The organism is Rhizobium sp. NLR16a (assembly GCF_017948245.1).
In the GTDB taxonomy this organism is placed as follows: domain Bacteria; phylum Pseudomonadota; class Alphaproteobacteria; order Rhizobiales; family Rhizobiaceae; genus Rhizobium.
Genome location: NZ_CP072869.1, coordinates 344819 through 402489, shown reverse-complemented (window position 1 = coordinate 402489; position 57671 = coordinate 344819). Strand labels below are relative to the sequence as shown.

The 57671-nt window shown below is 56.9% G+C and carries 43 protein-coding genes and 10 pseudogenes (1 of these 53 cut by a window edge); 27 read left to right on the top strand and 26 right to left on the bottom strand.

The window, feature by feature from the left end; genetic code table 11:
- Positions 1-53 precede the first annotated feature (53 nt).
- Together tnpB (J7U39_RS28920) and J7U39_RS28915 are read right to left on the bottom strand one after the other, a co-directional pair.
- Positions 54-401, bottom strand: a complete 348-nt coding sequence (tnpB, locus tag J7U39_RS28920) for an IS66 family insertion sequence element accessory protein TnpB (RefSeq protein ID WP_164050677.1) — start codon at positions 399-401, stop codon at positions 54-56.
- A complete protein-coding gene (locus J7U39_RS28915; RefSeq protein ID WP_105746072.1) occupies positions 398-766 on the bottom strand; it encodes a transposase in 369 nt (122 codons plus the stop codon). Before J7U39_RS28915 ends, tnpB (J7U39_RS28920) begins: the two co-directional genes overlap by 4 nt.
- Positions 767-1052: 286 nt before the next feature.
- Between J7U39_RS28915 and J7U39_RS28910 the strand changes: the two genes are divergently transcribed.
- Positions 1053-5231 (top strand): NACHT domain-containing protein, encoded by a 4179-nt coding sequence (locus tag J7U39_RS28910; protein WP_210633134.1) that lies wholly within the window; start codon positions 1053-1055, stop codon positions 5229-5231.
- Positions 5232-5794: 563 nt separating this feature from the next.
- Here the strand turns inward: J7U39_RS28910 and J7U39_RS28905 are convergent.
- The 3 genes and pseudogenes from J7U39_RS28905 to J7U39_RS28895 all read right to left on the bottom strand — a co-directional run.
- Positions 5795-5952, bottom strand: a pseudogene (locus J7U39_RS28905) (short-chain dehydrogenase/reductase); the annotation flags it as partial.
- A gap of 165 nt (positions 5953-6117) precedes the next feature.
- Entirely contained in the window at positions 6118-9234 is a 3117-nt protein-coding gene (locus J7U39_RS28900) for an efflux RND transporter permease subunit (protein ID WP_210633133.1), read from the bottom strand.
- Positions 9235-9237: 3 nt separating this feature from the next.
- On the bottom strand, positions 9238-10341 hold the full coding sequence (locus J7U39_RS28895) for an efflux RND transporter periplasmic adaptor subunit (protein WP_168302280.1): 1104 nt from the start codon (positions 10339-10341) through the stop codon (positions 9238-9240).
- A 457-nt stretch (positions 10342-10798) separates the two neighbouring features.
- On the opposite strand from J7U39_RS28895, the gene J7U39_RS28890 reads away from it, so the two are divergent.
- The gene (locus J7U39_RS28890; RefSeq protein ID WP_168302281.1) at positions 10799-11476 is read left to right on the top strand and encodes a GntR family transcriptional regulator; all 678 of its coding nucleotides are present in this window, start codon (positions 10799-10801) and stop codon (positions 11474-11476) included.
- Here J7U39_RS28890 and J7U39_RS28885 read toward each other — a convergent pair whose 3' ends face one another.
- The 4 genes from J7U39_RS28885 to J7U39_RS28870 all read right to left on the bottom strand — a co-directional run bounded on the left by J7U39_RS28885 (position 11477) and on the right by J7U39_RS28870 (position 16321).
- Positions 11477-11944 carry a GNAT family N-acetyltransferase gene (locus J7U39_RS28885; protein WP_168302282.1) on the bottom strand — a complete coding sequence of 156 codons (468 nt, stop codon included), beginning with the start codon at positions 11942-11944 and terminating at the stop codon, positions 11477-11479.
- Positions 11945-11952: 8 nt separating this feature from the next.
- Positions 11953-12840: a phosphotransferase gene (locus tag J7U39_RS28880; RefSeq protein ID WP_168302283.1), complete on the bottom strand. Its 888-nt coding sequence runs from the start codon at positions 12838-12840 to the stop codon at positions 11953-11955.
- Positions 12837-14384: an asparagine synthase-related protein gene (locus J7U39_RS28875; RefSeq protein WP_210633132.1), complete on the bottom strand. Its 1548-nt coding sequence runs from the start codon at positions 14382-14384 to the stop codon at positions 12837-12839. Before J7U39_RS28875 ends, J7U39_RS28880 begins: the two co-directional genes overlap by 4 nt.
- 233 nt (positions 14385-14617) lie before the next feature.
- On the bottom strand, positions 14618-16321 hold the full coding sequence (locus J7U39_RS28870; protein ID WP_210633131.1) for an ABC transporter ATP-binding protein: 1704 nt from the start codon (positions 16319-16321) through the stop codon (positions 14618-14620).
- A gap of 394 nt (positions 16322-16715) precedes the next feature.
- Here J7U39_RS28870 and J7U39_RS28865 point away from each other — a divergent pair, with 394 nt between their 5' ends.
- Both J7U39_RS28865 and J7U39_RS28860 read left to right on the top strand, forming a co-directional pair.
- On the top strand, positions 16716-17066 hold the full coding sequence (locus J7U39_RS28865; protein ID WP_168302286.1) for a hypothetical protein: 351 nt from the start codon (positions 16716-16718) through the stop codon (positions 17064-17066).
- Entirely contained in the window at positions 17056-17484 is a 429-nt protein-coding gene (locus J7U39_RS28860; protein WP_168302287.1) for a hypothetical protein, read from the top strand. The genes J7U39_RS28865 and J7U39_RS28860 overlap by 11 nt, the downstream gene beginning before the upstream one ends.
- A 25-nt stretch (positions 17485-17509) precedes the next feature.
- On the opposite strand, the pseudogene J7U39_RS28855 reads toward J7U39_RS28860, so the two are convergent.
- From J7U39_RS28855 to J7U39_RS28835, 5 genes and pseudogenes are all read right to left on the bottom strand, one after another.
- Positions 17510-17688, bottom strand: a pseudogene (locus J7U39_RS28855) (SOS response-associated peptidase); the annotation flags it as partial.
- Positions 17689-18787: 1099 nt separating this feature from the next.
- Positions 18788-19369 (bottom strand): DUF4435 domain-containing protein, encoded by a 582-nt coding sequence (locus J7U39_RS28850; protein ID WP_210633130.1) that lies wholly within the window; start codon positions 19367-19369, stop codon positions 18788-18790.
- Positions 19370-19547: 178 nt separating this feature from the next.
- Complete coding sequence (locus J7U39_RS28845; protein WP_168302289.1) at positions 19548-20171, bottom strand: ATP-binding protein; 624 nt, start codon at positions 20169-20171, stop codon at positions 19548-19550.
- Positions 20172-20371: 200 nt separating this feature from the next.
- Positions 20372-20617: a DUF5334 family protein gene (locus J7U39_RS28840; RefSeq protein ID WP_127431526.1), complete on the bottom strand. Its 246-nt coding sequence runs from the start codon at positions 20615-20617 to the stop codon at positions 20372-20374.
- A 20-nt stretch (positions 20618-20637) separates the two neighbouring features.
- Positions 20638-20766 (bottom strand): YHYH domain-containing protein, encoded by a 129-nt coding sequence (locus tag J7U39_RS28835; RefSeq protein ID WP_210633129.1) that lies wholly within the window; start codon positions 20764-20766, stop codon positions 20638-20640.
- A gap of 249 nt (positions 20767-21015) precedes the next feature.
- Here J7U39_RS28835 and J7U39_RS28830 point away from each other — a divergent pair.
- Positions 21016-21410: pseudogene (locus tag J7U39_RS28830) on the top strand (cytochrome P450); the annotation flags it as partial.
- A 310-nt stretch (positions 21411-21720) separates the two neighbouring features.
- Here J7U39_RS28830 and J7U39_RS32075 read toward each other — a convergent pair.
- From J7U39_RS32075 to J7U39_RS28810, 5 genes and pseudogenes are all read right to left on the bottom strand, one after another.
- On the bottom strand, positions 21721-21777 hold the full coding sequence (locus J7U39_RS32075; protein WP_246638648.1) for a hypothetical protein: 57 nt from the start codon (positions 21775-21777) through the stop codon (positions 21721-21723).
- Between the two features lie 215 nt (positions 21778-21992).
- Positions 21993-23984 (bottom strand): annotated as a pseudogene (locus tag J7U39_RS28825) (UvrD-helicase domain-containing protein); the annotation flags it as partial.
- A gap of 545 nt (positions 23985-24529) precedes the next feature.
- Positions 24530-25536, bottom strand: a pseudogene (locus tag J7U39_RS28820) (nucleotidyl transferase AbiEii/AbiGii toxin family protein).
- Positions 25529-26122, bottom strand: coding sequence for a DUF6088 family protein (locus J7U39_RS28815; RefSeq protein WP_168302090.1), 594 nt, complete (start codon positions 26120-26122; stop codon positions 25529-25531). The pseudogene J7U39_RS28820 and the gene J7U39_RS28815 overlap by 8 nt, the downstream one beginning before the upstream one ends.
- A gap of 457 nt (positions 26123-26579) precedes the next feature.
- A pseudogene (locus J7U39_RS28810) lies at positions 26580-26663 on the bottom strand (IS6 family transposase); the annotation flags it as partial.
- 686 nt (positions 26664-27349) lie between these two features.
- On the opposite strand from J7U39_RS28810, the gene J7U39_RS28805 reads away from it, so the two are divergent.
- The gene (locus J7U39_RS28805) at positions 27350-28375 is read left to right on the top strand and encodes an LLM class flavin-dependent oxidoreductase (RefSeq protein ID WP_168302091.1); all 1026 of its coding nucleotides are present in this window, start codon (positions 27350-27352) and stop codon (positions 28373-28375) included.
- A gap of 32 nt (positions 28376-28407) precedes the next feature.
- Here J7U39_RS28805 and J7U39_RS28800 read toward each other — a convergent pair.
- Positions 28408-28548: pseudogene (locus J7U39_RS28800) on the bottom strand (IS6 family transposase); the annotation flags it as partial.
- 726 nt (positions 28549-29274) lie between these two features.
- On the opposite strand from J7U39_RS28800, the gene J7U39_RS28795 reads away from it, so the two are divergent.
- The 13 genes and pseudogenes from J7U39_RS28795 to J7U39_RS28730 all read left to right on the top strand — a co-directional run bounded on the left by J7U39_RS28795 (position 29275) and on the right by J7U39_RS28730 (position 42975).
- Positions 29275-30753 carry a biotin carboxylase N-terminal domain-containing protein gene (locus tag J7U39_RS28795; protein WP_168302092.1) on the top strand — a complete coding sequence of 493 codons (1479 nt, stop codon included), beginning with the start codon at positions 29275-29277 and terminating at the stop codon, positions 30751-30753.
- Complete coding sequence (locus tag J7U39_RS32065) at positions 30750-31253, top strand: biotin/lipoyl-containing protein (protein WP_205919284.1); 504 nt, start codon at positions 30750-30752, stop codon at positions 31251-31253. The genes J7U39_RS28795 and J7U39_RS32065 overlap by 4 nt, the downstream gene beginning before the upstream one ends.
- A 1-nt stretch (position 31254) precedes the next feature.
- Positions 31255-32862 carry a carboxyl transferase domain-containing protein gene (locus tag J7U39_RS28785; RefSeq protein WP_210633128.1) on the top strand — a complete coding sequence of 536 codons (1608 nt, stop codon included), beginning with the start codon at positions 31255-31257 and terminating at the stop codon, positions 32860-32862.
- 56 nt (positions 32863-32918) lie between these two features.
- Positions 32919-34448 carry an AMP-binding protein gene (locus J7U39_RS28780; RefSeq protein WP_210633127.1) on the top strand — a complete coding sequence of 510 codons (1530 nt, stop codon included), beginning with the start codon at positions 32919-32921 and terminating at the stop codon, positions 34446-34448.
- 610 nt (positions 34449-35058) lie between these two features.
- A complete protein-coding gene (locus tag J7U39_RS28775) occupies positions 35059-36171 on the top strand; it encodes a fatty acid desaturase family protein (RefSeq protein WP_210633126.1) in 1113 nt (370 codons plus the stop codon).
- Positions 36172-36211: 40 nt separating this feature from the next.
- Positions 36212-37558 (top strand): O-acetylhomoserine aminocarboxypropyltransferase/cysteine synthase family protein, encoded by a 1347-nt coding sequence (locus tag J7U39_RS28770; protein ID WP_210633125.1) that lies wholly within the window; start codon positions 36212-36214, stop codon positions 37556-37558.
- 13 nt (positions 37559-37571) lie between these two features.
- Positions 37572-38348, top strand: a complete 777-nt coding sequence (locus J7U39_RS28765) for a gamma-glutamyl-gamma-aminobutyrate hydrolase family protein (protein ID WP_210633124.1) — start codon at positions 37572-37574, stop codon at positions 38346-38348.
- A complete protein-coding gene (locus tag J7U39_RS28760; protein ID WP_210633123.1) occupies positions 38345-39274 on the top strand; it encodes a DMT family transporter in 930 nt (309 codons plus the stop codon). The genes J7U39_RS28765 and J7U39_RS28760 overlap by 4 nt, the downstream gene beginning before the upstream one ends.
- A 255-nt stretch (positions 39275-39529) precedes the next feature.
- Positions 39530-39978, top strand: a pseudogene (locus J7U39_RS28750) (DDE-type integrase/transposase/recombinase); the annotation flags it as partial.
- A gap of 302 nt (positions 39979-40280) precedes the next feature.
- Positions 40281-40649, top strand: a complete 369-nt coding sequence (locus tag J7U39_RS28745) for a transposase (RefSeq protein WP_105746072.1) — start codon at positions 40281-40283, stop codon at positions 40647-40649.
- Positions 40646-40993, top strand: a complete 348-nt coding sequence (gene tnpB / locus J7U39_RS28740) for an IS66 family insertion sequence element accessory protein TnpB (protein ID WP_164050677.1) — start codon at positions 40646-40648, stop codon at positions 40991-40993. The genes J7U39_RS28745 and tnpB (J7U39_RS28740) overlap by 4 nt, the downstream gene beginning before the upstream one ends.
- 63 nt (positions 40994-41056) lie before the next feature.
- On the top strand, positions 41057-42679 hold the full coding sequence (locus J7U39_RS28735; RefSeq protein WP_210629339.1) for an IS66 family transposase: 1623 nt from the start codon (positions 41057-41059) through the stop codon (positions 42677-42679).
- The gene (locus tag J7U39_RS28730) at positions 42679-42975 is read left to right on the top strand and encodes a hypothetical protein (protein ID WP_210629338.1); all 297 of its coding nucleotides are present in this window, start codon (positions 42679-42681) and stop codon (positions 42973-42975) included. Before J7U39_RS28735 ends, J7U39_RS28730 begins: the two co-directional genes overlap by 1 nt.
- Here J7U39_RS28730 and J7U39_RS28725 read toward each other — a convergent pair.
- Together J7U39_RS28725 and J7U39_RS28720 are read right to left on the bottom strand one after the other, a co-directional pair.
- Complete coding sequence (locus tag J7U39_RS28725; protein ID WP_210633121.1) at positions 42953-43309, bottom strand: dsDNA nuclease domain-containing protein; 357 nt, start codon at positions 43307-43309, stop codon at positions 42953-42955. The two genes, J7U39_RS28730 and J7U39_RS28725, sit on opposite strands and share 23 nt — an antisense overlap.
- A gap of 236 nt (positions 43310-43545) precedes the next feature.
- Positions 43546-45759 (bottom strand): RNA helicase, encoded by a 2214-nt coding sequence (locus tag J7U39_RS28720; RefSeq protein WP_210633120.1) that lies wholly within the window; start codon positions 45757-45759, stop codon positions 43546-43548.
- 37 nt (positions 45760-45796) lie between these two features.
- Between J7U39_RS28720 and J7U39_RS28715 the strand changes: the two genes are divergently transcribed.
- Positions 45797-46924 carry an IS5 family transposase gene (locus J7U39_RS28715; protein WP_210628445.1) on the top strand — a complete coding sequence of 376 codons (1128 nt, stop codon included), beginning with the start codon at positions 45797-45799 and terminating at the stop codon, positions 46922-46924.
- Positions 46925-47271: 347 nt separating this feature from the next.
- Here the strand turns inward: J7U39_RS28715 and J7U39_RS28710 are convergent, their stop codons facing one another.
- The 3 genes and pseudogenes from J7U39_RS28710 to J7U39_RS28700 form a co-directional block, all read right to left on the bottom strand.
- A complete protein-coding gene (locus J7U39_RS28710) occupies positions 47272-48183 on the bottom strand; it encodes an antitoxin (protein ID WP_210633119.1) in 912 nt (303 codons plus the stop codon).
- On the bottom strand, positions 48180-49262 hold the full coding sequence (locus tag J7U39_RS28705; protein ID WP_168300928.1) for a hypothetical protein: 1083 nt from the start codon (positions 49260-49262) through the stop codon (positions 48180-48182). The genes J7U39_RS28710 and J7U39_RS28705 overlap by 4 nt, the downstream gene beginning before the upstream one ends.
- A gap of 225 nt (positions 49263-49487) precedes the next feature.
- Positions 49488-50144: pseudogene (locus J7U39_RS28700) on the bottom strand (2Fe-2S iron-sulfur cluster-binding protein); the annotation flags it as partial.
- Between J7U39_RS28700 and J7U39_RS32060 the strand changes: the two are divergent.
- Positions 50098-51008 (top strand): annotated as a pseudogene (locus tag J7U39_RS32060) (LysR substrate-binding domain-containing protein). The pseudogenes J7U39_RS28700 and J7U39_RS32060 sit on opposite strands and share 47 nt — an antisense overlap.
- Before the next feature lie 24 nt (positions 51009-51032).
- On the opposite strand, the gene J7U39_RS28685 reads toward J7U39_RS32060, so the two are convergent.
- Positions 51033-51749, bottom strand: a complete 717-nt coding sequence (locus J7U39_RS28685; protein WP_168254699.1) for a GntR family transcriptional regulator — start codon at positions 51747-51749, stop codon at positions 51033-51035.
- 259 nt (positions 51750-52008) lie between these two features.
- Between J7U39_RS28685 and J7U39_RS28680 the strand changes: the two genes are divergently transcribed.
- From J7U39_RS28680 to J7U39_RS28655, 6 genes are all read left to right on the top strand, one after another.
- Positions 52009-52719, top strand: coding sequence for a GntR family transcriptional regulator (locus J7U39_RS28680; RefSeq protein ID WP_168254698.1), 711 nt, complete (start codon positions 52009-52011; stop codon positions 52717-52719).
- Entirely contained in the window at positions 52716-53627 is a 912-nt protein-coding gene (locus tag J7U39_RS28675) for a dihydrodipicolinate synthase family protein (protein ID WP_168254697.1), read from the top strand. The genes J7U39_RS28680 and J7U39_RS28675 overlap by 4 nt, the downstream gene beginning before the upstream one ends.
- Positions 53620-55137 (top strand): aldehyde dehydrogenase, encoded by a 1518-nt coding sequence (locus tag J7U39_RS28670; protein ID WP_168254696.1) that lies wholly within the window; start codon positions 53620-53622, stop codon positions 55135-55137. Before J7U39_RS28675 ends, J7U39_RS28670 begins: the two co-directional genes overlap by 8 nt.
- Positions 55134-56480, top strand: coding sequence for an FAD-binding oxidoreductase (locus J7U39_RS28665; RefSeq protein ID WP_168254695.1), 1347 nt, complete (start codon positions 55134-55136; stop codon positions 56478-56480). Before J7U39_RS28670 ends, J7U39_RS28665 begins: the two co-directional genes overlap by 4 nt.
- Before the next feature lie 78 nt (positions 56481-56558).
- The gene (locus J7U39_RS28660) at positions 56559-57410 is read left to right on the top strand and encodes a glycine betaine ABC transporter substrate-binding protein (protein WP_168254694.1); all 852 of its coding nucleotides are present in this window, start codon (positions 56559-56561) and stop codon (positions 57408-57410) included.
- Positions 57411-57501: 91 nt separating this feature from the next.
- Positions 57502-57671: the 5' portion of a glycine betaine/L-proline ABC transporter ATP-binding protein gene (locus J7U39_RS28655; protein ID WP_168254693.1), read on the top strand. It continues 922 nt past the right edge of the window; 170 of the gene's 1092 nt are visible here — the first part of the coding sequence; its start codon is at positions 57502-57504; the stop codon falls past the right edge of the window.

The following is a 57671-nucleotide window of genomic DNA, read 5'->3' as shown; positions in this document are numbered from 1 at the left end:
ACCACGAGTCAGGATAAATTTCCATAAAAACCAGTGGTTTCAGTGGGATAAAATCACCCGACACGGGCCGGTGGCGCACCCCAATCAGGACGACGCCAATCGATCCCTTCCCACAACATCGCCAGTTGGGCCGACGTCAGCCGGGCAGTCCCGTCGGATGCCGAAGGCCAAGGAAACCGCCCCTTCTGCAAGATCTTGTAATACAGGCAGAAGCCCTGGCCATCAAAATAGAGCAGCTTCAAACGATCGCCACGCTTGCCGCGAAAAGCAAAGACCGCGCCGCCAGTCGGCTTCTGACGCAAAACATTCTGCGCAAGCGCGGCAAGGCCTTCTACTCCCTTGCGCATGTCCGTGATCCCGCACGCAAGATACACCCGAACGCCGGTCCCAGGTCCAATCATGCTGCTTCCACTGCCCGGATAACCTGCGTCAGGGTGCCGGGCGCCACCGAACTCTCGAAGCGAAGTGTGCGGCCGCAGCTCAATCGTAGCTCGATCATCCCGCAGCAGCTCTCCCTGAGTTCAGGGACATCGGTCTGCACGGCATTCATATCGACTGGAATGAACAATGCATTCGCAGATGCCGACAAAAGCCCCTTCTTTTTGAGCTCGCTACGCCAGGCGTATATCTGCTGCCGCGTTAAATCGTGACGATGAGCAACCTCTGTGATCGTGGCTCCAGCAACCCCAACCGACATGACAATCGCAAGCTTGTCTTCTTCGCGCCACCGCCGTCGACGTTCCTGCCCAAGAATTTCAACGCGCATCGCAATCCTCGCCTAAGACACGTCGCTAACGACGTCGTTAAACACGTCTCTTAGGCCATCAGGGCGCTAGGCGGCAGGCGGTGCCAATCGGGCGGTTACTTTCGATTTCACCACGAACCATTATTTCTGGGAAAATGAGGAATCTGTAAACAATCTTCGATGGCTCTTGCAGACCCTCCAAGAGCCTGACGGTATCCATGGACTGCCTGGCCATCACCCGGCGCGCCAGTTCGTCGAACAGCTCGCAAGGCAAGTAGAGCTCAGCGCGTCGGACGTTGCGAGAACGTTGGCGAGGACCACCATTCGAGGTCATAATTCGGAAATCACGCATATCGGCGAGGCGGTGAAGAAAGCACTGTGTGAGTATCCCGGCGTGACTGAGCTATCCCATCGGGTGGTTGACGCGATTGCAGAGGCGGTCATCCAACTTGCCAGGGATGCGTCGGGCAAGACGCTTCGGGGACCAATTACCGACCTGTTCATGCCGGGGTCCGATTTGACGCGGGCTCATAGCGACCAGCTCATCGCCGGGAAGCGAATCCGCAAAGCCGACGTGCTTGCGGTGATCGATCGGTGCAAAACCGCACCCGAAGATGGCGGTCACGCGAAGACGACGCTCGACATTTTCGAGACTCTCCTCGCGGAGAAATCCAAGCGCTCCTTCTCAGAGTCTCTGTTCTCCTACGCCGAGTCGTTGTCTTCCTACAACAGCAGGTCGTATTCTCTTGGCGACTTCGCTTTCGAAGCCGCTGCGAAGATCTACGTTCCCGTTACGGGAAGGCAGCGAGATGGGGGGGCCGGGACCGATATCGAGATTGGAACCGGAGCAACGCTCCTAGCCGATGGTCGAAGCCTCCTTGTCGAGGGGGGCCCCGGCTCCGGCAAGTCTACCATACTTCGGGAGATGGCCCGTTGCGCATGGACGGATCCTGCGCAACTTGGATTGGAGCGCAAACACATCGCCTTCCCGATCAAGATGCGCTTCCTTGCCGAAGCCAAGGGCGTGGCCCTGGAGGACCGCCTGTGGTCGGCCCTCGCAAAGACCGAACCGAGGGAGCTGACCATTGGATCGAGACCGCCGCCGGGCTTTCTTCGGCAGTGGCCGGAAGCAACCGGCGCGCCCTGGCTGTTCCTGATAGACGGCTATGACGAGGTTGGGGCGGAAGTTGCGGCCGAAACGCTGGAATGGATGCTCGACCTGGCGCGAGACGGCAACAAGCTTGTGCTGAGTTCACGCCCGAACGCCCTTCCCATCGCGGCGAGACCAAACTTCAGTACGCTGGAACTGCGCCCTTTCGACGACGCCCAGCAGCGGCGACTGGCGCAGGCCTGGCTCGGCGAGGATTGCGAGGACTTCCTGGAGGCATTTAGGAAGACAACGAGTGCGGAACTGGGCGGAACCCCTTTGTTGGTCACGATCGCGGCCAGCGTTTTTCGAAAAGAAGGGGAGTTGCCGTATCGACGCAGCGAACTCTATCGGCGCTTCGTCGACATCGTCCTCAAGGAAGGACTGAAGCGTGCCGCTGACAACGAGCTGGAAGACGATCTGCGCAACCTAGCAGAGGATCACCTGCCAAGATATCTCGCGATCTTGGCGCGTTCCATGAGTGAGATCCAGGAGCAGGCCACGACAGTTGATTTTGGAAACGATCCGCAGGATTTGATCGAAGGCATGGCAGAGGAGTTGCGACGCGACCTCGGCCTGCCGCCCCTCATGGCCACCCATCGCTCCAAGCAGCTCTTCGAATTTCTCGGAAGGCGCAGTGGCGTACTTCGGACCAACGCCAACGAATTCGAATGGCTTCACCCGACGTTCAGGGAGTATTTTACGGCCCTGTCCTTTGCGAACGAGGTGAACCCCGCAGCGATCAGCGCGTTGTTCAGCCAGGCCGCTGATCCGTCTTGGCGCCAGGTCATCCTTTTCCTGCTTGCCATCAAAAGCAAGGACGGCTCCGTTGATGAATTGGTGGAGGAATTGGCAACGTCCGCCGTGCCCTACGGGGCGGCTCTTGCCGGCGTGGCGGTGGTAGAAGGCGCCGACGTCGACACGCCGGTGTCCGACGCCGTCATCAAGCACATATGCGATGCGATTCGCCAACTGGGGAAGGGTTGGGTCTGTGAACGGCTATTGACGACCCAATCCATGGAGATTGTCCCGCTTCGCGATGCCATTAGTTTATTGAAGGACTATCCGGGCGGCGCCGCTGCGATGGAGGAGTTGACAGGGGATCTCGAACGTCTGGCGGTTAGTTTCGGGAGGGGTGGCGCCAGCGCGACCGAAGACCTGTTCGAACTGCAGGCGGCTGCTCCCCTGGAGCGTCTCGCCGCGGGAGCAGACAACCCGATACCGTTACGACTGGATGCAGCGGCATCGCTTGACAAATTGGGTTATCAGGAAAAAGCAAACGAACTGCGGATGGCCCTGGCAAGATGGGTCTCGAAGGACAATCGTGCCGCTTGGCCCGAGCTCGTGAAAACGATGACAGCCGTGCCGGAGCTTCTGGCACTTTTTGCGTCTGACGAGCATTTCTCAAGTCAAGACTGGTCGGATGTCCTCGATGCCATAGAGGAAGACAAGCGGGAAGAACTGTTCCAGTTCCTGGTTGCAGATCCGCGTCCAACCGATACGGCCAAGTTGGCGATCCGCTTGCGGATTCTGGACTCGGCACCTGCAGGGATGGCGCTCCTGGACCTGGTGAAAGGCGATCCTCCCCTCCTGGACGCCTGCCTCGCGGCAATCAAGCGCAATGGAACGGGTGTCGAGTTGCTCTCCCTAGTGCGCGACGAGACCCTGACAAGAAACATCCGAACCGCATCGCTGCGAATCCTCAGGGACCTGGGGGACGCAGACGGGTTGGTTTCCCTGGTAGCCGACGACACCATCGAGCATGTGTTGCGAAGGCGGGCCGCCGAGGCTGCAAGCGCGGTAGTCCTTGCGCCCGAGCAGGCGGCAACGCTGTTCACCTATTTCGACCGCTTGGAAAATCGCGACAAGCCAACGATCCTACGACGCCGAGCTCAACTTCTTTATCAAGCGGATCGTCCTTCAGAAGCGCTTCCCCTCTTCCAACGCTGGCTGACCGGTCGCAGCCCAACCATCACAATGCGCCTCATGCACGCGCACTGCCTTGAGCTAGTCGGACTGGACGACGAGGCCCTGCAGATGTACGTGGAAGCGGAAAGGCTCATGCCGGGGCTGATCTACGCGAACTGCCGTAGAGCGTTGATCCTGTTCGCGAAGAGCCGGCTGATCGAGGCGGCAGATGTCGTCGACAAGGTCTGGCCCGATCAAGCTCCCGACTGGTTCTTCCCAACAGCGTTCCTGATCCTGAAGGGGGCGTTTCGACCCGACAGTGCCGTACACTGGCTCAGGGATCAGGACTGGGTCGAGCCGCTCGCGATTTTTCATCGCGCCGATTTGTCACTCGACAAGGGCTACACCAATACTGCCATCAAGCAACTCCGCGAACTGACGACCAGGGAACAGGATGAATTGGCGGAGTTTGAAATCGGACAGGTTCTCCGGATGCGGGGTGACCTTGACCAGGCGCTGCAGCAATACGCGAAATTGTCGGAGCGTGGAGATAGTGCAGCGCTGTCAGAGCAAGCGGATGTCTTGATCCGCCTCAGGAGATTTCCAGAGGCAGAAGTTTGCCTGTCTTCACTACGCCGGGATTTCCCGGACGACGTCTTTATTTCATATCTCAACGGTCTCTCGGGCGCCTATCAAGGCGAGTCATCACTTCTGTTCCAGGCGGCCGAAGCCGGCCTGGTCGCCACCGCGGACGCGATGGAATCGGAGATGAACCCGACATCAGTTTCGAACCGACTGCTCTTTGCCCTCGTCAAGAGTGACTTTGCCAGGGCAGGCCGTGCGATGGACAGGCTGATCGGCGAGTGCCAGTACCAGCACCTGAGAGCCTATACGATCCCCTATCTCGAAACGTTGTCTGGCGCCTTGGGCGATGTTCCAGCCCTGCGGTCGCTGCAAAAGTCCGCTATCGACTTTGCCTGGCCAACGGGTTGGGACGCAGATGATCCATCCGTCCTGCGACGCGCGGCGCTGTCCGAGATCAGGCGAAACAGCCACCCATTTCCAATGTACTGCCAGAAACACGCAATCGGCGGGCTCGACGATGACGCAAGACTGGGAGAACGTATCCAGGGCGCCTATGGTCCAGACCCAAGATCGCTTGTCATGTGGACCATCGGCCGGCCCGATCGCCTATACGCCCATGGCAATTTCTTGAAGGATGAGGGGGCGCAATGGAATTTCAAGTTCTGTGACGAGACCCAGACCGTCCTTCGGACGAACTTGGAAGTTCTGGTCAACGGCATGGGGGTAAAGCGCTTCATGTTCGTTCAGGATGATCTGCGAATGCAATTCGAGCTTGCCGCGAAGCGTAGCCGGCTTTCCGTCGAGTGCGTGATTGCAGACCTACGCCTTGGGTGGTTTTTGCCATAAGCGAATGACATCGGAAGGGCCTTCCCGTGGAGGAGTGTCATTTGGCACCTAAACGGGCTCTTCCTCACTTTGTGTGGTTTATTCGCTGTTAGACCCCGTCGCTATCGGCGGCATGCTAACGAAATCGATAAGGTCCCCCTGGCCCCGGGGGCAAGTGTCGCGCTCAATTGGAAACCCCAACAGCAACAGTCATCTCGTCACAATTCTTGAAGGTTCTCGGCCTGCGTTCGTTCAGAGACGGCTAGTTTAGACCACCAGATCAACTAGATTGGTGTTAGCGTTCATACTGCGTTCGTGGCTACCTCCGACGAGAAAGGCGCCTCAGCACGGCACAGGTTGACCTAGGCATTAGTTCATAAAAGCTGACCCGCGAAATCCATGAACTCCAGGTACTTAGCGTATACGCCCAAAGTGCCGCCGGTTCTGATCCTTTCAAGGCGATGGGAGAGACCCCGAAAGCGGCCTTCCATCGGACGACGTTTAACCAGACGAGCGCTGTTATTGGTCGGCAGCGAAATCGGTCGAGACCGAGACGGTGCGCCATTCGGAGAGGATGGACCGCCGAGGGCGACCGAAAACAGGTTGGGGTGTTCCCGAACCGCTCGGTGATCGCCTTTGGATTGCGGGCGGTGGCGACGACGGCGTCGCCTTAAGCAAGAGCGCGTGTGGTGACGAGGGCGCCAAAGCCGCGGGAGGCGCCGGTGATGAACCAGATTTTCATGAGGATGTTCCTTGATGTTCGGCGAGATATGGGAGGGCGTCTGGCCACAGCGATGTCGGGATGGCCACCGGGGTGGGAACACGGCAGGACTTCGGCGAGTTCGATCAGGTTGCCAAACGGATCGCAGAAGAAGGCGAGGCGGCGGCTGATTGCCGTCGCTGAGCTTCACGGCCTTGTCGCTGCCGCCGGATGAACAAACCAGCGCCCAACGCGGGTCGCCATGCCGTCAAGATAAGTCAGGACAACCGGCACAAACACCAGCGTAAGCACCGTCGAGGATATCAATCCACCAATCACCGCATGGGCCATCGGAGCACGCTGCTCGCCGCCTTCGCCCAGGCCCAATGCCATCGGCAACATGCCGAAGATCATCGCAAGCGTGGTCATCACAATCGGCCTCAACCTGACCGCTCCGGCATCGGCGAGACTCTGGCGCAGATCCGTGCCTTCCCGCACTCCCAGATTGGAATAGTCAACGAGAAGGATCGCATTCTTGGTAACTAGCCCCATCAGCATGATGAACCCGATCATCGAGAACATGTTGAGCGTCGATCCCGTGAATAGGAGGCCGAGCAAAACGCCGATCAAGGAGAGGGGCAATGTCATCATGATGGCGATCGGCTGGATGAATGAGCCGAACTGGGAAGCCAGGATGATGTAGATGAAGATGACCGCCAGCACCAGGGACTGAAGCGCATAACCGGTGCTCTCCGCAAGGTTCTCGGCATCTCCGCCGAAGGAGATGCGATAGCCGATAGGAATGTCCATCTTGGCGATGGCGGCATTCAGGTCCGCCGTTACGTCACCTAACGCTCTGCCTTCGATATTACTTGATATACGAACCTCGCGAGACAGATCTTTACGGGTGATTGCATTGGGCGCCGTGCTCTCGACGACATCGGCGACTTGGTCCAGCAGGACGGTTATCGGCTTGCCATCCTCGTCCGTGCGGCCGGTGGAAATTGTGAGATTGCGAAGTTGCGACGCATCTCGTCGGCCGGTCGCCGGCAGGCGCACCATGACGTCGTACGACTCACCGTCGGGCGCGTTCCAGACTGAGATTGCGTCGCCGGCGACGAGCGGCCGAAGCGTGTCGCCGATCGTCGCAATCGACACCCCCAGATCGCTTGCCGCTTCGCGACGCACTCGGACGGCGAGGGTGGGTCGGACATTTTCGATCGACGACTCGATTTCCGTTGCGCCCCGGATGGCAGCGAGCGCCGAGGTGATCTGATCCGAAATTCGTCGCAGTTCCTCGTCGCCATCCCCCAGGATCGAGAGCTGCAGCGGCTTTGATGATCCTCCCACTCCCGCCGACTGACCGACAGAGATCTTAAGGCCAGCGATCCGCGAGAGGCGTTGGCGGATCGGCTCGATGGTTTCCGACGTGGTCAGCGTCCGATCGATGCTGGGCACAAGCTGCACGGCCACCATGGCCTCGTTGAACCCGCGGGCGCCGCCGGAATTGATAGTCGAATACGTCGAAGCGACATAATGGAATTCCCGCAGCGCTCGTTCGACCTGGCCGACCTTGGCGGCCATGTAATCGAGAGATGCGCCTTCGTTGGCTTCGAGCGATATGCTCACTTCACCCTGATCGGCCGGCGGCAGGAATTCGGCTCCGATGCGGGGAACGAGCAGCAGGCTCGCAACGAACATGCCGACGACCATCGCAATTGTTGTTTTCCGATGGTCGAATGTCCAGTGAATGACAGAGCGATATCGGTCCGCAAGGCCGTCGAACCGTCGGTCGAACCGTTCCACCAAACGGCCGAGGAGTCCTCGCTTGGCACCTTTTTGGGATTGAGGATCGTACCAGACACTCGAAAGCATGGGATCAAGCGTGAAGGACACGAAAAGAGAAATCATCACGGCCGCGGCGACAGTCACGCCGAACTGCAGGAAGAAGCGGCCGATCAGTCCCCCCATGAATGCGACAGGCAGGAACACGGCGACGATGCATAGCGTCGTCGCCAATACGGCGAGGCCGATCTCGTTGGTGCCGTCGAGCGCCGCCCTGACATGGCCCTTGCCCATCTGGAGATGGCGAGTGATGTTCTCGCGCACGACGATCGCGTCGTCGATGAGAATACCGATCGACAGCGACAGGGCCATCAGCGTCATTGTATTCAGGGTGAACCCCAGAGCATGGATGACGGCGAATGTGCCGATGACGGAAATCGGGAGCGTAAGCCCGGTGATGACGGTGGATCGCCACGAGTTCAGAAACAAGAACACGATTAGCACGGTTAGGACGCCACCTTCGATCAGCGTCCGCTGTACCTCGGAAACCTGTGCGGCAATCGGGCGGGAGTTGTCCCGGGTGATGGTGAGCTGGACATTCTCTTTTGCGAGTTCTGCATTCAACGCGGAAATTTCATTGCGAAGCGCAGACGCCACCGCGACCGTGTTCGCCCCCTGGACCTTGACGATGTCCAACCCAAGCGACGTGACGCCCTGATAGGTCGCGCGGCTTGTCACTTCCGCGCCTGTATCGAGAACGGTCGCTACATCTGAAAGGTAAACGGGATAGCCGCCGCTTTGGCTGACGATGATGCTGTTGAAGCTCGAGGAATCCGCTATGCGCCCTTCGACCGTCACGATCCGCTGATTGATGCCCGAAATGAGCGTCCCCGCCGCACGATCCTGATTTTCGCGGCGGATCGCGTCCATCACGGAGACGACGCTTACACCATATGCCTCGAGGCGATCAGGATCTACGACCACGAGAACCTGCCGCTCGCTGCCGCCAACGAGCGAAATCTGACCGACGCCCGAAATGACGTTCAGACGGTTGGTGATGACACGGTTGGCAAGCGTCGTGATTTCGGACAACGTTCGGCTGGACGAGGATGCCGCCACGGAGAGAATTGGTTCGTCGTCCGGATTGAAGCGTGTGACATGGGGGGTGTCCACGCCGTCAGGGAAGGTCGCATCAAGCCGTGCAACCCTGTCGCGCACCTCCTGCGCCGCCACCTGTGCATCCACGTCGAGTTCGAACTGAACGACGACGATGGAGCGCCCTTCGTAAGACTCCGACGTTATCGTGTCGATCCCACCAATGGTATTCAGCGACGATTCAATCGGTCGTGAGACCTCGCTCTCCACCGATGCCGGAGATGCACCGGTATAGGTGGTTGCGACCACCACGATCGGCAGGTCGGTTTCCGGATACAAGTCCACGCCGAGACGGCTGTACGAAAACAAGCCGAGCACGAGAACCGTTACCATCATCATGGTGGCGAAGACGGGATGCTTGACGCTGATGCGAGTGAGGAACATCGGTCAACTGCCCTCAACGGCCACTGGCGTGCCCGCAACAAGATCGCGCAACGGGGCTGTGACCACTACATCGCCTTCCTTGATGCCCGATACCTCAACGAGATCACGGTCGGTCCAACTCGTACCGAGCTCCACGGATTGTCTGCGCAAGACGCCATCTTCCACCTTGAGGACGAACGAGCCTCCCGTATCATGCCGGATCGAAGCAGTCGGAAGGGCGATGACATCCTTCTGATCGTCGATTTTAAGAACCCCCGTCGTGAACATGCCGCCCCGCAGCAGACCCTGTACGTTATCGATGGCAATAAAGACACGCACCGCCCGAGATCCGGCAACGGCCGTTGGCGAAATACGGACGACCTGGCCTGTGAACGTCCGTCCCGGAAAGCCTTCAACGGCCAGGTCGACGGGCTGCTTAAGCCGTACAAGCGGAATGCGGCTTGTGGGAACTCCCGCATCGACCTCCATCTGGCTGAGATCCACTATGGTCATGAGGTCGGTGTTCAGCGCGACTGTTTGTCCTTGTTCCACTGGACGAGCGGCAACCATGCCGTTGAACTCGGCTCGCAGCTCTCCATAGGCGAGAGACCGCTCAGCATCCGCGACCTCAGCCTGTTTGGCCCTCAACTGGGCTTGAAGCTTGAGAAGATTTGCCCTTGCTTCCAGCCGGGTCGCCTCTGACGCAGCACCGCGCTCGCCAAGGGTGATGTTTCTTTCGAGCACCACCTCCGCGAGCTCGATCTGGGCGTTGAGGGCGTCGATTTCAGCCCTTTTGGCGGTGACTGCCGATTCAAGTCCTTCCGTATCAAAGCGGACAAGCAGATCGCCTTTCGTGACGACATTTCCAATCTGTACCGGAAGCTCTATGATCGTGGAGGAGACACGTGAAGTAAGCGTTGAGCGGCGAATTGGGGTTAGAGATCCAGCAATGCGGACCTCGTTCGCGACGTCCTGACGAACAGCTTTGCTCACGTCAGCTTGGGCGAGCTCAATTTGAGTTGATTGTTTGTCCTGCCCAACGGCAGTTCCAGCCGGAGCGAGACTTGATATTGCTATCGCGATAGCCGCCGCAAATCTCTTATGGTTCCACCGAATAATAATCGTCATCGCATTTCATCCACGGTTCAGCGCCCGAAAAGGTAAGGTCCTGCTAAATTTAAAGCTGTATCCATACTGGGTTGTTGAACGAATAGTCCGGCGTCGGCTGAAAACATTGCTTGATCTTCAATCTCTGCACGTACGACCTCCAGCTCTCTCATGCGGACGTGTTTCCGAAGACACTGTGAGCGGTCGTATGGCATTTTTGAGACGAAGCCCCGATCCGGTCGATACGACCAAGAGGCGAGTCGGAGGCTCCGCACGGTAGGCAGCATCGGTCGCTAATCTCAGATAACTGATTGAACACGTGATATTTTCGTCGTCGACATGAGCAAGCTGACGGTCGATCACAATTATTTTATCAAACTCGTCCTACTCGTTTCAGTTGACCATACTTAAGTTGAGCCGTGAGAGTTAGTTTGGCGAACGTGACCTACTTTCCGATCAGTGACTGACGGAGACGATATTGATCCACCAGACCAGCAGACCTGCCTACCAGGCGTTGAAACGCAAAATTGTCGACGGAGAACTTCCGTTTGGTGCGCCTATCACGGTCAGGGCGCTCGAATCTGAGCTAGGGTTCAGCGCAATTCCAATCAGAGAGGCTTTGATCGCGCTGGCGGCAGAAGATCTGATAGACTTTTATCCGGGACGGGGCTTCTTCAACAAACGACTTGATGCAGAAAGCATCGCGTTACGCCTTGAGTTCCTCCAAAATCTTCTTCTGGCGAGTGCTGCTACGCTTCCCCACGGCCGAAAGAACCTTGTTCGGAAACGGCTGCTTGACGATGGTATAAGGCTCCGCGAACCTGCGAATAGCGTGTTTGAGAGTGTAAAGTTGATTACGGATATCATTGACACCTACTTCGCCCACCCGACAGCCATATTCACTCGTACAGCAATCGCACAATGCGCGCGTTACCTTGTGATCGACGGAGAAAAGCACGGGCCCGAGGGAGAGATTGGAAAGGCAGCCTTTTCATACTTGTGGCTAGCTTCCAGCCGGCAACCCGTGCCGCTGACGGAAAGGCTTCAGATTTTTTTTGAAGTTCGGAAGCAGAGAATGGCAGATACTATTCAAGCGGTCAAAGAACGTGACCTCCTGGCGGGTCACCCAATGGTTTTTTCTGGCGCTTCCTTCTGACTACCAGGATGTCGTGAATTGCAGGAAGCCCGGCAAGCCGGTAAATTCTCCATGTTCTCGGAAGAATCGCGATACCATCTTTATCGAGGCGACATTTCCGGCATGTACTGTTGCCTTGCATGCAGCCGGTCCGCGCTTATACATTTCTTCAAACAACGCTGCTAGAAGGACATGCCCAATGCCTTGCTTTCGATGATCGAAATGCACGCCCGACTGGACTTCCCAAGTAGCCCGAGCGCCCTTTCGGGCGATCGCAAATCCGGCAAGCCGATATTCGAGCTCGGCGACGTAGAGAATGATCGAGGCCGGATCGGAAACTAGTTCTGTGAAATAGGCGTCTACTGTTGCAACGATGACTTTTAGATCGGGGCGAGACGGCGAGTAGTCAAAAAAGCCCCTGGACTCATAGACCGCGACGATGTCCTCCTTATCTGAGGATCGCGGTTGTCTAATTATCAAGCTATCCATAGTTCGGCTTAAACCCAGCGAAACCGTGAAAACTCGTCGCTCAGAACGAAGTCAATCGTGTCCCGGGCAAACCGTGCGGTAGCGACTTTAACTTCTCGGGACATTGCGACGTTTTCACAAAGGAACTCGATATTATTGATCTCCTTCCGCAGGAGACCATTCTTCAATTCGCCTTCGCTGAACTCTTTGTTGCACTCCTCGCGATATCCTCTCACGAAGCTCCTAAAGGTCTGGTCCTCCTCTTCGTTGTTATCGGCTCGAAGCGCCCAAATAAAGGTCGCGATGTCATAAGCCAGGGCTTCAAATTTCATGAACTCAAAGTCAAATAGAACCGCCGTGTTCTCTCTCATGATGGCGTTACCGAGCCACGCATCGCCATGGCAGATACCCACCTCTGCCTCCGGATTGACTTCGAAGGTGTTCGCCAATTCTGTAAGATCGTGCAAGACTGTCTGGAGTACTGGATCTACTCGCTTTTTTCTGGTCGACACATTTCGTGGGATGGGCAGATCCGCGGATACTTGATGTAGCTGGCCGAGGGAGCGGCCGAAAGCCTTAGCGTCACTAGGGACAGGTGCCAATGATGAGCCCACGATAGCGCGATTTACCAATGCGTTATATTCTACCTCGTTGACCTTGACTGGCCCCCAGATCTGCCGACCATCTACCTCTACGATTTCACAGCACGGCACCCCCATAGAGTACAACTTCTTCAATGCTGCTGCTTCGGCTTCCAGATCGCTCTTCGAGTGCAGTGAGGCTGGTGAAAACCTGAAAAATACGTCCTGATGGTCGACCATCGCGCGGAGGTTTTTGTTTACCCCGTCAGTGACCATTTGAACCTGGGTTGGATCCACCTGTAACCACCGTCCGATAATGGTTTGAAAATCTGTCAAGCGAGATTCCATCTGATAAACTTCTCGGCCGCGTAAAGAACTGACAGGACGGGCGAGTATGGATTTTTTTTGTCCGAGATATCTCCGATACCATCCATGCTGATTGCGTCTGGTTTGAGAATTCCCACATCGATTAGACGTGAATGGGCCAGGACATGAATGACGTCATCAATGTTAGTGCGAAGAGAATAGTCCGAAGCTCCTTCCAAGGTCTCTTTTTCGTATTCTCCAAAGATGTCATTGTCGCCTAAAAGTGCCTTGACGGCCCGTTGAAGCGAGGCTTTCTCGTGGCGCTCGTCCACCGTTGCCGAAAGCAGCGCCGCCGCCAGTTTCTCGTCAAAAAGCGGAAATACGGGCCAAAACCCACGAGATAGCAAGAGCGGTGCTCGTTTTATTACTGCCAGTCGCGCAGATTTTCCAAGGTAGCCGGCATCCAACTCGCCAATGAATCCATCGTTCAAGGCTTGCACAGCCTCCGGCGTGAAAATCTCCTCATAGACCAGCTCAATTCTTGAGAGATCGGCTTCGGTGACGCCTCTCAGCTTATCCTGACGCACTTCGTCCGTTTCCAAAGCTGGGAAGAGCTCGTCGCCTCCATATCCGCCTGTGATGACGTTGCATCCTTGCTCCTGAGCAATCTGCCATATTCGCGTGAATGAGCGCTCGTATTCTTCCGACAGCAAATAGCGGCTCTCAAGGTCTTGCTCCGACAACTCAAAAGTCGGCAAATGGTTACGGACATCTATCAAAAAGTCTCGGCAGCCCAAGGCCCTGATCACTTTGTTTCGGCGTTTTGTTTGAGATGCTCGTTCATGGCCGAAGCCGATATCGATGCCCAGGGTTATTCCTCTCCCCTGCCAAGCGCGAAAAGCTGCCAAGGCGACAAACGATGAATCTATCCCACCACTAAGCTCAACGGCAACTTTATCTTCGGGCTGGGCTCTTTTGGTAAGAAAGGCCGCGACATGATCGGCGATAAACTCTGCGGCGTCTTCGCGATCGATCTCGTCAACGAGCTCTTCACCTTGGAGTTGCGAAATTGATACTCGTGAACCATCCCATAACAACTCCGTTCGAGGAGGGAGGGATTGGACATTTAAGAACGGCGTCCGATAGGTATAAACCGGATCCACTATAGATCGGCAAAGGAATTGGAAATCTAGCGGCTTATATGGAACTGCCTGTGCAAGACGGTGGCTATCCCAATCTAAGTGGAGGAAATCGCCGGTCTGGTAGAAATATACCGGCGCAACGCCGTTACCATTTGACAACAGCCTTAAGTTAAATCCGTATTCATTGTGTTGCACTTCGAGGAGGAGAACCTCACCATCGAACTCCTCGAAGAATTTATAGGCGTCGGATAAGCCTGTGAGCGAGTATGCATGACCTGAGATTTTCTCTGCTACGACTATCGCCCATGCCGCTGGCTCTTGAATCAATCGATAGACAACGTTGCAGTGCTCTAGCGGCTCAATGCGGCCAGCCTGTGGAGACGAGTTAGGGAGCTCGCGAACCGTACGAGCTGAAAGTGTCCCGCGCAACATTCACGAGCTCCCCTAGCTTTAGTACCGGTAACGGGCGCTGTCACCCCGGACGAGGAACTTGGTTGCACGACCGGTAGCACGAGGGGCATTCAGCTTGATAAGGCGAACTTTCATAGCAGTTTCCTTTCTCTTTTGCCGGAATTGGCAATTCAGATGTTTGCACGCTTTCGGGTATATGCAACTTATAAGGGATTTATAAGATAAATATAATCTGTAGCTGCCGCCGGACCTCCTCAGGCACTTGGTCGCTCTACAAACAATTTGGTCTCGTGTGGGCTCGGCATCGCTGTTGCGGGGCTTCGAAGTTCTACCACCTGGTCGCCCCGTTGAATGCTACTCAGTCTATGCGTAATCGCTATTATGGTCATATCACTGCCGACCAGCCTCAATTGGCCCATAATCTCCGTTTCCGTTGTATCGTCCAAAGCCGAACTTGCCTCATCGAGCAGCAATATTGAGGGTGAACCGTAAAGTGCCCGCGCTATGGCGATCCGTTGTCGTTCTCCGCCCGATAACTTTAGCCCCCGCTCCCCTACCGTCGTTTCAAAACCTTCAGGCATCTCTTCAATTCGGGAGAGAATGGCCGCTTTTCGGGCGGCTTCCTTCAGGCGTTTCTCGTCGAGGGGTCGTCCCATGGTGATATTCGTCTTCAAGCTGTCGTTCAGAAGAAGAACCTCCTGGGGGACGATTCCTGTCTTCGCGAACCAAGCTGCGCGCGGGATCTCATGGAGGTTCTTGCCATCGATGCGGATAGCTCCTGCGTCCGGCTCGATCGCTTTGAGGAGGAGTTTGAGGAGCGTCGATTTCCCCGATCCCGTTTCCCCCGTTATGAACGTGATGGTTCCCCGTTCTGCTTTGAACGATATATTGGCTGCGCCACGTCCGTTCGGATAGTTGTAGCTGACCTCTCGAAATTCGACAGTCCCCTGCTTTAGCATAAGGGGCTCTCGATCGTCCGCGTCCTCCTCCTCTGGCGCCGACCAAATACGCGCCAGTGGTCGCATCTTGGCGATCGCTCTGAGTGTTTCATCAATCGATTGTCCGATGAGCTCAAATGGAACATTCAGCTGCAGGAGGAGAGTATTGAAGAGAACAATATCGCCGATAGACAGCGTGCCTGCCTCGTATCGAGGCATCAGCAGAAAAAAGGTTATTCCGAATTGTAGCGTGATGGAAGCGCCGACCAAGCCGGCAAAACCGATGCGCCGGACTGCGTAGGCCCGCCAATTAAGAAACACCGACTCTGCGCTGTGGGTAAAGCGATCCTTCATCCACACAGCGCTTCCGGCTTGTCGAAGAGGTTCGATCACGCTGATCGCATTCCCCACATACCGTGCGTTCGCCTGACCAGCGTCAATGGCTGCTTCCATGTGTCGCCGGCTAACGCGGTTCGAAATCACGATCAAAGTCAAGAAAATCATACCGTAGGTCAGCACGACCAGAACGATCTGCAGGTTGATCACTGCCCCTAGCATAGCGATTGTGAAGCCAAACGAGGCTGCCCCAGGCAGAAAGGCAATGAACGCGACCTGAACAAGCATGGTGATCGCCTGTGTGCCTTGAGACTGAGCTGACTGAATTTCTGAAGGATTATGGTCGACGAAGAAGCTAGGTCGTTTAGCAATCAACCGCTCAAAAAAACTTCGGGAAGCCAAAAATCCCAAGCGTTCAGCTTGAATGACAGCAAGATACTGTGTTCCTCGCTGAAAGGTGACCGAAATACCCAAAAGGATTGCGTAAACCCAAAAGGCTTGAACCCATTGACCAGTTGGGGCGCCGGCGGCCAACACGTCTAGCTGACGTGAGAAATAAAAGGGGACGAGTACTGAGAGCGCAGAGCCGGTCAAAATTGACGCTAACAGTATTATGATTGAAAGCTTCGAACCGGAAAAATATTCTTTAAGAATATGTCGGAGGGGCTTAATCGCCATTTCCATTGTCACCTCTCTTGCTCGTCACAGCGCGCCACGGTGTCGCCCGTGTCTGGTGGACCCGGTAGGGTTGTAGATCAGGCAGTTGAGTCGTTAGCGCATCAGATCCTGCAGGTCTATATCTGACAAAGACCGGCTGCAGCAGATCAGCATTGTCAAAGACCTCCCATAACGGGTCGTGCGTTATTGATCGGGATCTTGGGAGCCGGCTCCCTCGGTGTCGATATCCAGCAACGCCGCGCCATTCACGTTGACGATATTGGGTACCTCGTCTTAACTGAACCGAGCGGCAAAAACGCCTCTCAACTGATGCGCCTGAGCCGCGTTTTTCGACTATTGGACGAAGAAGGAGGCCGCACTAAATGCCCTTGGATGACGATGGCTGTGGCATCTGCGACGAATGCCTGGAACCATGACCGACGACGGCGAGAAACCTCCATCGCTTCAGGCGGCATTCGAAGATGCGCTAGCGAAATTGCCGGACGGCTGTTTCGACGGATATTTTGGTAAGCGGTTATGGGGCGTGACCGTTAAGCGGTCGCGGGATGGCAAACGGACCTGGCTGTATGGCGAGGAGCTTAGCGGAAGCGATATCGTCAGCTTTAGCCTCTATCGACTGGCTGGGCCTGGGTTGCTACTGAAGCCGTGCGAATTGTCCTCCGCCAAAGTGATCGAATTCGTTATCGGTCTCGAGCCCAGTGCAGCGCCAATTTGGAAATATACAGGAGGGTTTCTGCATCGTGCATATTGAGACCGAACAACATGGTGAGATGTCGGGTCAAATCGACGCCAATGAGGAGATGGACCACTACGTCGGAACCTTGCGATACAGGATCTTCGAGGTCGGCCTCATCTCCGGTCCCAGTGTAGAGGCTGTGAGGGCTCAGTTTCGAGCCATCTGTGAAATGACCGATACAGGAGGCATGGTTCGTAACGGCATAATTATGACGGGCTATCACAACCCTGATTTTAGCGGTGACATATTGCGCGTGGACGGCGAAATTCTCGGCGAATGGACTTCAGATGATGAAGAGTGGTGCCATTTCACCGCAGTCGACACCGTTGAGGTCACCCTCAGCGCGCCATCACCTTGGATGCTGCATGACTCGATCGCGACTTGGATGAACTGCGACGGTGACACAACTGAGGCTTACCCAACGTCTGCCTAATTCGCCGGCACCCGCTCGACCACTGTAAGCTGCCCTGTTCCGCCGGCTCTCCAGATTTCGAGACGATCGTGGATCCGTACGGCTCGCGGGCGAAATGATCAGCGCATCATTGGGTAATGGACCGGCCAACTCCCCGGCTTCATCCCAGGGCGCCCGCATCCAACTGTCCGTCTCTTCCTTCGTCAGCAACAGGACCGGCATGGCCACCCCCGTTGATTGTCGGCTTCCACGAGTAACTTTTGCCATGACTTGCCTCCCAAAGTGTTGGTTGCAGATGTACTCGCGCTGCGGCATCAATCCGGGTCGCGCAGAAGGTCGCAGGAATTGCGAATGACCCGGTAGGAGCCGAGCTTTTGTATGATCGCCTTCATATCGCGAAGATCCGTATCGTCCTGCCGGTTGCCATCATGGCGGGGCAGGTGAGCTGTGGATTGTTCCAGGCGCCGCGGACTGCGTGCCACAAGAAGTTGCGCAAGCGATGGCGCCGCGGCGCAAGCATCGCGATGATCTGTGAAGGCAGAACCCGAATTGCCATGACCCCCTCCGGACAAGACATAGGTAAGACTTCTTGAAGGCGTATCGTCTGACGGCTATCTATAAATCGAGGTTGCTCGACCGCAGATCGTTGCCGAACGACCAATTCTACCCAGACGCTCCAGCCATTTTAGCGTACTTTTTACTTGCAAAGCGTTGAGCGAGCATTCCCCAGAATGCAACCGAAAGTTAAGGCCGCAACCGACGTCGGCATCACCAAGGGCTGTACAGCCTGATCACTCGGCACCGCGGCCAGCGTCATAAGTGCCGGGCGCATTCAGAAGCACGTCCTCATCTCGATCGACAAGTTTCTGCAGATCTGCCCAGAAACGTTGCGCACGCCGTTCGTCCGACAGGAAGCCACCAAGGAAGGGAAGCGATCAGAACGTGGTCCGCGTCGAACTCTTCGTTCGAAATCCCCTTCGGCTTCAAAGTTCGGATCCCATCGGAGCGCGCTAACTTCCGTTCCTTTGGAGGTGGTCCGATGACGACGATGAAGTCAGATGCCACCCGGCCAGATCGATCAAAGCGTCAACCGGATAGGGCTTTTGCAACCAACCGATCGGCGACGCTGCCGCACCTCTTGCGCGTTTCGGCGTTAGCATGGGCGGAGGCGAAGATCGATCGGAGGTCGAGGGTAGCATGGAGATGTCATGGCCCCCGAGCTTCTGAAGCAAGCAGGAGCCGCGTACGAGGGGTTCACGGAAGTTGCCTGCGTGTCAGTACGTACCAGTATCAATTACCGGAAGTCGTTGCACGAGAGCGCCAGTCAGTGGGCTCGCGGTTGGCGATACAAGAAGCCGAGACACGAGATTTTCGAGCGCGCTTCTGCCTTGCAGGTCCAATGCTTTCCCGAGCATGTCCAAAAGCTTGTTCTTGTTGTCGTATAGAAGGAGAAGTTGCTCGAAGTCCCGAGCTGCCAAGACGCCCTGATATTTTGAGTGAAAATCAGAATAGATCGAGGAGGGGTCGACTTGAGTTCCTCGGCCAACGCAAAGAAAACTTCGGGCGCGAGAAGCAAGTTTTCGACCTCGTGAACGGGAAGTGTAAAAATCCCCTCCTCAAGAGCACCGTCCGCCGCTGGATCGCGATTGTCGCGATCCACCAAACCGGCACAATGCAGCCAATGCAACTCCTCCTGCTTGCGGAAGCTGCGGACAAACTGGATCACCTGGCCGCAAGATCCGGACGGGATGACGGTGAAATTGCCATAGATCGCCCTATAGATCGTCTCGTCCAGGCCGCCTTGTTTCCCTTCAACAAACAGGATTGGTTTGCGGCTTCCGACCATCCGCACAAGAAGATCGCGCGGGAGCTCAGTCGCCGAGGGCAAGGGCTCGATCGTCCACATTGCCGGCGTGTCCTCCTCAAGCCGAGTTCGTGTGCGAACAAGCACCTCCTTATAGGTCGCCGGCACATAGTTTAGAACGGCATATAGTTGAGCGCTGCGACGGGACGCCGCGAAATCGATGTCATGTGTCACCATAGAGAAAAGAGCAGTCCGGTCGGGCGCGCTCGACAAGGTCCCATTACCGCATAAGCAGCGAGCGGTTCATGTGCAGTTCGGGTTCGTCAACAATCAGAAGGCTATCGGTCTCGATCGGTAGGACCTGACCGAGAATATAGAGAACAAGCCTCTCTCCATCGCTCATCGCGGACGCTTCGTATGACTCGCCATCGCCATCGAGCCTGACCGCCCGGACGGTGGCTTCCGAAAACAGAAGGCTTTGGCTGGGGATCAACTCATGCCAAAGCTCTTGAAGTCTGTCGATCACGGTAACCGGTCGAATGGAATTTTTCCGCCCCTTCGATTTTTCGTGCGCAAGTTCCAGTGCCCGGAGGCGTTCGGCAAAGAGGGCGACAAGTACTTCATCGTAATTATGCTCCATTGATCCCGGCGAGGCCTGGACGCGCCGGCTGTCACGGCGAAGCAAGCCAACGGCTCGTTCGTACCTCTCCGAAAAAACTTCATCCGGGAGCTCAAGTGAGCGTTGTGCCCCGATACGATAAGAGGCTCCTGTCTCCTCAAGATTATCGATGTGGATGCCAAGGCGACTCTTTCCAGTACCGTTAGGTCCGAGGAGGATGATAGGCCTTCCAGGAGCAGGCTCGATGCTGCATTCACCAGTCGGCGTGAGGATACCAATAGACATGGATTACTCTGGTTTTCGGTGTGACAAGCAACCCATACCCCGCAAGCAAGCGTGCAGGAGCTACGTAGCGTAACTATCTCCGCGATTTTTGCACCGGGGGTTGGGAGCCGATCGTCAATTTCTGACCGCGCCTTTGAAAACTTGATTCAACGCTGTGCAACAATATGAAGCAGGCGCCACCATGACGCCTGCTCATGGCTTCAATCATCCATCTCGAGAGTGCGATATTCGCCGCTCTCACTGTCGTAGACTTCCACTTCAACGGATCCACCGGAACGTTGAATGCTTTGGACGTCAACGTCGCGGTATTCACCGGACCCGTGGTCGTAGATCTCAATAGTCTGGCCGGATCTAACAAGATTACCTTTACCGATCTCGACTGAGGCCCCCGTTTCGTTATCGACGCCATCCCAGCCAAGGCAAATATTGCTCGAGGCGAAAAACATTCCAATCAGTGCAAGAGTTCTCAATGGCAATGGTAGCCCCCGGTCTTGTGATTGGTATGGCACCCGTTCCCGTCAGTTCCGCCGCCGTGTGCGGTAGCCGAACTTGCTGATGGCGTAAAGGCAAGAAAGAGCGAATAGATTAATTTCATAAGACCCCCCTGGACGGCAACAGGTGTTCACTCCGCTGAAGTAAAGCGGCGTTGCCGTGCGAAATTTGCTTCCACCCGATGGATGTTTAACCGCTGATGCGTCTCTTAGTCGAGAGTAGGGTCGGACCTTTTCTGCACTTTTAGTTGTATATCCACTAGTATCATTAACCGATTGCTGGTTGCGGAACCTGAATCAGCCCGAGCGCCTGCGATGACCGGACGAATACGCGCGCTCTCTTAAGCCGAACCCTGGTCGGCGATCCATCCCTGGTGGACAAGGCGTTTGCCGGGGCGCGGGCTGGGATGGCATCGTGCGCTATCCCAGGGGCGGCCGCGACCATCGCGGGCGTGCATATTCCCGCGGAGAGCAAGGTGCTGATCGGCTACCAGCGAAGTTGTTCGATCGAAGCCATTTCGACGACCCGGAAATTCCACATCGGACGCGCCGTAAAGCCGCACCTGGCGTTCTCCTACGGGCCGCACTACCGCATCGGCTTGGCGCTCGCCAGCCTGGAACTCAAGGTGGTGTTCGGTACGATCTTCAGCGGTTCCCCACGCTGCGCCTGGTCGTGGCGCTGGAAGAACTCAAGTTGCGCAAGGAGATCATCAATGGCGGGTTCGAGGAGTTCCCGGTGCTCTGGTGATGCGCGGACACCACCGGGTTCCGTGATCTTTTCCGCAATTTGCCGGCCCGCCTGGCGCGCTGGACAATTCAGTCAACTAAGAGGTCATCGGAGCCCGGAACCACTCCGTTCGACCGTCATCCCAGTCCCTGCCGACCGCTGCGACGAAACGGCGTCGCGATCGCGCTGACATTCCAACGCTCGTTACCCGGGGACATCGTAATCGCAATGACTATTCACTTACGCGCTATCGGGTCCACGGTTTCCAAGGGTACCCGTGGGAGTGCTTGAGCCCTAGCATTTTTGGTTGCCCACGATGATTGGATGTTCTTCAGCGCACACCAAGTTGCGCTGTGTAACTGCAATCTGGGTACTGCGTGCACCCCATAAAGCGGTCTCCGGTCTTGCTCTTTCTTCGGTGACATGCCCGACATGGCATGTTGGACATTGAGGCAGCGCCTCGCCGTCAATTGTCTCCAGTCGGAAGTTGCCACCGGCGATGTTTGCCAACTCGTGAATGTAACGTGATGGCTGCCGATCGTTCATCAGCAGGAAGACACCTCGACTTGCCCGCGTTAGGGCGACGTAAAACAAACGCCGCTCCTCAGCGTATTCGAAGGTCTCTGGCTGCGGCATGACGAGGTTTAGAAGCTCGTCATCTTCAATTCGGCTGGGAACACCATATTCACCCTCGCTGACATCTAGCAGGATTGTGTAATCCGCCTCCAGCCCCTTCGCGCGATGAAATGACAAACCCGATACCTCGATGTTTTCAAACCGGGGGAGCCCGCCGGCAAACGGATCAAGCAGGTTATACCGCCAAAGCACCATGACCTTCAGCCGGGCAGCGCTGCTCGTGCGCCATTGGCTTGCGATCCCGCCGAGAAACCGGTCAAGCCGGTCCAGGAGCCGCAGGCTGGCCTTACCGAAGTCGGGCTTGCCTTCCTCGCCCGTTATCGGAATTGCTCTGATGGATCGCGCAATCGCCGGTCTGGCCGAGCGAACTGCCTTTCTCAGCTGAGCGGGGTTTCGCTGTATGAAGTTTGCGGCAGCATCGGCGATCACCTGATTGCATCGGTAGGTCGTCTCGAGCCTGCCTTGCCAGCTTGCGCCGAAATTTTCCTCGAATTGCGTGAATATGCTAATATCAGAGCCGGCAAAGCGATAAATCGATTGCCAGTCGTCTCCGACCGCAAAGATCTTCGAGAATGGCTTCTGGTGCTTCAGTGATTTAATCAGATTGGCGCGGGAATCTGAGATATCTTGGAATTCGTCGACGAGGATGAGGGAGTAGGGGCTCTTATACCGGGCCTCCTCCACCAAACGGGTCGCGTTGGCGATCATGGCATCGAAGTCGATACGCTTGTCGTCTTCGAGCTTCTTCGCGTAGGCCTCGGTAATTTTCGAGATTGCCTGTGCGAACGTCTTGGCACGCTTCTTGTCGTGAAGGGAATTCGCGCGCTCAAGGAGCATTTCCAAAGTCAGATCGCCAGCACGGATATGCTTGATGCAGATGGCGATCAGCTTCTGGAAGTGTTTGATGACGATCGGTTCGACCGCCTTCAAGATTTCCTCAAGGCTGCGCTGACGCAATTGAATTTCTCGTTTAGCAAGCTCAGCCTCGAGCTGAAGGAGAAGCGTTCCACCGTTTGCCTGAGCTGATTTTGTCGAGAAAACGTCCAGCTCCGCGCGGCTATAGGCCGCTAACTTACTATCTGCATGTTCTACGTAGTCGGCAAATGGCGAGGAACCGTCGCTATCGATTGCGAGATGCTCATGGATGGTATTGCTTGCCGGGTAATAGAAATCGGGATGCACATGCCTGATCGTCCCGTCTTCGCCTTCCGTGGCGATCTGGCGCTCGTATTGGAACTCGACCGTATTGAGCCACAGCCAGTTCGCTATGGTCTGCTCCTGCAGTGATTTGACGTAGACCCCGCCGAGTGCGCCAATCGACACATCACGACCACGACGGCGCGCTGAGATGTAGCGGTGATAGTCCGCATTGCTGTCAAAAACGGACGCTGGAATATCGGCTTGCGGATATAGCACGAGAAGGTCAATCCAGACCTTGGCAAAGCCCGCGTCCGATTGCATCAAGTCTTCGATGATCTTTGCGATGACCCGTGCTTCGCCAGTAGGGTGGTCCACCCAATTCGCTAATTGCGGTGGCCCGGCCTCCACCAGTTCGATGATACTCCGACCGAGAGCGTGGAACGTCGTGACCTTGCACTGCAGATCCGCCGGCTGGACGCCAAGCTGCTGCGCAATTCGTTCCCTCAGCTCTTCAGCTGCGGCCCGATTGTAGGCGAGGACAAGGATTTCCTCCGGTTGATACAGTCCCTTGTCCAGCACATAAGCGACTTTGCCGACCATCGTCGCCGACTTGCCTGACCCTGCGGACGCGATGAGGAGATTGCTGTCCTCAAGGCGAATACAGGACTCCCTCTGTTGGTCGGACAATGATCGGCCATCGAGATCGTCAAAGAAGGGGGCGTATCTGGTGAGCTCGGTCGCAACAAATTCATTATTGTACTGATGGCGCCGGTCGGGGTCGGTCAGGAAAAACAGGGACCGTGGAAGATCGGCTTCCATAGCCGCGGTTAAGCCGTCGGCGTCGAACAAGGGATGGGAGAGTGCTGCGGCGGCCGGGCCAGAAACACTCGCGATGGCTTGCGCCAGATCTGCCTGTGCGAGGTATTGCCGCTTCCCCTCGATCAATGGCTCGAGTTTCGCATCGACCTCTTTCAAAACCTCTTGATCCGACCGGATCAGTTCGAGCAGGTAGCGATTGATGAACCTGTGAAGGTCCGTCGCGAGCCGAGTAGCGGCGTCCTCGCCGAGGCACGACAGAGTTTCGACATGACTGCATGTGCGGATTTCGACCGTGTGCCAAAGCAGGGCCTTTTTGATACCGATGGCGGTAATGTCCAGGCATAGCAGCTTGGCCCGCGTTCCGGTATGGAGCTCGACGGACGCCGTGGTCGCCGTCGGTAGCCGGAGCTTCCACCTACCGGAGGGAAGCAGACGGGCGAAAAGGCCGGGCCGATAGGTGGTGTAGCGGCTGAAAATCACGGGTCGGCCATCGCGCGAATTGTCATTTCAGTTGCCTTCCACAAACGCGATCATGGACGTTTTTCTCAGCCGCTGGCATTGGCCTTTTCTTGGATTTTTACGCATCGAGAGAGGAGTTCGTCGAAGGTCTCGGCCTCATCGAGAAGAAGGCCGTCTTCAAGCATCCGCGAGTAGTCCTGTTCGAGAGCTGTCCTCCCGGCGCCGGAGGGCGTCAGCTGCAGCCCCCTGCCCACAGCCGCTTCATAGTCAATCGGCGTTTTGTCAGCCGCCTTCTCAGCGAAAAACATCGATTTATGCTGCGCCACCGACTTTGCCAGCTCGCGATCAGCGATTGCGCTGTCGGCGACGCCTATATCGTCGAGACGAACGATGTCGTGCCAGTGGCGTGAAAAGCGCTCCCCGCGGAGGCGTTCCTGCAGGCAGAAGACGTGAATTGCTGTCGCCTTTTCCCAGAACGTGCGTTCGGCATGCATGACCCGCGGTCGCGCGTTGGGAAATTCGATGCCATCGACAAGGCCGGCAGCGTCGCATGAAATGTCGCGAACGCTTGCCGGTTCGCCGGTCGATCGAGCCCCAAACTCCAGCATCACGCTTGGAGCGACATAGCCGGATCCTCCACTAATTGCCTCGTAGTCGATGAAGAGCCTGTCGGCTTCGACCCGGACGGTGGCTGGAAGCGACTGGGCGCTGAGCGCATCGGCAACGAGCGGGCGCACGGTCTCGGATACCCAGACCGGCAAACGCTTGCGGACTTCGCTCGACCAGCGCTTTTCTTCGCTTCTGGTTTTCGGCAATGCCTCCTCGTTCTCGCCCACGAGATCATGAGCGAGCGTGCGGATATCGTAGGTCAGGTCTACATCTTCCGAAAACCTACGGATGGCGTTGTAGGCTTTCGAGAGGGACGTGCCGCCCTTGAAGACAAGGTGGTCGCCAAGCGCCGTTGCGTAAAGGGTCTGCAGTGCCCAGGCGACCCACGCGTCCTTTTCCAGGAGGTGGATAGGCCGCCTGGCTTTCTCCGCTGCGATCGCAAGGACTTCGCTTCTCGGGACAGTCGTAAAAGCTGTTCAGCCATAAGCGGCCTTTCCTACACTGCGGGCAAGCCAGGTGGGAAACTGAGGGGCGGCGGCAACGAGTTCGCCGAACGCCTCTGCGGAGAGCTTCCGCTTGATGCTCGGAAGAGCCTCGTCGGCCTTTTCCGGACCGAGCCAGGCCAGCGCGCGGACAGCCAGGCCGGCAGGCTTGTTCGCCAAGGCAAGCTGCCAACGTGGCACGTGCTTCAACTCGACCGTCTGGCTGCCGACAGTCATGGTTCGGCTGCGACCGGATGTGAAGTATATGGACCGGATCGGCACCTGACTGGAAAGACCGAGTGAGTTTGCAGCCGCAGCGCCATTCGAAACGATCACCTCGCCACGCTGGTGCGCAACGGCTTCGACGGCTTGCTCGACCGTAGGCGGCCGGCTTCCGAAGCGGCTCTTGATCGCCTTGAGATAGATCCCACGACCGGCCCGGACGAGCTCGCCGCGTTCATATAGGCGCGACAGAGCCTGGTCTACCGCAGCACGGTTTCCCAAATGCAGGAAGGCCTTTGCGGACAGCGCCGTTCCCTCGGGCAGCTGTTCGGCATAGGCCATGATCTGTGTTGTTAGTCGTTGCATGGCAATCTCCTGTCAGAAATATATGCAGTTTTCTGACAGTTTGCAATGTGATGTGTCCTGCCTTTCCTCTTCGACGGAGGTCTGGATAGGAAAAGCTTCATTTTTCTCCTTCCCTAATTGTCAGGATATATCCATGTTTCTCTTCGTGAATCGTGTCCAGACGTCCAATTCCTGACCGGGAGCACCAGTATCCGCCCGTGTGACCCTTTTTAATTTCCGAGAGCAAAAGGAACATCGCCGTCCTTTCGAACATAAAAACCTGAAAACAAGAGCCTGAGGAGGTCCGTGAACGATGTCGCGCGCCCACAATCCTCGCGTTCTCGAGGACCTGAGAGAGAATTACTCACCTCGAAGGATCGGCAAGCCGCAAGGCCGTGGTCCTTCCTTTCGGTGTGGCCGAGATCGATCGGCCCTTGCCCGGCGGTGGGCCTGCCTTACTCCTGGGTTGATCGCATCACACGTCGATTCCACGCTCGAGCAGCATTTCCTCAACTTCACGCAGACCAAGGTTGAACCGCAAATAGAGCCAGACCGAGTGAGAACGATCCGTGGCGGAAAACGGTGACGTTTGAAGCTGATATCTCGTGTCTGCATCACCGAAATTTACGCCCAACCCGTCAGGCAGACAACCGAAGCCCAGTTAACGTGACAATATACCGGCAGCGCTGTCCCATCAAAGCAGAGCTGATTCGCATGTAAACCTTTGCTCGGAGCCATCTCGTAGGCCGACGGGCAACCATCGTCTATTCCGAGATGCGGGCGGCCCTCCAGACCGTGCATCCATGAACGCTCCATCCAGCCTCCACGGGACCTGAACCTACTCAGTACATACAGACGCCAACGAGGAGACGCCAATGATGGCTTGTGCCGACGAGACCAACGAAGGGGACATCCACACAGCTCGGGCGGGCCACCCACCGAAAGTACAGTCCCATAGCCCGGTTCAGCTTTTGGCCGTGTGTGCCTGTTGGCGGAAGGAGCCTTCCACGCGATCTGCTAGGGTGGCCAACGCCGACGTTCTAGGTGGCCTTCGTAGGGGACGGATAAACTTCTCAGCAACAGCCGGAAGCGCAAGGACACGTGTGCGCAACTTCCAAACGCCTGATCTGGCGTGGCCAGCGCAAAGCCCAGGCAAATTAAGATCATGTCCGCCCAGTAAAAAAGCCAGGTCTCAGATCAGTTGGATCAACGCCATTGAGCTCGTTAATGAAAGTTGGAGATGACCGAATGAGACATACCTTCCCTTCAAAGCTAACCATCGGCATCTTTGATCACTTAGACGACGACGGTCGCGACATCGCACAACAGTACTCAGACCGCCTGACGTTAGCCGAGACGTGCGATCGGCTCGGTTTTTATGCATATCACCTCGCGGAGCACCATTGTACCCCGCACGGGAGAGGCGCATCGTCGAATTTGTTCTTGTCGAGCGTCGCACAGCGCACTCGGCAGCTTCGTGTCGGCCCCTTGGTCATGTTGCTCAGCCTTTGTCATCCGCTACGCGCGTTTGAAGAGATCTGTACGCTGGACCAGTTGAGCGGTGGTAGGCTCGAGCTTGGCATAGGGCGCGGCTCTCTCCCGATCGAATTGAGTTACTTCGGGATTGGTGCAGACGCGGTGCCGGAGCGCTACTTCGAAGCCTGCGAAATCCTCATGAAGGCAATGAAGGGGGGCACACTATCCTACCGAGGCTACCATTTTGAGCTGAACAATGTCCCTTTGACGCTGCGGCCTCATCAGCGTCCACATCCGCCTACATGGATCGCCACCAACCGGCCCGAGTCTGCTGCTTGGGCCGCTGCGAACGGCGCAAGCATCGCGTGCCAAGGACCCGCGTCTGTTGTTCGCAAAATTACTGATGCCTTCCGTTCCGAGCGAGTGCACAACACTGGTGCGGACGACCCAGTGCCTTTTCTCGGATTGCTCCGAATGGTAGTGGTCGGACGTTCTGCCGCGCATGCCCATTCACTCGCGGCACCTGCCTACGGCCGATGGATCAAGAACTTCAAATTCCTGTACGATCTCAACTCGATCGCCGTTCCGCCAAACTTGCCGCTGACCTTAGATGCCGCAATCGAGAGCGAGTTGTGCGTAGTAGGAACGGCAGCTCTTGTGCGCCGGGCTCTCCTCGAGCAGTTGGAAGAGGCGGGCGCCAACTACCTTCTTTGTCAACTTGCGTTTGGAGATCTGCCACTGGAGGCCTCCCAGTACACCGCCTTGGCCATTCAGTCCGTCCTTATGGATCTAAGCTGATTGAACGCGTAGAGCCGTCCGGAATTGCGGCTCCATTGCCGTATCGTTTCGTAAGGCACGACAATGTCGCGCTCCAGCAGCATTTTCTCGACCAGCCGCAGGCTCAAGGGGAACCGGAAGTACAGTCAGATCGCACGGGCGATGATCTGCGGTGGAAAGCGGTGGTTCTTGATAACTGAGAGTCAGCGATTTCATCTCAGCCCCTCATGAGGCTGACCCAGAAAAGGACCATGACGCCGGCACGGACAAACAGGCTTGACTAAGCCCCGCAGCGGGGGAGCGCTCTAGCAGCTAACCACGGCGTTTGCCGGATACAGTGGTCAAGGACATCCACAGAGGAAAAACTAGCAACTGCGGTGTTGCAACAAAGCGGCCTAAGGGCGTGCGGTTGTCCCAAATTGTACTACTGAACCACAACCTGCGAAGGTCGACGTTGCCTACGATGCTATCCTGCGTCTCGACAGTTACGGCCGTGTACCGGGGCAGCATCTTAGGGAACAGGATCTCGGCTCGGTGTCTCGGGTGCCCGCCGAGCAAATAGAAGGCTCATGCCAACAGGCCAAGTGAAATACGCATTCGAAATGACCTCATGGAACAGGCGCGCACCGTCTCTGCCGTCTACCCACAGGGAGGGCGTTGCACGAACCGCAGTTGTCGCGCCCAAGTGGGCTCGTTGCTTACGCTATTGAGGAATTGCTGCTACTCAGCGATGCGCTGGCCCGGCTTCGGTTTGCGGATGAGGCTACCTGCCATCAAAACATCGACCACAAAGAGATTGTGACAACGCGGGATCATTTGCGAACCCGATCCATGGGCGATGCAGGCCCTTATACGGAGATGGAGAGCACTACAAAGGGCCTGCAAATCTGATCTCAGCCCTAAGGTAGGCAAATAGGCGAATGCGAAAATTACCCTTTGATACCGTTCTGATCGCCAATAGAGGCGAGATTGCCGTACGCGTCATCAAGACCCTGCGCGAGCTTGAATTGCGCTCCGCAATTGTCTACCACGCTCTCGATGCGGGAGCGCCGGCCGTCTCAATGGCCGACACGGCGATTGCTGTGAGCGGTCGCACGCCGGTCGCAGCCTATCTTGATACCGCACAAATCATCGCTGCCGCCCGCGAGGCGAACGCCGGGGCGATTCACCCAGGCTATGGGTTCCTTGCAGAGAATGCGGACTTCGCAAGGGCAGTGGTCGAGTCTGGGTTCACTTTCGTCGGGCCTACTCCTGAGAGCATCCAATTGATGGGTGACAAGATTCGGGCCCGCAACTTCGCTCAGCGGAACGGGATTCCGGTCGTGCATTCAGCGATCGAAGAAGATGACCCTGCCTCGTTCATTATGAGGGCGCGATCCATTGGAGCGCCTTTGCTGGTAAAAGCATCAGCCGGCGGCGGCGGCAAGGGCATGCGGATCGCCCGCGACCTCGACACCTTGGAAGACGCCATTGCGGAGGCACGCAGTGAGGCGCAGCGCTACTTCGGGGATGGCCGGCTCTACATCGAACGATATATCGAAAAGTTACGGCATATCGAAGTGCAGGTGCTCGGCGACTCCTTCGGAAGCGTCGTTCATTTGTTCGAGCGGGAATGCTCGGTTCAGCGCAGATTTCAGAAGGTCATTGAGGAGGCGCCCGCGTCAACGATTTCCCCGCGGTTGCGCCAGAGAATCTGCGAAGCTGCCGTTCGCATCGCTCGAGCCGCCAACTATCGAAATGCAGGAACTGTGGAATTCATCGTGGATGGAGGAGATTTCTATTTCCTCGAGATGAATACGCGCCTGCAGGTGGAACATCCCGTCACCGAAATGATCACTGGCATCGATATTGTTGCCGAACAGCTCTATCTCGCCGGGGGCCATGAGCTTAGATTTTCACAGTCAGATATCGTGTCGAAAGGACACGCGATCGAAGCGAGGATGTGTGCTGAAGCTCCTGAACGCGGCTTTTCTCCTACGACGGGGAAGGTACTGGTGCTCGAGTATCCCGGCGGTCCAGGCCTACGGATCGACACTGGCATCTCGCAGGGTCAGCAGATAACGACAGCCTTTGATTCCTTGTTGGCGAAGGTGATCGTACATGCGGACACGCGTAATGAAGCTGCGCTGAAGGTCGAACGCGTGATGCGGGAGCTGGTGCTCCTCGGCTGCGAAACAAACGCGAGCTTTCTAGCGCGCGTCCTTGCCGACGAGCAATTTTTAAGCGGACAGCTCCATACTGGATATCTTGACGAAAATCCGCAGTTGGCCGCTGGCGACTCCCCGTCCGACTTGTCGACCTTCCTAGCCGCCGCCGCTCTACTGACGAGGCCAGTGTGCGATTCGGCAGATGCCGTACCTGAGCTTCACGCCTCGCTCGGCGGCTGGAGAAACGCGTGAACCACGTTTTTGAGCTTGAAGGTGTAGATTATCAGTTGTGGCTTTCACGTTGTCAGCAGGGGTATCGCCTGCATTTGGGGGGCGAAATACTCGTACCGCTCGACTTCACCCATCAAGGCGACGGTAGCGGCATTCTTACCATTGCCGACTCAAACGAGCCGGTAAGGTTTGCGATCGATGGCGACACTATTCACCTGCATATTCGCGGCAGGACGCGCGTTCTGCGCTACCGAGACCCATTGTTAGCCCATTCGCTCGTGAAAAAGGATGCAGGTCTTCTTGTGGCGCGCGCGCCGATGCCAGGCGTGGTGGTTAAAACGTCGGTTTTGCCCGGCGACCAAATTTCCGCAGGCTCCGCGCTGATGGTGATCGAGAGCATGAAGCTGGAAAGCGTCATACGCGCGCCACAGGACGGGGTGGTCGACCGAATTCATTTTAGCGAAGGCCAGAGCTTCAAGCATGGCGCGGTACTAGTTACGATCAAAGAGGAAGGGCATTAAGATGCAGCGCATCGCTTCTCTTGTCGACGTGAACTCGCAAGAATTTCACCTCAACGAGCTCCACAACAGAAGACTTGCGGCCGAATTAAACGAGCGCCAGCGTGCGGTCCGCTTCGACCGTCCCGAGCGCGACCGCGAGCGCCTGCGGCGACAAAACAAGCATTTTGTTCGCGACCGGGTGGAGGCTTTGCTTGATCCAGAAACGCCTTTCCTCGAACTTTCGACACTGGCCGCGAACGAGGCTTACAACGGGGGTGTGCCCAGCGCAGCGCAAGTCGTCGGCATCGGCATCGTTGCGGGACGCGAGGTGATCGTTCACGCAGATGACCCGAGCGTCAAGGGTGGAGCATGGTATCCGCTGTCAGTCAAAAAGATCGTCCGATCCCTGGATATAGCAATCGAGAACCGTCTGCCCGTCGTTCATCTTTGCGACTGTGGCGGTGGATTTCTTCCTCTGCAGGCGGAACTCTTCGCGGATCGCCACCACGCGGGCAGAATCTTCCGCAACCAATCCATTCTCTCGAAGATGGGCGTGCCGCAGGTCGCCCTCGTGATGGGACATTGCATCGCGGGAGGAGCTTTCGTTCCTGCGCTTAGCGAGTACAACATTATCGTCCAGGGAAGCGGAGCGATATTTCTCGGCGGTCCATCGGTTGTAAAAGTTGCGACTGGCCAGCACGTGTCTGTCGACGAGCTCGGCGGTGCTGACATGCAAACCACGGTATCGGGAACGGCCGACTATATCGCGCATTCAGAGATGCACGCGATTGCGATTGCCCGCGACTTAGTCGGTCGTATCAATCGTCCTGAAAAAATCTCCATCGATCGAGTCGCTCCCGAGCCGCCCGCTTATGATGCATCTGAGCTATACGGTATAATTCCAAGAGATCCTCGAGTGCACTTTGATATGCGGGAGATTCTCGCGCGCTTGGTCGATGGCAGCAGGTTCCATGAATACCAACCGCTCTACGGGCGAACTCTGGTATGCGGGTTCGCGCGCCTTCATGGATACCAAATCGGTGTTCTGGCGAATAACGGCGTGCTATTCGATGACAGTGCGTTGAAGGGCGCTCACTTCATCCAGTTGTGCGACATGAATCGGACGCCGCTGTTCTTCTTGCAGAACATCACCGGCTTCATGGTGGGCAGCGAATATGAGCGGCGTGGCATCACCAAAAATGCCGCCAAGCTACTCATGGCCGTGTCTGGAGCGGCGGTGCCCAAATTCACGGTCATTTGTAATCATTCTCACGGTGGGGGAACATTCGCCATGGCAGGGCGCGCTTTCGATCCGCGTTTTCTGTTCACCTGGCCGCAGGCTCAGATTTCAGCCATGGGTGCCGATCAAGCGACGCGAGTGCTTACGGATGTGAAGGCAAAGCAAATGGCGGCCGATGGTAGGCGCTTATCGGCGGAGGAGTACGAAGTCACGAGACAGTCGATTTTGGAAGAGTATAGGGAGCGATCAAGCGCTTACTATGCAACGTCTGAAATCTGGGACGACGGGATTCTTGATCCTGTCGACACCAGAAACGCGCTGGCAATCGCCTTGAGCGCCTCGCTCAATGCTCCCACTGAGACGCCACATTATGGCATCTTTAGGATGTAGTGCGGCTCCCCCTCTCGGCCTTCCTTCAGATCGAAAAATATGCGCTGACGATTACAATGGATCTCTGCACACTGATTGACCGCAATGCGGCGGTTGCTCCAAACAAGGCCGCAATTCATTTCGAGGGTGAGACGCTAAGCTACGCCGCGTTGCGGGGATCTATCGAGCAAGCCGCCCGTGCCCTGAACAAAGAGCTGAGAGTCACTAAAGGCGATCGAGTCGCCATCCTCAGCCTGAACCGGCCCGAGTATCTAATTCTTCTCTATGCCTGTGCGCGTCTTGGCGCAATTATGCTGCCTTTGAACTGGCGGCTCGCGCCGGCTGAGCAGCTCTTCATCTTGTCCAATGCCGGAGCAAGGGTATTGGTTGTCGAGCAGGAGTTCAACAGCCTTCTGCCGCATCTGGCACACACACTGCCCGACACCTCAGTCGTCGGTTTGGACTTCACGCCCCCTCGCGGGAGCACATGGGGTAACCTGTTGGCCCAAGGCCGCGGTGATGGCGGTAACTCACATGCCGACTTGAGCTGCCCGCTTCTGATCGTCTACACTTCTGGCACTACCGGGCGGCCCAAAGGCGCGGTCCTCCGACAAGAAGCTTTGCTCTGGAACGGGGTGATGAGCCAGCACATGCATGCTCTGACGTCGGAAGATCATGTGTTGTCGGTACTACCGTTCTTTCACGTGGGTGGGCTCAACATTCAGACCACTCCGGCTTTGCAACATGGTGCGACGGTCACTATCCATTCCCGATTTGCGGCAGGTGCGACACTTACTGCATTTGAGCGCGATCGGCCAACACTAACGGCATTGGTTCCGACGGCCATCCAAACATTGACTGACCACGACGCGTGGTGGACGGCAGACCTGTACTCCTTGAAGGCCGTTTCAACGGGCTCAACGATTGTGTCCCAGGCCCTGATCGAGCGCGTTACCGCGCGAGGGGTACCGGTCCTTCAAGTGTATGGCTCCACAGAAACCTGCCCCATCGCCATCTACACGAGGCTTGGGGGTGATCTCTCACGCTGCGGGTCTATTGGCCTGCCGGGTCTATGCTGTGAGGCGATGATCATTGATGACGCCGGCAAGGAGTTGCCGGCGGGTGCCCCAGGCGAAATCGCAGTGCGCGGCCCGAATGTCTTCTGTGAATACTGGGGCGATCATCAAGCGACCCGCGAGGCACTGTGTGACGGCTGGTATCGCACTGGTGACATCGGGTACCGGGATGCCAGCGGTCACTATTGGGTTCGCGATCGCAAAAAGAACCTCATTATTTCCGGCGGAGAAAACATCTATCCAGCCGAAGTCGAGCGTGTGCTCGGGGAGCACCCTGATGTCAAGGAATGCGCCGTTGTCGGTCGGCATGATTCGCACTGGGGCGAGGTGCCGGTCGCCTACGTGGTCAGGCGCGTGGGGGCACGGATCGAAGCGGAAGCATTGGCCGCGCATGTGCAGTCGCAGGTCGCTCGCTTCAAGGTCCCGCGGGAGTTCATTTTCACGAGGGAATTGCCCCGAACAGCCTTGGGCAAGATTCAGTACTCGATTTTGAAAGAGCTTCAAGCGCGGTCCCCCAATCCCGAGAATTAACCGCCCCCTTGTTCCGAGATGATGCCGTCCCCGGATTGGGGTGTTTATCCGGGTGTCCTGCTGATTGAGACGTTCGTCCTTTGAAAGGAAGGAACGGCATGCCAGCGGAGAGACTAAAGATGCGGCGTGTCCGCGAGATTCTGAGATACAGATTGAGCTAGGGCTCGGCCCAAGTCGATTGCGGCGCGCGTTGGTGCGGTCCCGGCGGTAGCAATCGGGGGGGGGTTACTCTTGTTTTCACTGCGTTAAGTTTACGCTGCCTCCATGAACGCTCCATCCAGCCTCCACGGGACCTGAACCTACTCAGTACATACAGGCGCCAATGATGACTTGTGCCGACGAGACCAACGAAGGGGACATCCTCCGGATCTTAATCGGAAAGATTGAACGAAACTCTGAAGATTGGCTTCTCGTGACAATGCAAGAACTCTTCGGTCCACACTACGAGTACGCCGGCCTTCAAATGTGCCCAGCGCACGGCCGCGCTCCGCAGAGCTTCGACAGTCGGCTTACGGTTCGCTCGCCCATGCGAGACGTCGCGCCGAGTTTCCGCTTTCCGTCCGTGGGATGCTGCAGAGGGCGATGTCACGTTATCAGCCTATGCGACGGAATGGCGCTTCAATATCGAGCAAAAGGTATTTTCATGAACAGTCATGCTCAACCTCTCTATAAAGGTATCGAAGCGCCTGATCGCTATACGCACCATCACTTCGATCGATCTATCACCGGTGACATCAAGGCTCTTGCGACTGACAATTGGCATGGCCCATTTTACATCGTTAAGGACTATGCGGTGATCGCTACCCTTGTGTGGCTGGTGGTTGATGTAAGCTGGTGGTTTTATCCTCTCGCGGTAATCATGATCGGCGCGCATCAAAGGGGCATTTCCACCATTTTGCACGATTCCGCGCATGGCGTTCTGACAAAGAATCGCTTGCTGAACTTCCTGCTCGGCACGTGGCCAACCGCCTGGCCGATCTTTCAGCGCCACTTTGCCTACAAGGAGTCTCATGTCCATAGTCATCACCCCTTCCTTGGCAGAGCCGACGCCGATCCCGACCTAGAGTTCTTTATAAAGGAAGGCGTATTCACGCCGCGGACGGATCGTTCCTTTATCTGGAAGATCATTGTTCTTCCGTTACTCGGATCGAAGACCTACGCTTATTTCAGGTATCTGGTACGTAACAGATACCAGGTGATTGTCGCTTCCCTTTCCGGCAAGGAGAGCGCTACGCGAGTTCAGCGTGGAGAAGGGTGGCGCTGTGAATTCGATCGCTGGGGCTTCTATGCATTCTGGGCGTCTATTGCCGCGGCGGGTCTGGCCTCCAGCTATTTCCTGGAATTCCTCCTGCTCTGGGTCGTTCCCTACGTCACCTCATTCCATATCATCGGATGGTTCATCGAGATGTCTGAGCACTGCAGCTCCATCGACAACCAGCACGTCAACCTTCATATGGCGCGAAACCGTCAAAGCCGGAACATCGAGAAGTGGCTGACGGGGATCAACAACGACAACTATCATCTCGATCATCACCTCGATCCGACCACCCCATTCTGGCGTCTACCTGAGGCGCACGCCATCCGCATGAGCGATCTCGAATATGCGGCGCACTGCTCCGAGACAGGCGGGATATTTCAGTCTGGCCCAAATGGTGAACCTTCCATTCTGATGCTGATCAGGGACCAGAATCGGAAGCGCTTTATCGAAAGCGCGCTGGCCTAAACGCCAATTCTCGAGAAGAACAGATTTCCGGAGACAACCAATGCCGACCAAAACCCAGAGAAATATCGCCACAACACAACCCGTTCCGGCGCCGGCGCTGCACGTTGAGACGGCGGTGCTTCACGGTAGCTATCGTTACGATCAGACAACACTCGCGACGACTGTGCCGATCTACCTCTCGAATGCCTATGCTTTTGAATCTATTGATCACGCATCAGACGTATTTGATCTGCGAAGAGAGGGACGCACCTATTCGCGGTTGATGAATCCGACGACGGATATACTCGAGCAACGCATTGCTTCTCTGGAGGGCGGCGTCGCGGCTTTGGCGACGTCGTCGGGCCAGGCCGCGATTATGCTCGCCATTTTGAATATTGCGGTGGCGGGCGACAACATTGTGAGTTCCGCTCATCTATATGGCGGGACAATCAATCTGCTTTCTAGTACCTTTCAAAGGCTCGGGATCGAAACGCGTTTCGTCGATCCGGGCGATCCTACACGTTTCCGCGAAGCCTCAGACGAACGTACGCGTTGTTGGTTTGCCGAAGCATTGCCCAATCCGAAACTCACACCTTTCCCGATCGTGGAGGTCGGCGCGATTGCACATGAAATGGGCATTCTGCTCATCATCGACAACACCATGACCCCTCTCATCACACGCCCGCTTGAGCTCGGCGCGCATGTGACCTTGCACTCCACGTCAAAATACATCTGCGGCCACGGCACCACGATTGGTGGGGTCGTCGTGGATGGCGGCACCTTTGATTGGGAGGCCTGTTCCGAACGATTTCCGTTGATGACCCGCCCTGATGTCTCCCATGGCAATATCCGTTGGCTCGAAGCTGCGCGTGATCTGCCCGGTCCCTATGGAGCCAGCCCTTTCCTGCTCAAGATGCGCAATACGCTCATGCGTGACTTTGGCCCCTGTCCATCACCATTCGCATCGTTTCTCTGCATCCAGGGCCTGGAGACGCTGCCATTGCGGATGCCGCGACATTGCTCCAATGCCCGCCGCGTCGCTGAATATCTCAAGGAGCATCGGAACGTCCTCGACGTGACCTATCCGAGTCTTGGCGGAACGCTGGAACGACGTCGCGCCGAGCAAAACATGGGCGACCATGGCGGCCCGATGATCGTTTTCGAGATCGCCGGCGGTATCGATGCCGGCCGCCGGTTTATCGAGCGCCTACAACTCGTCTACCATGTTGCAAACATCGGCGATGCGAGGACACTCGCCACGCATCCGGCCTCCACGACGCATGCGTCAGTGCCGCAAGCAGCGCGCCTGGCTTCCGGCGTGCGCGACGGAACGATTCGGATTTCCGTCGGGCTTGAACATGTCGACGATATCCTTGCTGATATCGGTCAAGCCCTTGAAGAGGCCTGACATAGTGGCCGCTATGGCAGAAGACAGCCCGGCAATCGTTGGTGTCGTTTGCGATCGCCAGACGGTCGACGGCGTTGATTATGATGTGGTGCGCGCCCGTTATCTCGAAGCGTTGCACCTCACCGCTGGCGTCGTGCCAGTCCTGATCCCAGGGGGACTTGCCGACAAAGAGTTGCGGACCTGCCTGTTGGCCTTCAATGGATTGCTCCTGACCGGCGCGGCGTCAAATGTATCACCTTCACGATACGGGGGTCCGATGGCTTGCGCCAGCACGCTCGATCTTGATCGCGACAGGACGAGCATCGCTGCGATCGAGATTGCTTTGTCGCTGGGCGTCCCCTTGTTCGGAATCTGCCGTGGGCTGCAGGAACTCAATGTTGCACTTGGAGGCACCCTTTCAACCAATATCTCGGAAGGTGAAGGCCGAGGTGTGCATGTTGAAGATCTGTCTCTCTCGCGTGATCTTCAATACGCTCCCTCACATGCAATTGTCGCTGAAGGTAACGGCCATATCGCGGAGTGCATTCGCCGCCTGAAGACAAATTCTGTTTCAGTCAACACACTGCACGAGCAGGGCATTGCACAATTGGCGGATGGTCTTGCTGTCGATGCGCGGTGCGTGGACGGCGTCATCGAAGCCGTATCGGTAAAGGAAGCAACGACATTTGCCGCAGCTGTGCAATGGCATCCTGAATGGTTTCACGTCGAGGATCCGCTCAGCGGTGAAATCTTCCGCGCCTTCGGTGAGGCGTGCCACTTGCATGTGAAAAGAAAGATGTTACAGCCGTGAAAAGTACTTGTCCTTCGCCAGTTGCCGGCGCTGCTTTCGCCCTTTTTGCGGCTCTTTCAAATGGAACCGTCGGTGTACTGTCCCGCTTCGCCTTCAATGAAGGTCTCGATCACACGGCCGTCGCGTTCTGGCGTTGCGGTATCGCGCTTTCGCTGATTTCGATCATCGTTCTCTGGAAAGCTGGGGGGCTGGCCCGATTAACTGCCGCTTTCGCGGGGTCGTGGAAAATTGCGGTTTGCTCCGCACTTGGCATCTTTACGCTTTATCATTTTGAAACCAGCGCCTTCGCTTATGCGCCGATCCCGCTTGTCGCCATCCTAGTTTTTGCCGGTGGGCTTGGCGCAATCGCGCTCGACATCATCATCCTGAAGGAAAGAGTAACGATGGGGAAGGCGTTTGCCATGGTTATGGTCGTTCTCGGCGGTTTCTTCCTGATCTCTGGCGACGGGCTGGAAACGGGGAGCTTGATGGGCGTCACTCTCGCCCTCATTGCCGGCCTGGGTTATGCCAGCTTCATCTTCGCATGGAAATTCTTCAAACTCCGCTCTTCCTTGGAAAATTTGTGGTTGTTCCTGGCGTATGGACTGGTCATGCTCGCCGTGCCCTATTTCTGGAGCGGTGCACAAATCCCATCAGCAAACGCTTTGCCGAGCCTGTTGTCGCTTGGCGTTATTCCGTCTTTTTGCGGCTTTTACTGCACGATCCTCGCCCTGCGGCATATCGAAGCGTACAAAACACAGGTCATCGAATCGAGCGAGCCGTTCTTTTCCGCGCTCTTTGCCGCCATGTTCTTCGGCGAATGGCTGACAGGTTCAGGAATGTGTGCGTCCCTAGCTATCATTCTTGGTGCGTTAATCACGTCAACGCCTGATCGTCGTTGGCGTCCCCACACAGTTACGTGCAATCGGCGAAAGGGAGTAACGTGACAACACCAACGACGCATCTTCGATGACGCTAAAAAGTTTGGTTTGAACGCGGGTGTTACTGTTCCCTTCCGCGGGCAGGCGGGCATTTCCTCGACAATGAGTTTTGTGCAAAAAGAAGCGAGTGAAATGAAGGACTTTGAAATCAACCACCTCTAATCGGCCGCCTGGGTATTTCATTTGAAGGTCGTGAACACCTTAGACTGCAACGGCGACTATCCCGGTCTGACTGGGCGTGAAAAGGAGTGTCTTTCATGAGTCGCAGCTGGAGAGAAATTCTGGCTCTGGCGTGCGGTCGATCAACATGGCACCGTTCTCGAAGAGATATTGCATAAGCGGCGTGATAAAAGGGCAGCGAAGCGCGTGCTGGTGGCGTTAATGAAGCGCTATGACTTTGCTCACGGATCATCACCGATAAGCTCCGCCTCTACGGTGCAGCAAAGGCGAAAGTGGCACCCGGCCTTGACCATTGGTCGGACAGGGCCTCAATGATCGGGGCCGAGACAGCCATCTGCCGTTTCGAAAACGGGAAGGAACCATGCAAGGCCACCGATCACCAGGCACGTTGCAACGGTTCGTCTCCATGCACTCAGCGACCCGCAATTGCTTTTTCAGTTCCGTCCCGTCGCCGCGCCGGGCAAACAATACGCTACCGTCGGCTCGAAGCTTTCGATGCATGGAAAATTGCGGCTGTGTCGCCTGAATAACCACGAGCCGCTGACCTTTCCAGCCAGAGAAACTTAACGTGACAACACCATCGAGACGCGTCGCGTCAAACCGTGAACGCGAATCGCTGCAGCCGCCGTTTGTTTACGGTTACGGCGGAACCTCAATCAATCCAAATCTTGCCGCTCTCAACACCTCAACTATTCTGTCCCGGGTCTTCATTTTCCTTATGCCGTTTTTGATAGTAACCGCCCGATTGGCACCGCCTGCCGCCTAGCGCCCTGATGGCCTAAGAGACGTGTTTAACGACGTCGTTAGCGACGTGTCTTAGGCGAGGATTGCGATGCGCGTTGAAATTCTTGGGCAGGAACGTCGACGGCGGTGGCGCGAAGAAGACAAGCTTGCGATTGTCATGTCGGTTGGGGTTGCTGGAGCCACGATCACAGAGGTTGCTCATCGTCACGATTTAACGCGGCAGCAGATATACGCCTGGCGTAGCGAGCTCAAAAAGAAGGGGCTTTTGTCGGCATCTGCGAATGCATTGTTCATTCCAGTCGATATGAATGCCGTGCAGACCGATGTCCCTGAACTCAGGGAGAGCTGCTGCGGGATGATCGAGCTACGATTGAGCTGCGGCCGCACACTTCGCTTCGAGAGTTCGGTGGCGCCCGGCACCCTGACGCAGGTTATCCGGGCAGTGGAAGCAGCATGATTGGACCTGGGACCGGCGTTCGGGTGTATCTTGCGTGCGGGATCACGGACATGCGCAAGGGAGTAGAAGGCCTTGCCGCGCTTGCGCAGAATGTTTTGCGTCAGAAGCCGACTGGCGGCGCGGTCTTTGCTTTTCGCGGCAAGCGTGGCGATCGTTTGAAGCTGCTCTATTTTGATGGCCAGGGCTTCTGCCTGTATTACAAGATCTTGCAGAAGGGGCGGTTTCCTTGGCCTTCGGCATCCGACGGGACTGCCCGGCTGACGTCGGCCCAACTGGCGATGTTGTGGGAAGGGATCGATTGGCGTCGTCCTGATTGGGGTGCGCCACCGGCCCGTGTCGGGTGATTTTATCCCACTGAAACCACTGGTTTTTATGGAAATTTATCCTGACTCGTGGTAGTCAGGATCATGTCTAGCGCGACGACAAATCTTCCGGACGATCCAGCCTTTCTCAAGGCAATGATTGCCGCTTTGCAGGCGGAAAACGCGAAGATGTCGGCCACATTGCAGGCGCATGACCAGTTAATCCAAACGCTGCGGCTGCGCATTGCCAAGCTGAAGAAACAGGTCTTCGGCAAGTCCTCCGAAAAGATTGAGCGTGAAATCGAGCAGCTGGAACTGGCGCTTGAGGATCTGTTGATCGCCGCCGCTGAAGGCAGTATGGCGCCAATCGATGAACCTGATGAGGCGGCGTCTGTTGTTCCCTTGGCGGATACGTCTGAAAAGATCATGCGCCGGCGCCCACGCGTCTCGGACAAGGCGGTTCGCGAGCGCCGAGAGCTCGATCCTGGCTCCTGCTGCCCGGAATGCGGAGGTGAATTGCGTCTTGTCGGTGAGGACGTCAGCGAAATCCTCGACATGATCGCCGCGCAGATGAAAGTCATCGAGGTTGCTCGACTGAAGAAGTCCTGCCGCTGCTGCGAGAAAATGGTACAGGTGGCAGCACCCAGCCGCCCGATACCGGGCAGCATGGCGGGCGCCGGCCTTCTTGCTTATATTCTGGTCTCGAAGTTTGACGACCATTTGCCACTGTACCGGCTGAACGAGAACTTCGCCCGCATGGGCGCCGACATTCCCGACAGCACGATGGTTGATTGGTGTGGTCGCGCCATGCAGGTGCTTCAGCCTCTCATCGAGCGGATCGAAACGGCGATTATGGCAAGTGACCTCCTTCATGCCGACGACACCCCGATCCGAGTGCTGGATCGCTCGCTGCGAGACAAGGGGTTGGGCAAGGGTGTGAAGAAGGGCAGGATCTGGACGTATGTCCGCGATCAACGTCCATGGGTGGGGACTTCCCCGCCCGGTGCAGTCTACTATTTTGCTCCTGACTGGAAAGAAGAGCACGTGCACCGCCACCTCAAGCAATCAAGCTGCATCCTTCAGGCTGACGGCTACAAAGGATATGGCAAGCTATACTCGCTTGGAGAAAAGGGAGGATCTCGCTTCAAGGAAGCCGCCTGCTGGGCTCATTGGCGACGAGACTTCCACGACATCTGGACATCAAACAAGTCGGAGATTGCGCGAGAGGCTCTCGATCGCATCGGAGCGCTTTACGACATCGAGCGTGGCATCAACGGGCAGCCTGCTGAGATCCGTCTTGCTGCGCGTCAAAAGCAGAGCAAGCCTAAGGTCGATGCATTCCGCCACTGGGCTGAAGCTCAACTCACGCGCATTCCGGGCAAAAGCGATCTGGCGACAGCTTTCCGCTACGGATTGAGCCGATGGTCTTCGCTCTGTCTGTTCCTCGAAGACGGCCGCGTCGCGATCGACAACAATGCCGCCGAGCGGGCACTACGTCCGATAGGCGTGGGAAGACGGAACTGGCTCTTCGCGGGAGCCGATACGGGAGCGGAGACCTTGGCACGCGCCATGACGATCATCGAGACGGCAAAGATGAATGGACTTGATCCGCAGGCCTATCTGGCTGACGTGCTCGATCGCATCCACGATCACAAGATCAATCGGTTAGACGAACTGCTTCCGTGGAACTGGTCGGCGATCACCACAGTCGACGCAAAGGCAGCCTGATGGCGGCAGTCACCTACGTCCGTACGATCAAATTTGTTGCCGAAATTCTCGAAGAGGACCCGGAGCTTCTTCAGGCAATCGTCTCCAACGATGATAATCTGAGCTACGGCAGCATCATCTCCGTGTACACCGGAGACGACGAATCCGTGACCGCACTGACAGACGACGGCATGGACGAATTGGAGCAGATGCTCAAAGACGCCCGCCGCTCACCCCAAGAATGGGACGACTTCCTCGACAGCTTTGTTGACGACGAGCTGCTCGTCGCTCGCATCAAAGCAAAATCTCGGCGGTAGCAATCGGGCGGTTACAATCGAAACCATGGAAGCTATCGGGAAACTTCTTGTCGAGTACGCAGAATTTCGCGAGGGCCCGGATGACTTGCGCTTCTCTCGCCTTGAACGGAGGGCGCGTGATGTTTCGCGTCTTGATCTGCGTGCCGATGAACTTGCCGTCGCTCCTTTTCAGAAGGAAGTCTTCGTGGCTTTCGCAAATGACCTCGTCAAAGTCCGCCTTGCCGGTAACAAGGCGAATGGCGTTTATTGCCGCGTACGAGTATTGATACTCGAACCGCGCGGCTACGTCGTCACCGGGATCATTCTCATCGAGAGTCAGGTCAGGTGATGTCATGGCGTTCAAGGCCTTGGGCTTTACTATCTAATGAACACATTGCCTCAGACCGCGCAATATGAAGTCTGCAGATAGTTGGACGTCGGAGGTAAGGGACGAGAATTTACATGTCCGACCGGTCCGGTTCGAAGCACCTTCTTGGCGCGTTTGCTCATCGTTGCTCTCGGCCGCCTCAACTCTTCGAGAACCCTGCCTAGGTCGCATTAAGCGAGACTGGCGCGGGAACACCTGCATCGTCATTCGGCGCAAAATATCCTAAGCTGCACCCCAACTGACTGGCAAGCCGAATACGTCGACACAACTAAGTGGTAAAACTGAAGCACGTGCGGCTCCGGATGCGGTTTTGCGAACTCCGTTTTAAGCTTTTCCAACGAGAGCATACCGCCCGAGCATACTAACCAGATGGAACGCTCCGTGGATGGGGCAGTTCGCATTCGCTGAAATGCTGCGCGGAAGGCCTTGGAAGAGCGGCCGTGCCGGCGTCGATTGATGGTCTGTGTCAGACCATTCGAACTAAGTCGCCAGTCGCTGTCAAACCTGCTCTGAGCCCCCGGGAGCGGGTTACCGTCACTTTTCATATAGGCAAGGTTCTTCACACCTTGCGCACAAACGTCGTAAAAGGCTGACGCAGACACACCGGGATTGCCTTTTTTCCATTTTGCCACGATCAGGGCCACTCGAGGACTCGATGGCTGTTCGTCAACGCCGATAAAATCGCCAACCTCATCCTGCAGGTCATCACAGACCAGATTTGGGAACGGCGTTCCAAGTATAGCAGGACCTCTGTCCGGATTGAGTGCCTTGTCGATAAAGCTGAACAGAGACCCCTCTTCCCAGTCATTGAAATGGCCGTTGCGGATCTCACCCTTCTCAGAATCAATGGCATCCAGACCTACAATTGGGGTTAGCAAATCCAGCACAAGCCCGCCCGCGCCGCGGGCGTTCGCGAGATCCAGATCAAGAGCGTAGAAATCGCCGTTTACATATGTGTGTTTCAAATCAGCTGTAATGATGCGGAACGGCTGAAGTTGATTCAACCGACGGGTCAGCGAAATCCTCTCATTTTCCTTGGACTTGATCTTGCTTAGCCCAGGCGAAGTGAGCCAGTATTTACGCTTCTTCGGCACCCAGTCGATCCACACCAAATGATCGGTTTCGTCAACTCGTAAAGTAAACCGAAACCGGCCGGGTGCCTTAGGGTCATTGTCCTGCTGGACATCGACACAAAGGTCTTCCGTTTGGATTTCGGAATTCCTGCGGCCGGAAGAGGTGAACAACCCTCCAACTTCCAGCATATCGATGAGAATGTTAATTGGGGAAGTATCCGCGGGAACATCGGCAGGAGCCGCAAACCGCGAGAAAATCGTTGCCGCCTCGGCTGCGACATCGAGCTCCTTGTTCACCTCGGCGCACCAATCGGCAAACTCCTCGGCGGTCAGGTCGGTGCCCTTGCCGTCACGAACGCGCGAGTGGGAAAAGCCAACTGCCCGTCGTTTCCGCGCAGCGTCTGGACCGGAAGTAATGGAGCCCGTTGCCCGAGTGACCACGTTCAGATGCTCCCCCATGAACACGCCGGACCGCTCGAGCGAACGAGCCGAAAGACTTCGTGATCGCAACGAGAGAGGACCGAGATCTGTGTTCTTCACGTTGAGAAACGAGATGGAATTTTCGCTTCCTTCCGGAAGAAGGGGACGAAGCGACTTCGAATTGATCCTGGGACCAATGCCATCGACTTCATTGATCCACAGGCCAGCGCTATCATAGAAAAACAGGCGCCCTGCGCACTTGGCATAAATCGTTGCCTCGAGGCTGGGCGCATGGAATAGATAACCGGAAAGGAACGGCGAAGGTGTGAGGCGCAGGGTCAAGTGGTAGCGACAGTGCCCGTCTGGTGTCGTGCCGACGATGGCCTGGTGGCGATCCTCCGCAGCAAGCTCGGCCGTTATGTGCCTTTGAAGCTCGTCCATATTTAGGTCGGGTGGTACAGAAAACGCGACCGCGGCGCTGGGAAAGCGCAGATCGTTGTGGATATCGGCACTGTCCAGGTCTATCCGTAATCTGAATTTTCCGGCGACGTAGTCTAGTTCGGGCAGCGCTTTAACGAGGTCCTCGAGGACCTTGCCGTCATTGCGGATGAATGGCTTTCCACCGTTGTCACGGCACGCCGTGTCGTATTTCAGGAAACTGCACCAGTCGTCCCCCACTTCCGAGCCGAGAGGTGACAAGACATAGGCGCGCGGGACATGTTCACCGATCGGTCCGGGGTGCCGGATGAGCCTGCCAACCTGCTGCACAAGCATGCGGGTATTCGAAAAGGGCTCATACAGCGCCAGGATTGTACAGTTCGGATCGTCAATCCCCTCGATCAGCATGTACTGGTGTACTAGGAAGCGCTCGGCCCGCGCATCTAGCAGGCTGCTGAAAAACTCGCTGGCTTTTGGTCTGAACACATGATTCCCTTGAGCGGGTGGCTTTCGAGGGAATTTGATGCGCGGCGGGGATGATCGGACGGGTTCGCTGTTTTCGTATGTGGATCTTGAGGGGCGGGTTCCGGTTCGGCATCCGCTTCGGGCGATGCGCGATCTGGTGAACACCTCGCTTGCTGCGTTGGATGGATCGTTTGCGGGGCTCTATGCCAAGACCGGTCGACCGTCGATTGCGCCGGAACGGATGCTGCGGGCGGTGCTGCTGCAGATGCTGTATTCGATCCGCTCCGAGCGTCAATTGATGGAGCGGCTGGAATTCGATCTGCTGTTCCGCTGGTTCGTCGGGCTTGGCATCGACGATGCGGTCTGGGATGCCTCGTCATTTTCGAAGAACCGGGATCGGCTGTTGACGACGGAGGTCGCCCAGAGCTTCCTGTCGGCGCTGCTTTTGCAGCCTGCGGTCAAGGCGCTTTTAAGTGCCGAGCATTTTTCGGTCGACGGCACGATGCTGAAGGCGTTTGCCTCGATCAAGAGCTTCCGGTCCAAGGACGGCTCGGACGAGCCGCCAACGGACGGACGCAACGGCGAGCGTGATTTCCGCAAGGAGAAGCGCTCGAACGAGACGCACGCCTCGACCACCGACCCGGATGCCCGGCTTTACCGCAAGAGCAAGGGCCAGGAGAGCCGGCTGGCCTATCTGGGACATGCGCTGATGGAGAACCGCAATGGGCTTGTGGTCGACGGTGCGGTGACGCATGCGACCGGCACGGGCGAGCGGGAGGCGGCCAGTATGTTGAGCGAGGGGCTTGGCGAAGGGGCGACGCTTGGCGCCGACAAGGCCTACGACGTGGAAGCCTTCATCGAAGAGTTGAAGGCGCGCAAGATCGAGCCGCATGTAGCGATCAACGGGACGGTGAGCAAGACGGGCAAGGTGCGCAAGACGGCGGTGCCGCCAGACGTCGCACAAAGCACCGGCTATGCGATGAGCCTGCGTTGCCGCAAGCGGATCGAGGAAGTCTTCGGCTGGGTCAAGACGACCGGCGGTCTCTCACAGCTCAAGGTGCGCGGACTGGATAAGGTCGAGGCGGTCTTCACTTTCGCCCTTGTCGCCTACAACATCATTCGTCTTCCGAAATTGATTGGGTCGACGGGCAAAGTGTGTCTTGAGGGAGCCACAAGCCCACAATGACCAGGAAATTCCCTGCCATCAGCGCAAATCCGCCGGCAATCCGGCTAAAAATTAAACCAACAGCAATGCGACGCGGTAGCGCAAAGCGATTTTCAGCAGCCTGTTAGGGCTTTGCAACGCTGCAAGTGGATTCATCGGCTTGACAAATTTTTGCGAACTTTCCTCCGATCGGAAGCCTGCACTCGAACTAGCCGTCGGCGCCAACGATAAGCCAACCGAAATCGGATTGCTCGACGTGCGTCACAACGACAGGGGACTTTTGAACAAATCCCGACTACGGCGCTCGGCGGAGTCACAGTGCACCCCCTTCAACCAGGCTCAGATAACAAGATCCCACGCTCCGAGCATCACTTGAACCCAATACCAAGCGTGCTCAATAATTCGAGCATGATGTCATTGACGGCACGCTGGCGCAAAATCCGGGCTTCTCTGATTTCCGTGTCGTCTGCAGCACCTTCAATTTCGAACTGCGCCACGGCGACGTTGCCTTCGCGCAGGTAGCCTTCGTCTGGCTCAGGATCACAAAATCGGGTGAGCAATAGCGTCAGGGCACGTTCGATGACCTCCCGATCGTTGCCTTTCAGAGCCTCTTGGAATTTGGCGATTGCACCGGCGAGCCCGCCTTCTCCGTGTTCGAGGCAGTAGACGAGATCGTGCGCATCTTTGCGCTCACGCCGGTGATCAAAGGCAAACGCCTTCAGGCATGTGAATGCCACGATATCGGCATAGGGGATGGATTCTGTCGAGCGGCCCTTTTCACCCAACAGATCGGCGGTGACTTCCATCCGGTCGTGGTGTCCGAACACGAGCGACGCGTGAGGGATATTCACGGCAGAAACATTTCCCTCCGTCGGCAGTTCCTGTAATGCGCCACCCAGCAGCTTCGGATCGTCTGCCAAGAACTCCAGAATGACGAGAATACCGTGCTCGGTCATAGTCTGCCAACGCCAGTTGACCTTATTGCCCTTGTCATTTTGCGCTCGCTCGAAGCCCATTTTTTTGAGGTTCTGCTCGAGCGTCCGGTATGCCTCTGTGTCGGCAAGGATCGACAGATCGACAACGACATCTATATCGCCGGTTCCCGCATGAGGCGGGACGTCAGGCGGCCGCTTGGTGACGATGTAGCGCGGTGCCAGCCCACCGACCAGAAAGACGGAGTCCCGCCAAGGGCCGAGACCGCTGAAGAGCGTAACCAGGACGCGCTCGCAGTCGCGGGTAACATCGGCACTGTATTCAGTCAGTATCTGAGGCTTTGTCATTCGGGTACCGCGAGCTTTGTCAGCCGAAGATGTTCGGCCAGCTCCTTTGAGCGACCGCTGCCGAGCTGCAGGAGGTCGAGATAGGTTTGAAGTGGATCCGTGACCCAGACATGACCGACCCGTTGGCGAAACATAAAGTCGTGGCGTGGATTAGAGTCTATAACTCCCAGATTCCAGCCGTCTTTGACAGCCTTTGCTCCCAGGTTTCGGAGAAGGCTTTCGCCGCCATTATCGATGCGGCAATGGAGCTGGGATATCTTCGAGAGGTGCGGTGCATGGATCTGGCCGGCCATGAGCCCGGAAATTTCGTAGCGAACTCCCATCTCATCGCAGGTGCGGTCAATCTCATGGATCGCCTCATCGATTTTGGTCATCCGCATGTAGTACGAGCGAAGCGGCTTCGGCTTGATCGAAGCGACGTGGGAAGACCACTCGTCAAGCAGCGCGCGGGGATTGGAGAGTATTCTTTCCTTCGATGGACCGGCACCCTTGGAGCTCACCCATTCGCGGCGCTCTAGTTCGATAAGAACCTGAGATGCAGTTGTTGGAGATACGGATGCCCGCTCGGCCAGTTCATGCACACCGAACCACTGGTCCTTAAATGTCCAGACGGCATGGAGGGCCTGTGCGCGACTTCCAACGAACAGATTGTTAAGCGATCGAGCCTGCTGCTTCGAGGCTGGCTTTTCGACGAGAACAAAGAGATTGTCGGCCGAAAGATAGAGGCTCCCGCTACGATCGAAATAACCGATCTTTTCCTCTCGCAGGAGTGCACGCGCACCCCGGGAAATGGTATCGGCCATCAATAGGGGGAGAACTCTAAAATTGCCTGGCGGCATAGCGGCAATGAATTTCTTCAGCTGCCAGATTGCTTCCCTGACATCTCTTGGGAAAGCTGATTTTTTGACCTCGACAACAAGTTTGATAGGCGCATCAGAAAATCGTGCATCTATAAGGAAATCTGCGTGAGAGTTTCCCATCTGCGGCTCAAACCTCGGCTCGGACGTGATTTCCCCGCCTGCCTCCGTGAGGCTGGCCGTCAATTTACCCAACATATCGATAGCGATGAAATCTTCCACGATATTCCCTGTGCAGCAAATATAGCCTCTATGCCGCATATCCGCAAAAATGTCGATATGTACTGCGCAGCAAACAAGCAAACTGCTGTTCTGGCTTGCCTCATGCCGCGCAAGCGCCTTGAAGGGACACGAACTCCAGAACGTCATTTAGCTACTAAAATACAGCCGCGACAGCCACACAAAATGCTTAATTTTCGCGTGGCCAGCTAATATCTAGCTTAAGCCTTATCGCTCAATAACCAGATCGCTGAGTGGTTTCGAACAGCAAGGCAAGAAAAATCCGGCGTTGATTTCGCGTTGGCGGATACCGCCGTTGTGGTTCATGTCGACGGTGCCGCTGACGAGTTTCGATTTGCAGGTGCCGCAGAGGCCGTTCGAGCAGGACGACGGGATTTTCACGCCGGCCTTCTTTGCGCAGGACAGCACGGTCTGATCGGATGTGACGTCAATCGTACGACCCTGCTTGGCAAACTCGACCTTGAAGGGCGCGAGCACTGCCTCGTCCGTCATCGGAAGCGGAGCGTCGTCGATCACGGCGGCGTCAAAACTCTCTTCGATGTAATTTTCGGGTGGCACGCCGAGGTCTGCCGAAATCGTCCGTGCCGCAGCCATGAACGGAGCCAGGCCACAGCACAGGATCACCCGCTCCGTGAGGTCGGGAACAATGAGCTTGAACAGGTCGCGCGAAATCCGGCCGTGAAGGCCAGACCACGAGGTTTCGCCGGTGAGCGTCTCCGGCAGGAAATACAGGAGAAAGCCTTTCAGCTTGGTCGCAAGGCTCGCCAGTTCGTTACGGAACACCAGGTCGCCCGGCGTCCGGCTGGCATGCAAGAAGATGACGTCGACCGGCAGCGCCGTGTCGGCAAGCTCACGCGCCATCGCGCTCGTGGCGCTGGAGGCCGCCATCCGGCATCGCAGCTTTACCGCGGCAGCCAGTGAATTGGGGGTGACGCAGGCTGCGGTCAGTCGCATGATTGCCCTTCTGGAGGATGATTTCGGCCGGCCGCTCTTTCATCGCGGCCACCGGACGATCGAACCGACTCCTGCCTGCCTCATTCTCGGCGCGACGCTAGCAGACAGTCTGTCCAATATTGCCGACAGCGTCGATGCGGTGCGCGCCAGCGTCACCGACGTCGTGACCATCGGCGCAACGATCGCATTCTCGTCGTTCTGGCTGCTTCCGAAGATCGCCGAGTTTCGCCAGCTCAATCCGGACATCAGATTCGCGTGGTCTCACAGGACAGCAAGCTGGACCTGACAAACGGCGGCGTCGATATCGCGATCCGATATGGCGTGCCGCCTTTCAATGACGGGATCGTGCTGGGATCATGCGGGGACCGGATCTATCCTGTCTGCTCGCCGCATTATGCCACGTCCCGTCGCGTCGAGGATTTCCCCCATGGCGGCTATGAACTGATCGAGACCGATGTTCCAAACAGAAGCTGGTATCGATAGGAAGACTGGTTTGCCCGGCGCGGCCGCAAGCCGGACAATCTGCGCTCGATCCTCCGCCTCAGCCATTACACCGAGACTATCTATGCGACACGGGCCGGCCAGGGCGTTGCGCTCGGATGGGATGTGCATATCAAGACATTTCTGGCTGACGGCAGCCTCGTCAAGGTCGGGGACACGGAGTTCGAGGCGGAGGGCCGTTACAACGTTCTGTTACCGGTCGATGCCAAGCGCTCCGCGATCGCCGATTTTGCAGCCGGATGGCTAACGCAGGCTCTGCAGAAAACGTCCTGAGCCGCCCCGTCCAAAGGCCAAGCGTCAGACCTGTTGCGCATCCTTCTCCTGCGACGAGCCGGGCTCGACCGGAAGATCAGCCTTCATGTCGTTGGGCACGACATAGAGTTCCATGTTTTCGCGCGACAGTTCCCAGTGCTTGAAGACCAGGTCGACGACGGCGTGTTCGTCATGGGCTTTGATCGCGTCGATGAAGCCGTCATGGTGCTCGACAGCCAGTTGAAGGCGCTGCCGCATGTCATCATTGCGCGGATGGAAAAAGGTGTGGCCGATTCGGGCGTGATCGATAAGCAGCCGCCCGAGGCTGGGCTGCAGATAAACGTTGCCCGACATCTCACCCATGATCTCGTGAAACCTGTTGTTCTCCAAGACCATTTCAAGCGTATCGAGATTCTCGCTGGCGGTTCGAAATTTCTCCTGCGTATCGCGTAGTTCCGACAACTGCCTAGGCTTGAAGTTTTGCACCGCCAGCCGGCCGATTGCTGCATAAATCATTGGCGCTATAAGAAAAAAATGGCGCAGAGTTGAATGATTCAGCGGGATAACGCGCGCGCTTCTGTTTTCCCGCATGTCAATGTAGCCTTCTCCTGCGAGGCGCCGAAGCGTGTCCCGTACGGGCGTGCGAGACAGGCCATACTTCTCGCTGAGGCTGACCTCATCCACATCCTCGTCGGGGTCGAGTTCCATCGTGAGGATCTGACGCTTGAGATCATCGTAGAGAGTGCTCTTGCCGCTCTTCATTCAATTCATTCCCCAGGCAGAAGTGTCCGATCTGCGATTGGCTTAAGGCCGACCGTCGCCGTTGGCAATCTCGATATTCAGTCGGGGCTCGCGTGACAGTGCTCTTAATTTTATCACTTTGCACAACTGTATATTTTCGGTGTAACTATTGTGTACTTTCAAAATACAATTTTGTTGACTCATCTAAAATCTCATGCAAGCTTGTCCTCATAAGCCGACAGCGCGATGCGCGGGCCAGGTCACACATCGGGGATTTGAGATGAAGGGCGGCAAGAGCGAACTCTACGACGATCTCAAGCGCCGGATCCTGACGATGGAACTCGATCCGGACGAAGACCTGGATGAAGTGTCGCTGAGTGAAAAATACGGCCTGTCACGGACCCCGGTGCGGGAGGTCTTCCGTCGCCTGGAAGGCGAAGGCTACGTGGATATCCGCACCAACCGCGGCGCTCGGGTCATCCCGATGAACCACTCGACGCTGCGCCACTTCTTCCTGGTCGCCCCGATGATCTACGCGGCGATCGGACGCCTCGCGGTTCGGAATTTCAAGGTGAAGCAGCTGTCCGAGTTGCAGACAACCCAGGAACAGTTTCGGGCCGCGAGCATCTCGCACGATGCGCTTTCGATGACCCTCGCCAACAACCGGTTTCACGAGATCATCGGCGAGATGTCGGGCAACGAGTACCTGCAACCGAGCCTCGGCAGGCTGCTGATCGATCATGCGCGCATCGGCCACACATTCTTCCGCCCCCGCAACGCGGACATGCAAGAGCGGCTTCGAAAATCAGTCGGTCATCATGACGGGTTCATCGCGGCGATCGCCGCCCGTGACGAAGACGCTGTCGTCGACCTCGTGTTCGAACACTGGGAACTGTCGCGCGAGAACATGGAAATGTTCATCGCACCCCAAGCACTCAAGGCGGACGCACTGGTCGTAACGCCGACGCAATCCACGGAGAAGTCATCATGAAATTCGAAGGCATCTACACCCCGGCGATCACGCCGCTCGGGCCTGACAGGCAGATCGACCGTAAGGGGTTTGCGGCAGTGCTGGAATCGCTGATCGAAGCCAAGGTTCATGGCATCATCGTCGGCGGATCGACGGGCGAATATTACGCTCAGAGCGCCCAGGAACGCTTCGAGCTTGCCGCTTACGCCAAGGATGTCATCGGGACACGCCTCGCCCTTGTCATCGGCACCGGTGCAACGCGGACCGAAGACTCCGTTGAATATGCCAAGGCTGCGAAGGAAATCGGCGCTGACGCGATCCTGGTCTCGTCGCCGCCCTATGCGCTGCCGACGGAAAAGGAGAATGCGATCCATGCCTTGACGATCGACCGCGCCGCCAACCTGCCGATCATGCTCTACAATTATCCGGCCCGCATGGGCATCACCATGCGCGAGGACTATTTCTCCCGCGTGGGCCGGTCCAAAAACGTCGTGGCAATCAAGGAAAGCTCCGGCGAAATGGCCAACGTCCATCTCCTGGCGCGCAAGTTTCCGCATATCCGCCTTTCCTGTGGCTGGGACGACCAGGCCCTGGAATTCTTTGCCTGGGGTGCCAAAAGCTGGGTCTGCGCCGGCTCCAACTTCCTGCCGCGCGAACATGTCGCCCTCTACGAAGCCTGCGTCCTTGAAAAGAATTTCGACAAGGGCCGCGCGATCATGACGGCGATGCTGCCGCTGATGGACTTCCTCGAATGTGGAAAATTCGTCCAGTCGATCAAGCATGGATGCGAGATCATCGGCCTGAAGACAGGGTCCGTGCGCGCGCCACTGCGCCCGCTCAATTCCGAAGAAAAAAGAACCCTTGAAACCGTTGTCGCGACTTTAAAGCGCACGGTTGCCCAAATCACGTCGGGAGCCAACAATGCATGAACCCTTGAACGCGGCCGAATACAAGGCAATCGCCGCCAACCTTCATTTGCCGACCAACGCCTTTATCGATGGCGCCTTCCGCCCGGCGAAATCCGGCAAGACATTCACGACGACGAACCCTGCGACCGGCGAGACGCTAGCCGAGATCGCGGCCTGTGACGCTGTTGATGTCGATGATGCGGTTGCAAATGCGAAAACGGCGTTCGACGACGGTCGCTGGCGTTTGTTGCCTCCCGGCGACCGGAAGGCGGCCCTCCTCAAACTCGCCAAGCTCCTGGAGGAAAACCGCCACGAGCTCGCCGTTATGGAAAGCATCGACAGTGGCAAGCCGGTGCGCGAATGCCAGACAGTCGATGTGGCGGACACGATCCACACGATCCGCTTCCATGCCGAACTCATCGACAAGCTTTACGACAACACCAACCCGGTCGGGCCGAATGCCCTTGCCATGGTGGTGCGCGAACCGATCGGCGTCGTCGGCTGCGTGCTGCCCTGGAACTTCCCGCTCTTGATGCTCGCCTGGAAGATCGGACCTGCGCTTGCATCGGGATGCTCCGTCATCGTCAAGCCTGCGCAGGAAACCACACTTACCACCCTTCGTGTTGCAGAACTGGCTCTCGAGGCCGGCATCCCCGCGGGCGTCTTCAATGTCGTCACCGGCAGCGGCAAGGACGTCGGTGAGCCGATCGGCCTGCACATGGATATCGATATGGTCGCCTTTACCGGATCGACGCCGACCGGACGTCGCTTCCTGCGTTACTCGGCGGATTCAAACCTCAAGAAGGTCGTGCTCGAATGCGGCGGCAAGAACCCGGCCGTCGTCCTCGATGATGCCGAAGACCTCGACCTCGTTGCCGAGCAGGTCGTCAACGGTGCTTTCTGGAACATGGGCGAGAATTGCTCGGCGACGTCTCGCCTGATCGTCGACAGCAAGATCAAGGATGAGTTGCTCGAACGTATCGGCGCCTATCTGCGCGAATGGAAAACCGGCGATCCGCTGGATCCAGAAAATCGCATCGGCGCTCTGGTCAGCAAGTCGCACTTCGACAAGGTCAAATCCTTCCTCGACGACGTGAAGAAGGAGAAGCTATCGCTCACCCATGGCGGCGAGACCCTGAAGGGCATCTTCATCGAACCTACCGTCGTCGATGGCGTCACCCCTGCGAGCCGCCTTTTCCAGGAGGAGATCTTCGGGCCGATCCTGTCGGTAACCACGTTCGAAACGTTGGCGGAAGCCGTGAAGCTGGCCAACGACACCAATTATGGCCTCACCGCTTCGGTTTATACCGGCAGTCTGCGCAAGGCGATCAAGCTGTCGCGCGAAATCCGGGCAGGCCTGGTCACCGTCAACTGCTTCGGCGAAGGTGACGCCTCGACGCCCTTCGGCGGCTACAAGGAATCGGGTTTTGGCGGCCGCGACAAGTCGATCTTCGCCCACGACAACTACTGTGAACTGAAGACGATCTGGATCGATATCTCCGAGCGCTCCGTGGACGAGACGATCCGATGATCACCAAGTCCGTCAAGCGCTTGCCTTTTGAAAACGGCGTCTCGGGCTGGGAGGCGATCAGCAAGCGACCGTTTCCAGTCCGGAGCCTGGAAGGCAACGTGACCGCGGACTGGTTGGTGATCGGCGCGGGCTTCGCGGGATTGTCCGCGGCCCGCCGCCTGAAAGAGCGTCGTCCACAGGACAAGGTCGTCATCCTTGAGGCTAGTGAATTGGGGAAAGGCACTTCGGGACGAAACTCGGGCTTCATGATCGACGTCCCGCACAACCTCTCGTCCAGTGAATATTCAAGCGGCAGCGTCGATGCCACACAGATGGAGATGGCGCAGAACCGCTCCGCGATCGCCTTTGCAGCGCAAGCGGCCGATGAATACGAAATGCCCCGCGAGACCTTCGATCCCTCGGGCAAGATCAATGCTGCCGCAACCGCGCGCGGCATGAAGCTGAACATGGCGTTCGGGCAATCGCTGAAGGGTGCGGGCGAGAAGCATGTGTTTCTCGACGCCCGTGAAATGCGCGACATCACCGGGTCGGACTATTATCTGAGCGGGCTCTACACGCCCGGCGCGGTCCTCATCCAGCCGGCCGACTATATCCGCAGCTTCGCCGCCGGGCTGTCGGAAAGCGTCGATGTGTACGAGCGCTCGCCCGTGACCGGGTTGAAGCGCGAGGGCGGAACCTGGACTGCCATTTCGTTGCGCGGAACGGTCACGGCCCCCAGGGTCATCGTCGCCGTCAACGGCCATATCGAGGATTTCGGTCACTTCGGCGGCAGGCTGATGCACATCTTCGCCTACGCCTCGATGACCGCACCCTTCGATGCCGATGGCGTGGGCAAGGAAAAATCAGGTCGCGACAAGTGGGCTCTTCTTCCCGCCGACGCGATGGGCGCCACTGTGCGCAAGCTTACCACTGGCGGGCAGTCGCGGATCGTGATCCGGACGAAATATACCTACGACACAACGGTAAGCGTCAGCGAACGGCGTATGGCGAAGATGGCGAGCGAGCATCGCCGCTCCTTCGACGCCCGGTTTCCGGGCCTTGCCGAAGTGCCGTTCGAATACAGCTGGGCCGGCCGCCTTTGCCTGAGCCGCAACCATGTCCCGGCCTTTGGCGAGATCGACGAGGGGCTCTATTCGGCCTGCTGCGAAAATGGCCTCGGTACGGTCAAAAGCACCCTTGCGGGCATGATGGCTGCCGACCTCGCCACCGGTACGACCTCCCGAGAACTAGAAGAATACATGGATCACGCGCAGCCCTCCCGGCTGCCGCCGGAGCCGTTCGCCTGGCTCGGCATCAATTCCGTGATCCGTTTGCAGGAATTGCGTGCAGGCCGCGAGGGATGATCCCTCGCCGCGCAATGTGAAGACTGAGCCCAGCGCGAGGCTTCAACGATAATGGGAACGCAAAGTTAGGAGCGACAAATGAAGACTCTGTGGAAGGCATTCTGCGCAGCGGCAATGGTCGGAATGACCGTCATGTCGGCGCATGCTGAAGAAAAGACCATCACCATCGGCACGATGTCCTGGGAAGACCTGACGCCGATTACCGGCATCACCAAGAAGGTGCTTGAAGATTCCGGCTACACCGTGAAGGTCGTGCCGTTCTCCGAATGGGGCATCGCCTATGCTGCTCTGAGCAAGGGCGACGTCCAGATCCTGGCCTCGCAGACGGACTATGTCGCGCAGGATTACTGGGACAAGAATAAGAAGCGCCTCGAAAAGATTTCGCCGGTCTCGCACGGCCTGTTCCAGGGCGTCGCGGTTCCGAAATACGTCACCATCGATTCCATGGACCAGTTGAACGACAACGCCGACAAGCTCGGCGGCAAGATCGTCGGTATCGAGCCGGGCTCGGGCCTGATGAGGGACACGGCCAATTCCGTGAAGGCTTATGATCTCAAGCTGCAGCTCGTCGAAGGCAGTACGGCCGCGATGACCGCCGCGCTGAAGTCCGCCACCGATCGCAAGGAATGGATTGCCGTGACGATCTGGGAGCCGTCCTGGATGATGCAGAAATACGACGTCAAGTTCCTTCAGGACCCCAAAGGCGTCTTCCCTCCACCGCAGAGCTACTACTGGATCGGGCAAAAGGGCTTTTCCGCGGAGAACCCGCACGCCCGTGAAGTGATTGCCAGCGTTTATGTTCCGCTTGCCGACATCACCGCGATCAACAGCGCCGTCAACGACGGCAAGACGATGGACGAGGCGATCAAGGACTGGACCGACAGCCATGCCGACCTCCTGAAGCGCTGGGAAAACATCGCCACCGAATAAAGCCGAATGCCGGGCCTCCACATGTTTGGCGGCCCGGCTCCACATTCCACGAATGAGAATGCCGGTATCAAACCGGCTCGCGGGGAACGCTATGACCATGTCAATGAATGATGCCGGCGATATCCTGATCGACTGCCAGTCGGTCTGGAAGATATTCGGAGCCAAGGCCAAGGCGGCCGTCGAGGCGGTAAAGACAGACGGCTTGTCCAAGAAACAGATCCTGACGGACTACGACTGCGTCGTCGGCGTCTCGGACGCCAA

Bases quoted from the DNA above. Each gene is read 5' to 3' on its own strand.
- J7U39_RS28735 (WP_210629339.1), top strand. From the start codon at position 41,057: ATGTCTAGCGCGACGACAAATCTTCCGGACGATCCAGCCTTTCTCAAG.
- J7U39_RS28665 (WP_168254695.1), top strand. From the start codon at position 55,134: ATGATCACCAAGTCCGTCAAGCGCTTGCCTTTTGAAAACGGCGTCTCG.
- J7U39_RS28680 (WP_168254698.1), top strand. From the start codon at position 52,009: ATGAAGGGCGGCAAGAGCGAACTCTACGACGATCTCAAGCGCCGGATC.
- J7U39_RS28745 (WP_105746072.1), top strand. From the start codon at position 40,281: ATGCGCGTTGAAATTCTTGGGCAGGAACGTCGACGGCGGTGGCGCGAA.
- J7U39_RS28785 (WP_210633128.1), top strand. From the start codon at position 31,255: ATGCAGCGCATCGCTTCTCTTGTCGACGTGAACTCGCAAGAATTTCAC.
- J7U39_RS28870 (WP_210633131.1), bottom strand. From the start codon at position 16,321: ATGGAAATGGCGATTAAGCCCCTCCGACATATTCTTAAAGAATATTTT.
- J7U39_RS28885 (WP_168302282.1), bottom strand. From the start codon at position 11,944: ATGGATAGCTTGATAATTAGACAACCGCGATCCTCAGATAAGGAGGAC.
- J7U39_RS28840 (WP_127431526.1), bottom strand. From the start codon at position 20,617: ATGTTTTTCGCCTCGAGCAATATTTGCCTTGGCTGGGATGGCGTCGAT.
- J7U39_RS28805 (WP_168302091.1), top strand. From the start codon at position 27,350: ATGAGACATACCTTCCCTTCAAAGCTAACCATCGGCATCTTTGATCAC.
- J7U39_RS28675 (WP_168254697.1), top strand. From the start codon at position 52,716: ATGAAATTCGAAGGCATCTACACCCCGGCGATCACGCCGCTCGGGCCT.
- J7U39_RS28850 (WP_210633130.1), bottom strand. From the start codon at position 19,369: ATGTGGACGATCGAGCCCTTGCCCTCGGCGACTGAGCTCCCGCGCGAT.
- J7U39_RS28900 (WP_210633133.1), bottom strand. From the start codon at position 9,234: ATGTTCCTCACTCGCATCAGCGTCAAGCATCCCGTCTTCGCCACCATG.
- J7U39_RS28660 (WP_168254694.1), top strand. From the start codon at position 56,559: ATGAAGACTCTGTGGAAGGCATTCTGCGCAGCGGCAATGGTCGGAATG.
- J7U39_RS28795 (WP_168302092.1), top strand. From the start codon at position 29,275: ATGCGAAAATTACCCTTTGATACCGTTCTGATCGCCAATAGAGGCGAG.
- J7U39_RS28685 (WP_168254699.1), bottom strand. From the start codon at position 51,749: ATGAAGAGCGGCAAGAGCACTCTCTACGATGATCTCAAGCGTCAGATC.
- tnpB (WP_164050677.1), top strand. From the start codon at position 40,646: ATGATTGGACCTGGGACCGGCGTTCGGGTGTATCTTGCGTGCGGGATC.
- J7U39_RS28815 (WP_168302090.1), bottom strand. From the start codon at position 26,122: ATGCAACGACTAACAACACAGATCATGGCCTATGCCGAACAGCTGCCC.
- J7U39_RS28730 (WP_210629338.1), top strand. From the start codon at position 42,679: ATGGCGGCAGTCACCTACGTCCGTACGATCAAATTTGTTGCCGAAATT.
- J7U39_RS28875 (WP_210633132.1), bottom strand. From the start codon at position 14,384: ATGTTGCGCGGGACACTTTCAGCTCGTACGGTTCGCGAGCTCCCTAAC.
- J7U39_RS28835 (WP_210633129.1), bottom strand. From the start codon at position 20,766: ATGAAATTAATCTATTCGCTCTTTCTTGCCTTTACGCCATCAGCAAGT.
- tnpB (WP_164050677.1), bottom strand. From the start codon at position 401: ATGATTGGACCTGGGACCGGCGTTCGGGTGTATCTTGCGTGCGGGATC.
- J7U39_RS28865 (WP_168302286.1), top strand. From the start codon at position 16,716: ATGCCTGGAACCATGACCGACGACGGCGAGAAACCTCCATCGCTTCAG.
- J7U39_RS28915 (WP_105746072.1), bottom strand. From the start codon at position 766: ATGCGCGTTGAAATTCTTGGGCAGGAACGTCGACGGCGGTGGCGCGAA.
- J7U39_RS28770 (WP_210633125.1), top strand. From the start codon at position 36,212: ATGCCGACCAAAACCCAGAGAAATATCGCCACAACACAACCCGTTCCG.
- J7U39_RS28845 (WP_168302289.1), bottom strand. From the start codon at position 20,171: ATGTCTATTGGTATCCTCACGCCGACTGGTGAATGCAGCATCGAGCCT.
- J7U39_RS28715 (WP_210628445.1), top strand. From the start codon at position 45,797: ATGCGCGGCGGGGATGATCGGACGGGTTCGCTGTTTTCGTATGTGGAT.
- J7U39_RS28895 (WP_168302280.1), bottom strand. From the start codon at position 10,341: ATGACGATTATTATTCGGTGGAACCATAAGAGATTTGCGGCGGCTATC.
- J7U39_RS28765 (WP_210633124.1), top strand. From the start codon at position 37,572: ATGGCAGAAGACAGCCCGGCAATCGTTGGTGTCGTTTGCGATCGCCAG.
- J7U39_RS28670 (WP_168254696.1), top strand. From the start codon at position 53,620: ATGCATGAACCCTTGAACGCGGCCGAATACAAGGCAATCGCCGCCAAC.
- J7U39_RS28725 (WP_210633121.1), bottom strand. From the start codon at position 43,309: ATGACATCACCTGACCTGACTCTCGATGAGAATGATCCCGGTGACGAC.
- J7U39_RS28710 (WP_210633119.1), bottom strand. From the start codon at position 48,183: ATGACAAAGCCTCAGATACTGACTGAATACAGTGCCGATGTTACCCGC.
- J7U39_RS28775 (WP_210633126.1), top strand. From the start codon at position 35,059: ATGGCGCTTCAATATCGAGCAAAAGGTATTTTCATGAACAGTCATGCT.
- J7U39_RS28780 (WP_210633127.1), top strand. From the start codon at position 32,919: ATGGATCTCTGCACACTGATTGACCGCAATGCGGCGGTTGCTCCAAAC.